Origin of the sequence: Methylophaga sulfidovorans, assembly GCF_900114205.1 — a bacterium.
GTDB classification, from domain to species: Bacteria; Pseudomonadota; Gammaproteobacteria; order Nitrosococcales; family Methylophagaceae; genus Methylophaga; species Methylophaga sulfidovorans.
In genome coordinates, this window is the sequence record NZ_FOSH01000008.1 from 56,978 (window position 1) to 114,648 (window position 57,671).

At 43.0% G+C, this 57,671-nt stretch carries 55 protein-coding genes and 2 tRNA genes (2 of these 57 running past the window's edge); 30 read left to right on the top strand and 27 right to left on the bottom strand.

The window, feature by feature from the left end; all coding sequences use genetic code 11:
• The 6 genes from murB to lpxC all read left to right on the top strand — a co-directional run.
• Nucleotides 1–170 carry the final stretch of a UDP-N-acetylmuramate dehydrogenase gene (gene murB, locus BM232_RS08245; RefSeq protein ID WP_091713388.1) on the top strand. It extends 721 nt beyond the left edge of the window, so only the last 170 of its 891 coding nucleotides appear in the window; its start codon lies beyond the left edge, outside the window; its stop codon occupies nucleotides 168–170.
• Nucleotides 167–1,105 (top strand): D-alanine--D-alanine ligase, encoded by a 939-nt coding sequence (locus BM232_RS08250; protein WP_091713390.1) that lies wholly within the window; start codon nucleotides 167–169, stop codon nucleotides 1,103–1,105. Before murB ends, BM232_RS08250 begins: the two co-directional genes overlap by 4 nt.
• On the top strand, nucleotides 1,105–1,890 hold the full coding sequence (locus BM232_RS08255; RefSeq protein WP_091713393.1) for a cell division protein FtsQ/DivIB: 786 nt from the start codon (nucleotides 1,105–1,107) through the stop codon (nucleotides 1,888–1,890). Before BM232_RS08250 ends, BM232_RS08255 begins: the two co-directional genes overlap by 1 nt.
• Entirely contained in the window at nucleotides 1,890–3,140 is a 1,251-nt protein-coding gene (gene ftsA / locus BM232_RS08260) for a cell division protein FtsA (protein ID WP_091713396.1), read from the top strand. Before BM232_RS08255 ends, ftsA begins: the two co-directional genes overlap by 1 nt.
• A 50-nt stretch (nucleotides 3,141–3,190) precedes the next feature.
• Complete coding sequence (ftsZ, locus tag BM232_RS08265) at nucleotides 3,191–4,345, top strand: cell division protein FtsZ (protein WP_091713399.1); 1,155 nt, start codon at nucleotides 3,191–3,193, stop codon at nucleotides 4,343–4,345.
• Between the two features lie 73 nt (nucleotides 4,346–4,418).
• Complete coding sequence (gene lpxC, locus BM232_RS08270; RefSeq protein WP_091713401.1) at nucleotides 4,419–5,336, top strand: UDP-3-O-acyl-N-acetylglucosamine deacetylase; 918 nt, start codon at nucleotides 4,419–4,421, stop codon at nucleotides 5,334–5,336.
• Here the strand turns inward: lpxC and BM232_RS08275 are convergent.
• Nucleotides 5,333–5,785, bottom strand: coding sequence for a DciA family protein (locus tag BM232_RS08275; protein ID WP_143092272.1), 453 nt, complete (start codon nucleotides 5,783–5,785; stop codon nucleotides 5,333–5,335). The genes lpxC and BM232_RS08275 overlap by 4 nt on opposite strands.
• 110 nt (nucleotides 5,786–5,895) lie before the next feature.
• Between BM232_RS08275 and BM232_RS08280 the strand changes: the two genes are divergently transcribed.
• From BM232_RS08280 to BM232_RS08300, 5 genes are all read left to right on the top strand, one after another.
• Nucleotides 5,896–6,723: a M23 family metallopeptidase gene (locus tag BM232_RS08280; RefSeq protein ID WP_245752854.1), complete on the top strand. Its 828-nt coding sequence runs from the start codon at nucleotides 5,896–5,898 to the stop codon at nucleotides 6,721–6,723.
• 149 nt (nucleotides 6,724–6,872) lie between these two features.
• Nucleotides 6,873–9,593 (top strand): preprotein translocase subunit SecA, encoded by a 2,721-nt coding sequence (gene secA, locus BM232_RS08285; RefSeq protein WP_091713406.1) that lies wholly within the window; start codon nucleotides 6,873–6,875, stop codon nucleotides 9,591–9,593.
• The gene (gene argJ, locus BM232_RS08290; RefSeq protein ID WP_091713408.1) at nucleotides 9,593–10,819 is read left to right on the top strand and encodes a bifunctional glutamate N-acetyltransferase/amino-acid acetyltransferase ArgJ; all 1,227 of its coding nucleotides are present in this window, start codon (nucleotides 9,593–9,595) and stop codon (nucleotides 10,817–10,819) included. The genes secA and argJ overlap by 1 nt, the downstream gene beginning before the upstream one ends.
• Nucleotides 10,820–10,832: 13 nt before the next feature.
• Nucleotides 10,833–11,885, top strand: coding sequence for a DUF3549 family protein (locus tag BM232_RS08295; RefSeq protein ID WP_091713411.1), 1,053 nt, complete (start codon nucleotides 10,833–10,835; stop codon nucleotides 11,883–11,885).
• Between the two features lie 109 nt (nucleotides 11,886–11,994).
• Complete coding sequence (locus BM232_RS08300; RefSeq protein WP_143092273.1) at nucleotides 11,995–13,011, top strand: glycosyltransferase family 9 protein; 1,017 nt, start codon at nucleotides 11,995–11,997, stop codon at nucleotides 13,009–13,011.
• Between the two features lie 7 nt (nucleotides 13,012–13,018).
• Here the strand turns inward: BM232_RS08300 and BM232_RS08305 are convergent, their stop codons facing one another.
• The 6 genes from BM232_RS08305 to BM232_RS08330 all read right to left on the bottom strand — a co-directional run bounded on the left by BM232_RS08305 (nucleotide 13,019) and on the right by BM232_RS08330 (nucleotide 18,726).
• On the bottom strand, nucleotides 13,019–13,648 hold the full coding sequence (locus BM232_RS08305) for an NAAT family transporter (RefSeq protein ID WP_091713417.1): 630 nt from the start codon (nucleotides 13,646–13,648) through the stop codon (nucleotides 13,019–13,021).
• 3 nt (nucleotides 13,649–13,651) lie between these two features.
• Complete coding sequence (locus tag BM232_RS08310; RefSeq protein ID WP_091713419.1) at nucleotides 13,652–14,206, bottom strand: pyridoxamine 5'-phosphate oxidase family protein; 555 nt, start codon at nucleotides 14,204–14,206, stop codon at nucleotides 13,652–13,654.
• A 7-nt stretch (nucleotides 14,207–14,213) separates the two neighbouring features.
• Nucleotides 14,214–14,753, bottom strand: coding sequence for a peptide deformylase (gene def, locus BM232_RS08315; protein ID WP_091713422.1), 540 nt, complete (start codon nucleotides 14,751–14,753; stop codon nucleotides 14,214–14,216).
• Nucleotides 14,750–15,388, bottom strand: coding sequence for a 2OG-Fe(II) oxygenase (locus BM232_RS08320; RefSeq protein WP_091713425.1), 639 nt, complete (start codon nucleotides 15,386–15,388; stop codon nucleotides 14,750–14,752). Before BM232_RS08320 ends, def begins: the two co-directional genes overlap by 4 nt.
• 151 nt (nucleotides 15,389–15,539) lie before the next feature.
• A complete protein-coding gene (locus tag BM232_RS08325) occupies nucleotides 15,540–16,769 on the bottom strand; it encodes a nucleoside recognition domain-containing protein (RefSeq protein WP_091713427.1) in 1,230 nt (409 codons plus the stop codon).
• 109 nt (nucleotides 16,770–16,878) lie between these two features.
• Nucleotides 16,879–18,726, bottom strand: a complete 1,848-nt coding sequence (locus BM232_RS08330) for a DEAD/DEAH box helicase (protein ID WP_091713430.1) — start codon at nucleotides 18,724–18,726, stop codon at nucleotides 16,879–16,881.
• A 194-nt stretch (nucleotides 18,727–18,920) separates the two neighbouring features.
• On the opposite strand from BM232_RS08330, the gene BM232_RS08335 reads away from it, so the two are divergent.
• Together BM232_RS08335 and BM232_RS08340 are read left to right on the top strand one after the other, a co-directional pair.
• The gene (locus BM232_RS08335; protein ID WP_091713432.1) at nucleotides 18,921–19,130 is read left to right on the top strand and encodes a dodecin; all 210 of its coding nucleotides are present in this window, start codon (nucleotides 18,921–18,923) and stop codon (nucleotides 19,128–19,130) included.
• Between the two features lie 25 nt (nucleotides 19,131–19,155).
• Nucleotides 19,156–20,580 carry a dihydrolipoyl dehydrogenase gene (locus BM232_RS08340; RefSeq protein ID WP_091713434.1) on the top strand — a complete coding sequence of 475 codons (1,425 nt, stop codon included), beginning with the start codon at nucleotides 19,156–19,158 and terminating at the stop codon, nucleotides 20,578–20,580.
• A gap of 41 nt (nucleotides 20,581–20,621) precedes the next feature.
• Here BM232_RS08340 and BM232_RS08345 read toward each other — a convergent pair whose 3' ends face one another.
• The 3 genes from BM232_RS08345 to msrB all read right to left on the bottom strand — a co-directional run bounded on the left by BM232_RS08345 (nucleotide 20,622) and on the right by msrB (nucleotide 22,932).
• Nucleotides 20,622–22,223 (bottom strand): ABC-F family ATPase, encoded by a 1,602-nt coding sequence (locus tag BM232_RS08345; protein WP_091713436.1) that lies wholly within the window; start codon nucleotides 22,221–22,223, stop codon nucleotides 20,622–20,624.
• Between the two features lie 66 nt (nucleotides 22,224–22,289).
• Nucleotides 22,290–22,550, bottom strand: coding sequence for a GIY-YIG nuclease family protein (locus BM232_RS08350; RefSeq protein ID WP_177207294.1), 261 nt, complete (start codon nucleotides 22,548–22,550; stop codon nucleotides 22,290–22,292).
• On the bottom strand, nucleotides 22,534–22,932 hold the full coding sequence (gene msrB / locus BM232_RS08355) for a peptide-methionine (R)-S-oxide reductase MsrB (RefSeq protein WP_091713438.1): 399 nt from the start codon (nucleotides 22,930–22,932) through the stop codon (nucleotides 22,534–22,536). Before msrB ends, BM232_RS08350 begins: the two co-directional genes overlap by 17 nt.
• 529 nt (nucleotides 22,933–23,461) lie before the next feature.
• Between msrB and BM232_RS08360 the strand changes: the two genes are divergently transcribed.
• On the top strand, nucleotides 23,462–23,941 hold the full coding sequence (locus tag BM232_RS08360; protein WP_091713441.1) for a hypothetical protein: 480 nt from the start codon (nucleotides 23,462–23,464) through the stop codon (nucleotides 23,939–23,941).
• Nucleotides 23,942–24,118: 177 nt separating this feature from the next.
• Here BM232_RS08360 and BM232_RS08365 read toward each other — a convergent pair whose 3' ends face one another.
• Together BM232_RS08365 and BM232_RS08370 are read right to left on the bottom strand one after the other, a co-directional pair.
• A complete protein-coding gene (locus BM232_RS08365) occupies nucleotides 24,119–25,570 on the bottom strand; it encodes a sensor histidine kinase (protein ID WP_245752856.1) in 1,452 nt (483 codons plus the stop codon).
• Between the two features lie 2 nt (nucleotides 25,571–25,572).
• Entirely contained in the window at nucleotides 25,573–26,259 is a 687-nt protein-coding gene (locus BM232_RS08370) for a response regulator transcription factor (RefSeq protein ID WP_091713446.1), read from the bottom strand.
• A 187-nt stretch (nucleotides 26,260–26,446) separates the two neighbouring features.
• Here BM232_RS08370 and BM232_RS08375 point away from each other — a divergent pair, with 187 nt between their 5' ends.
• Nucleotides 26,447–26,911, top strand: a complete 465-nt coding sequence (locus BM232_RS08375; protein WP_091713448.1) for a Spy/CpxP family protein refolding chaperone — start codon at nucleotides 26,447–26,449, stop codon at nucleotides 26,909–26,911.
• Nucleotides 26,912–26,981: 70 nt separating this feature from the next.
• On the opposite strand, the gene BM232_RS08380 is transcribed toward BM232_RS08375, so the two are convergent.
• Nucleotides 26,982–27,476: a hypothetical protein gene (locus BM232_RS08380; protein WP_091713450.1), complete on the bottom strand. Its 495-nt coding sequence runs from the start codon at nucleotides 27,474–27,476 to the stop codon at nucleotides 26,982–26,984.
• Nucleotides 27,477–27,660: 184 nt separating this feature from the next.
• Here BM232_RS08380 and ung point away from each other — a divergent pair, with 184 nt between their 5' ends.
• From ung to uup, 3 genes are read left to right on the top strand one after another with little or no spacing between them, the layout of a single operon-like run.
• On the top strand, nucleotides 27,661–28,347 hold the full coding sequence (gene ung / locus BM232_RS08385; protein ID WP_091713453.1) for a uracil-DNA glycosylase: 687 nt from the start codon (nucleotides 27,661–27,663) through the stop codon (nucleotides 28,345–28,347).
• A gap of 43 nt (nucleotides 28,348–28,390) precedes the next feature.
• Nucleotides 28,391–30,286, top strand: a complete 1,896-nt coding sequence (locus BM232_RS08390) for an ATP-binding cassette domain-containing protein (RefSeq protein WP_091713455.1) — start codon at nucleotides 28,391–28,393, stop codon at nucleotides 30,284–30,286.
• A gap of 2 nt (nucleotides 30,287–30,288) precedes the next feature.
• Nucleotides 30,289–32,184: an ATP-binding cassette ATPase Uup gene (uup, locus tag BM232_RS08395; protein WP_091713458.1), complete on the top strand. Its 1,896-nt coding sequence runs from the start codon at nucleotides 30,289–30,291 to the stop codon at nucleotides 32,182–32,184.
• 6 nt (nucleotides 32,185–32,190) lie between these two features.
• On the opposite strand, the gene amt is transcribed toward uup, so the two are convergent.
• The 10 genes from amt to BM232_RS08450 form a co-directional block, all read right to left on the bottom strand.
• Nucleotides 32,191–35,241 (bottom strand): ammonium transporter, encoded by a 3,051-nt coding sequence (gene amt, locus BM232_RS08400; RefSeq protein WP_091713460.1) that lies wholly within the window; start codon nucleotides 35,239–35,241, stop codon nucleotides 32,191–32,193.
• 191 nt (nucleotides 35,242–35,432) lie between these two features.
• Nucleotides 35,433–36,197 carry a 6TM ABC transporter family protein gene (locus BM232_RS08405; RefSeq protein ID WP_091713462.1) on the bottom strand — a complete coding sequence of 255 codons (765 nt, stop codon included), beginning with the start codon at nucleotides 36,195–36,197 and terminating at the stop codon, nucleotides 35,433–35,435.
• Nucleotides 36,198–36,275: 78 nt separating this feature from the next.
• Nucleotides 36,276–37,043, bottom strand: coding sequence for a DUF4197 domain-containing protein (locus tag BM232_RS08410; protein ID WP_091713465.1), 768 nt, complete (start codon nucleotides 37,041–37,043; stop codon nucleotides 36,276–36,278).
• A gap of 144 nt (nucleotides 37,044–37,187) precedes the next feature.
• Nucleotides 37,188–37,397, bottom strand: coding sequence for a cold-shock protein (locus BM232_RS08415; RefSeq protein WP_091713467.1), 210 nt, complete (start codon nucleotides 37,395–37,397; stop codon nucleotides 37,188–37,190).
• 304 nt (nucleotides 37,398–37,701) lie between these two features.
• The gene (locus BM232_RS08425) at nucleotides 37,702–37,971 is read right to left on the bottom strand and encodes an oxidative damage protection protein (protein WP_091713471.1); all 270 of its coding nucleotides are present in this window, start codon (nucleotides 37,969–37,971) and stop codon (nucleotides 37,702–37,704) included.
• Nucleotides 37,972–37,979: 8 nt separating this feature from the next.
• On the bottom strand, nucleotides 37,980–39,020 hold the full coding sequence (mutY, locus tag BM232_RS08430; protein ID WP_091713473.1) for an A/G-specific adenine glycosylase: 1,041 nt from the start codon (nucleotides 39,018–39,020) through the stop codon (nucleotides 37,980–37,982).
• 67 nt (nucleotides 39,021–39,087) lie between these two features.
• Nucleotides 39,088–41,550, bottom strand: coding sequence for an AsmA family protein (locus BM232_RS08435; RefSeq protein ID WP_091713475.1), 2,463 nt, complete (start codon nucleotides 41,548–41,550; stop codon nucleotides 39,088–39,090).
• A gap of 64 nt (nucleotides 41,551–41,614) precedes the next feature.
• On the bottom strand, nucleotides 41,615–43,552 hold the full coding sequence (locus BM232_RS08440; protein ID WP_245752857.1) for a hypothetical protein: 1,938 nt from the start codon (nucleotides 43,550–43,552) through the stop codon (nucleotides 41,615–41,617).
• 2 nt (nucleotides 43,553–43,554) lie between these two features.
• Nucleotides 43,555–44,835 carry an HlyC/CorC family transporter gene (locus BM232_RS08445; RefSeq protein ID WP_091713477.1) on the bottom strand — a complete coding sequence of 427 codons (1,281 nt, stop codon included), beginning with the start codon at nucleotides 44,833–44,835 and terminating at the stop codon, nucleotides 43,555–43,557.
• 6 nt (nucleotides 44,836–44,841) lie between these two features.
• A complete protein-coding gene (locus BM232_RS08450; RefSeq protein ID WP_091713479.1) occupies nucleotides 44,842–45,639 on the bottom strand; it encodes a cytochrome C assembly family protein in 798 nt (265 codons plus the stop codon).
• Between the two features lie 155 nt (nucleotides 45,640–45,794).
• On the opposite strand from BM232_RS08450, the gene ffh reads away from it, so the two are divergent.
• From ffh to BM232_RS08490, 8 genes are all read left to right on the top strand, one after another.
• The gene (gene ffh / locus BM232_RS08455; protein WP_091713482.1) at nucleotides 45,795–47,162 is read left to right on the top strand and encodes a signal recognition particle protein; all 1,368 of its coding nucleotides are present in this window, start codon (nucleotides 45,795–45,797) and stop codon (nucleotides 47,160–47,162) included.
• Nucleotides 47,163–47,245: 83 nt separating this feature from the next.
• Nucleotides 47,246–47,494, top strand: a complete 249-nt coding sequence (gene rpsP / locus BM232_RS08460; protein WP_040576276.1) for a 30S ribosomal protein S16 — start codon at nucleotides 47,246–47,248, stop codon at nucleotides 47,492–47,494.
• Nucleotides 47,495–47,515: 21 nt separating this feature from the next.
• Nucleotides 47,516–48,034: a ribosome maturation factor RimM gene (gene rimM / locus BM232_RS08465; RefSeq protein ID WP_091713485.1), complete on the top strand. Its 519-nt coding sequence runs from the start codon at nucleotides 47,516–47,518 to the stop codon at nucleotides 48,032–48,034.
• Between the two features lie 13 nt (nucleotides 48,035–48,047).
• Nucleotides 48,048–48,791, top strand: coding sequence for a tRNA (guanosine(37)-N1)-methyltransferase TrmD (gene trmD, locus BM232_RS08470; RefSeq protein WP_091713488.1), 744 nt, complete (start codon nucleotides 48,048–48,050; stop codon nucleotides 48,789–48,791).
• A 13-nt stretch (nucleotides 48,792–48,804) separates the two neighbouring features.
• Nucleotides 48,805–49,149 carry a 50S ribosomal protein L19 gene (rplS, locus tag BM232_RS08475; RefSeq protein ID WP_007145957.1) on the top strand — a complete coding sequence of 115 codons (345 nt, stop codon included), beginning with the start codon at nucleotides 48,805–48,807 and terminating at the stop codon, nucleotides 49,147–49,149.
• A gap of 108 nt (nucleotides 49,150–49,257) precedes the next feature.
• Nucleotides 49,258–50,157 (top strand): site-specific tyrosine recombinase XerD, encoded by a 900-nt coding sequence (xerD, locus tag BM232_RS08480; protein ID WP_091713491.1) that lies wholly within the window; start codon nucleotides 49,258–49,260, stop codon nucleotides 50,155–50,157.
• 73 nt (nucleotides 50,158–50,230) lie between these two features.
• Nucleotides 50,231–50,716 carry a YajQ family cyclic di-GMP-binding protein gene (locus BM232_RS08485; protein WP_091713494.1) on the top strand — a complete coding sequence of 162 codons (486 nt, stop codon included), beginning with the start codon at nucleotides 50,231–50,233 and terminating at the stop codon, nucleotides 50,714–50,716.
• 7 nt (nucleotides 50,717–50,723) lie between these two features.
• A complete protein-coding gene (locus BM232_RS08490) occupies nucleotides 50,724–51,437 on the top strand; it encodes a DsbC family protein (protein WP_091713497.1) in 714 nt (237 codons plus the stop codon).
• On the opposite strand, the gene BM232_RS08495 is transcribed toward BM232_RS08490, so the two are convergent.
• Both BM232_RS08495 and BM232_RS08500 read right to left on the bottom strand, forming a co-directional pair.
• On the bottom strand, nucleotides 51,423–52,175 hold the full coding sequence (locus BM232_RS08495) for a UDP-2,3-diacylglucosamine diphosphatase (RefSeq protein WP_091713500.1): 753 nt from the start codon (nucleotides 52,173–52,175) through the stop codon (nucleotides 51,423–51,425). The genes BM232_RS08490 and BM232_RS08495 overlap by 15 nt on opposite strands.
• A 44-nt stretch (nucleotides 52,176–52,219) precedes the next feature.
• The gene (locus BM232_RS08500) at nucleotides 52,220–52,801 is read right to left on the bottom strand and encodes a peptidylprolyl isomerase (protein ID WP_091713503.1); all 582 of its coding nucleotides are present in this window, start codon (nucleotides 52,799–52,801) and stop codon (nucleotides 52,220–52,222) included.
• Between the two features lie 261 nt (nucleotides 52,802–53,062).
• Between BM232_RS08500 and BM232_RS08505 the strand changes: the two genes are divergently transcribed.
• Together BM232_RS08505 and cysS are read left to right on the top strand one after the other, a co-directional pair.
• Nucleotides 53,063–54,736: a glutamine--tRNA ligase/YqeY domain fusion protein gene (locus tag BM232_RS08505; protein WP_091713506.1), complete on the top strand. Its 1,674-nt coding sequence runs from the start codon at nucleotides 53,063–53,065 to the stop codon at nucleotides 54,734–54,736.
• A 1-nt stretch (nucleotide 54,737) separates the two neighbouring features.
• Complete coding sequence (gene cysS, locus BM232_RS08510) at nucleotides 54,738–56,129, top strand: cysteine--tRNA ligase (protein WP_091713509.1); 1,392 nt, start codon at nucleotides 54,738–54,740, stop codon at nucleotides 56,127–56,129.
• A 39-nt stretch (nucleotides 56,130–56,168) separates the two neighbouring features.
• Here cysS and folD read toward each other — a convergent pair whose 3' ends face one another.
• Nucleotides 56,169–57,026 (bottom strand): bifunctional methylenetetrahydrofolate dehydrogenase/methenyltetrahydrofolate cyclohydrolase FolD, encoded by an 858-nt coding sequence (gene folD / locus BM232_RS08515; RefSeq protein WP_091713511.1) that lies wholly within the window; start codon nucleotides 57,024–57,026, stop codon nucleotides 56,169–56,171.
• Between the two features lie 139 nt (nucleotides 57,027–57,165).
• Here folD and BM232_RS08520 point away from each other — a divergent pair.
• Both BM232_RS08520 and BM232_RS08525 read left to right on the top strand, forming a co-directional pair.
• Nucleotides 57,166–57,242: transfer RNA gene (locus BM232_RS08520), tRNA-Pro, on the top strand.
• A 37-nt stretch (nucleotides 57,243–57,279) separates the two neighbouring features.
• Nucleotides 57,280–57,356, top strand: a tRNA-Arg gene (locus tag BM232_RS08525).
• A gap of 30 nt (nucleotides 57,357–57,386) precedes the next feature.
• On the opposite strand, the gene BM232_RS08530 is transcribed toward BM232_RS08525, so the two are convergent.
• Nucleotides 57,387–57,671: the 3' portion of a site-specific integrase gene (locus BM232_RS08530; protein WP_091713513.1), read on the bottom strand. 36 nt of this gene lie beyond the right edge of the window; the window shows 285 of its 321 coding nt (coding positions 37–321); its start codon lies off the right edge, out of view; it ends in the stop codon at nucleotides 57,387–57,389.

A 57,671-nucleotide genomic window follows, 5' to 3' on the forward strand; every position in this document is an offset into this window, starting at 1 on the left:
CTATTGGTGGCGCCAGTGTTTCAGATAAGCATGCGAACTTTATCGTTAATAACGGTGAAGCGACTGCAGCAGATATTGAAGCACTGATTTTTGAAGTGCAGCAGCGAGTGGAGCAAGAGCACGGCGTCAAGCTCATTCCAGAAGTACATATTATCGGAGAGCAGCTATGACAAAACGCATAAGTTCTGCTGCTGATTTTGGTCGTGTTGCTGTATTGATGGGGGGACGCTCTGCCGAACGTGAGATTTCGCTGATAAGTGGTAATGCTGTATTAGCTGGTCTGCAGCGTAAAGGGATCGATGCTTACGGTATTGATGTCAGCTTTGATATTTGTCAGAAGATCGCCAGTGGCGAGTTTGATCGCGCCTTTATCGTATTGCACGGGCGAGGCGGTGAAGATGGTGAGATTCAGGGGTTCTTGCAGGCAGTTAACCTGCCGTATACCGGTAGTGCAATTACTGCCTCTGTTTTATCAATGAATAAACGACTGAGCAAATTAGCGTGGATTCAGCAGGGCTTACCAACGGCGATTTTCGTTGCTGTCACAGAGCAGACAGACACGAAGGCGTTAGTGGCTGAATTGGGACTACCTCTTATTATCAAACCTGTTAATGAAGGCTCCAGCATTGGCATGTCTAAAGTCAATGACCACGAAGAGTTAAAGCAGGCGATTGATTTAGCGTTGAAATATGACGCTGATGTTATTGCTGAACAGTGGATACATGGCGAGGAATATACCGTTGCCATTTTAGATGGTGAAGCCTTACCGGCCATTCGTTTAAAAACGCCACATGAGTTTTATGATTTTGATGCCAAGTATCATGCCAACGATACCGAGTATTTATGTCCATGTGGTTTGGATGCTGACGTTGAACAAGGTATGCAAGACATCGCTGTAAAAGCCTTCAATGCACTGGATATGAAGGGGTGGGGGCGCATTGATTTTATGCGTGATACACAGGGTAATTTGTTTTTACTGGAAGCGAATAGCGTGCCCGGTATGACTGATCACAGTTTAGTGCCTATGGCCGCCAAGCAGGCTGGAATGTCTTTTGATGATTTGGTCTGGCGTATTTTAGAAACCAGTTTTAAGGATGAGAACTGATGGCTAAACAACGCAAAGGAGCCGTGATGCAACAAGCGCCTAAGGTGAAACAACCTAGGCCGCCCGTACCATGGAAAAGTGTGTTCAAACATTCTGCTGCGTTGTTATTAGTTGTTGTATTAATCGCTGGTGGTGTGTATCTGCGAGAAGCAGATACCTTACCTGTGAAACATGTGACGGTGGATGGCAGCCTGCTTCATACCGATAGAAATGAATTGGTTAAAGCGGTTATGCCTTATGTCAGAGGCAGTTTTTTAAACGTTGATGTAGCCAGTATTCAAAAAGCTGGTGAGACATTGCCTTGGGTAGAACAGATACAAGTAAGACGTATCTGGCCAGACACGCTACACCTGATTGTGGCTGAACAAGAAGCCGTTGCCCGTTGGAATGATGACGGTCTGGTTAACCGGCAAGGCAAGGTATTTAAACCGGGTAAGGAAACGATGCCGGAGGGTTTGATTCAGCTTAATGGACCAGATGGAATGAGTGAAATGATGTCTCGCCGATTGGTCGATATTCAGCAAAAAGTGAATGTGCTGGGTTTACGCGTTATCAAGATGAGCATGGATAAACGTCGTGCCTGGCAAGTGGATTTTAAAGATGGCCTGCACCTTAAATTAGGCCGAACCGATGATGGCGAACGCTTAGACCGTTTTGTCACGGTGTATCTCGGTGGCTTGGGTACATTTAAAGAACTGATTAAAGAGATTGATATGCGTTACACCAATGGGCTGGCAGTGGTATGGAAATCCGGCCAGCAACCTGATTTTAATGGAACAGTATGATGTCGAAACGAACTGAAAGAGAACTTATCGTTGGATTGGATATCGGAACATCCAAGGTAGTGGCTATTGTCGCTGCTCCCGTTCTGGATGCCGGTCCAAATGATAATGCGCTCGAGATTATTGGCATTGGCTCTCACCCGGCCAGAGGTATGAAAAAAGGGGTCGTCGTCAATATTGAATCGACAGTACAGTCGATTCAACGTGCGATTGAAGAAGCTGAGTTGATGGCTGGGTGCCAGATTTATTCTGTTTACGCAGGGATTGCCGGTAGCCATATTCGTAGCCTGAATTCGCATGGCACTGTGGCTATTCGCGATAAAGAAGTCACACAAGGTGATCTTGACCGGGTTATGGATGCGGCACGTGCGGTTCATTTCCCTGGTGACCAGCAGTTACTGCATGTGCTACCGCAGGAATACATTATTGATAACCAGGAAGGTATTCGTGAACCCATCGGTATGTCAGGCGTACGTTTGGAAGCCAAAGTTCATCTGATTACCGGAGCGGTGAGTGCGGCACAGAATATTACCAAATGTATTGAACGTTGCGGATTAACCGTTGATGGCATTGTGCTTGAGCAAATGGCATCCAGCTATTCCGTATTAGATCAGGATGAAAAAGAATTAGGCGTTTGCCTAGTGGATATTGGTGGGGGCACAACAGATATTGCCGTATTTGTTGACGGTGCTATACGCCATACGGCTGTGATTCCGATTGCAGGTGATCAGGTCACTAATGACATTGCTGTGGCGTTACGAACGCCGACGCAATATGCCGAAGAAATCAAGATCAAATACGCCTGCGCGTTAACACAACTGGCACGAGAAGATGAAACCATCGAAGTGCCGAGCGTAGGCGATAGACCGCCACGTCAGCTTGCTAGACAAACATTAGCTGAAGTGGTTGAGCCACGTTATGAAGAATTATTGATGCTAGTTCAGGCTGAACTGCGTCGTAGTGGGTTTGAAGAGTTACTGGCTGCCGGCATTGTGCTGACAGGTGGTAGTTCGAAAATGGAAGGCGCTATTGAGCTTGCTGAAGAGGTCTTCCACCTTCCTGTGCGTTTGGGAGTGCCACAACACGTCGGGGGACTTGTGGATGTGGTACGAAACCCAATTCATGCAACAGGTGTTGGGTTGCTGTTATTCGGCAATCAGGAGCATGCCCCAGGGCATGGTGAAATTAAAGTAAGTGACGGCTTAAAAGGCATGCTGGCAAGGATGAAAAGCTGGTTCCAAGGGAATTTTTAAGCTGAGTAATTGAGCAGTTTGTTTTACAAATTATTTTTGGGGGAGAAGTTATGACTTTTGAATTAATTGATACATACAGTGAGAATGCCATCATTAAAGTGATTGGTGTTGGTGGTGGTGGCGGTAATGCGCTTGAGCATATGGTCATCAACCAAATAGAAGGGGTGGATTTCATCAGTGCGAATACGGATGCACAAGCATTACGTAAAAGTTCAGCCACTACCCAGTTACAACTTGGTGGCGATATCACCAAAGGTCTGGGTGCGGGTGCTAATCCTGATGTAGGTCGTCAGGCAGCATTGGAAGACAGAGAGCGCATCATGGAAGTGATTGATGGTGCTGATATGGTGTTTATTACCGCTGGTATGGGCGGTGGTACTGGAACAGGTGCTGCACCTGTTGTTGCTCAAGTGGCGAAAGAAATGGGTATTTTGACCGTGGCCGTGGTCACGAAGCCTTTCCCATTCGAAGGTGCCAAGCGTATGAAAATTGCGCAAGCAGGTATCGAAGAGTTAGGACAACATGTTGACTCACTGATCACGATTCCTAACGAAAAATTATTGAAAGTATTAGGTAAGGATATGACCTTACTGAATGCGTTCAAATCAGCGAATGATGTCTTATTAGGTGCTGTACAAGGTATTGCTGAGTTAATTACACGTGAAGGTATGATTAACGTCGACTTTGCTGACGTAAGAACCGTCATGTCTGAAATGGGTATGGCAATGATGGGAACCGGTCATGCAAAAGGTGAGAATCGTGCACGTGAAGCAGCGAAACTCGCGGTTTCAAGCCCACTGTTGGAAGATGTTGATTTAGCAGGTGCTCGTGGTGTGTTAGTCAATATTACAGCTGGCCTGGATATGAGTATCGGTGAATTTGAAGAGGTGGGTAACACCATTAAAGAATTTGCTTCAGACGACGCTACAGTTGTTGTAGGAACTGTTATTGACCCTGATATGACAGATGAGTTGAGAGTCACAGTTGTAGCAACTGGTTTAGGCGCACCGAGAGCTGCTGTTGCAAAAGCACCTGAAGAAACGGCACCGCAAATTGAGATTGTCAAAAAGCCAGTTGAAATTGATTATGATGAACCAACGGTAATTCGTAACGGCAAAGATAGTCAGCAGAAACAAGTTGCCAATGGTGATGTCAATATGGATTATCTGGATATTCCAGCTTTCCTGCGTCGTCAGGCTGATTAATTTAGTGTAGCTGCTGATATTCTGCTTGTGATATTATGCTTTGATCTGTAACTGTTTAAGGGGGTAAAACACCGTGATAAAGCAACGAACATTGAAGAATGTGATTCGTGCGACCGGTGTCGGTTTGCATAGTGGTGAGATGGTTTATCTGACCCTGCGACCTGCCGCCCCTAATACAGGCATTATTTTTCGTAGAGTAGATTTAGATCCGGTTGTCGAAATTCAGGCGAAAGCTGAGAATGTCGGTGAAACGGCTTTATCTACTACGCTGATAGAACATGGTCAGCGGGTTTCTACAGTAGAGCATTTATTGTCGGCTTTTGCCGGATTGGGTATAGACAATGCCTATATTGATTTAAATGCTGCTGAAGTACCTATTATGGACGGTAGTGCCGGTCCATTCGTTTTTTTGGTGCAGTCAGCGGGCATTGAAGAGCAGAATGTTGCGAAACAGTTTATTCGTATCAAAAAACCAGTGATGATGGAAGATGGTGATAAATGGGCTAAGTTTGAGCCATTTGATGGCTTCAAAGTGTCTTTCACGATCGATTTTGAGCATCCTGCTTTTACTGGACGTCCCCAACAAGTTGATGTTGATTTCTCCTCCACATCGTTTGTCCGTGAAGTTAGTAGAGCTCGAACATTTGGTTTTATGAAGGATATCGAAAAGCTACGCGAAAATAATCTGGCATTAGGTGGCAGTATGGATAATGCCATTGTGGTTGATGATTACCGTGTCTTAAATGAAGATGGCTTACGTTATGAAGATGAGTTTGTTCGTCATAAAGTATTAGATGCCATTGGCGATTTATATTTACTTGGACATAGTCTGATTGGCGCATTTAAAGGTCATAAATCAGGCCATGAAGTAAATAACAAGCTGTTGCGGAAATTATTAGCTCAGGAAGATGCCTGGGAGTTAGTAAGCTTTGAAGACGATAAAGATGCCCCCATTCTTTTCAGTCGACCTGCAGCTTCTATCTCTAGTTAATTATTTTGCTTGGTTTGACGTTTAGCTAATTTATTCAAGGCGGCCTTTAACGGGCCGTCTTGCATTTCAGCAGCTGTACTTTCGAGAAGGTCTGCTGTTTTTGCTGAAACACGAAGTGTATTTGGAAGTGTTTTTTGCTTGAGAGGTTCAGATTGCGGTCTGACTTTTACCTCAAGTTTTTTGATTGGTTTAGGTAAATGTGCTGATAAAGTACTGCAGATAAAGGCCGCCTGAAAGCGCAACAGGCTCGCATAATTGGCCTTGTCGGTGAGGATGATAATGCTGTCTTCAGTGATGTTTGCCAATATACAATGATTACTAAATTTTAAAGGCAGGCTTTTTTGCAAAATGGTGTTAAGCTTGTTGAGTTTTTGGGCGCGAATTGATAACCATTTCATCTGGTTATCATGTTGATAGACTTCGTTAATGCGCTCAGGTTTTTTTGACATATTTAAGTGACTGAAAAAGGATAACAATGCAGGTTATCATTATATCCTCAAACAGCAAGACCCATAAGCATTGGCATTTGACGCGATCGACGTTATTGATACTCATGCTGATGTTGACTTGTTTAATCAGTGTGAGCAGTTATAGCCTCGCTAAATGGCTTTATACCGACCGTGTTATAGAAACCCCTCTTCCTGTTCCTCTTCTCTCCTCAACTTCAATACCAACAGATACTAATCAGAATCTGGTTAGCAAAAATCAAGAAGAAAATTTACAAGAATTTTATGCAAAGCAATTAGGTGGCTTGCAGGCGGAGACAATTCGTCTGAAGATGTTTAGTGAACGTTTAGCGCAAATTGCGGGGTTTGATACAGAAGATTTTTCTCTGGAAGAACATCCTGGCCAGGGCGGTATTGAGCATGATGGTTCACCGCTAAGCAGTGAAGCATTAGATCGTGGTATACAACAACTTTCCAGCCAATTACGTGGTCAGAGTGATACGCTCAGTGCACTGGAAGAATACCTGATCACAAAAGAAAACATTGCAGCTGGTATTCCTGAAGGTAAACCAGTTAAGAATGGTTGGGTATCCTCATTTTATGGGAACCGTATCGATCCTTTTAATGGTAAAAAAACCTTTCATGAAGGTATTGATATTGCTGCAAAAGAGGGTAGTCCGGTGATGGCTGTTGCTGACGGTATTGTAAGTTGGGTAGGTGAGCGTGGTGGTTATGGCGGTTTAGTCGAAATCGATCATGGCAATGGTTACGTCACGCGTTATGCACATAATAAAACTATTAAAGTCAGCAAGGGCGTACGTGTAAGTAAAGGTGAAGTTGTCGCATTAATGGGATCTACCGGACGTTCAACTGGACCACACGTCCATTATGAAGTCTTACGTGACGGTAAACATATCAATCCCTATAGTTTTATCAAGTAAATTCTTTTTAGCTCTTGTTTTATCCGTGGGAAGTCTCCACATGAAACAGTGTGATCTACAAACGCTGACTTTGTCCGCGTTATAATCACAAATTCATTACTTTTTTTATCGGTGTTCACGCCGTAGTCAACACAGTGTAAGGCGAAAAAATGGTTAGCAAGTTTTTCAGTAAGATTTTTGGTAGTCGTAACGAGCGCGTATTAAAGAAAATGCGTAAGTACATAGATGAGATTGCCAAGTTTGAAACCGAAATAGAGCAACTTGATGACCCGGCATTACAAGCTAAAACCCAAGAATTTAAACAACGCCTTGCCGATGGGCAGAGCACTGATGATTTACTGACCGAAGCTTTTGCCGTAGTACGTGAAGCCAGTAAACGTGTTCTCGGTATGCGTCATTTCGATGTGCAGTTGATCGGCGGTATGGTGCTGAATGATGGCAAAGTCGCAGAGATGAAAACCGGTGAAGGTAAAACCCTGGTGGCTACGCTTGCTGTTTATTTGAATGCACTTGAAGGTAAGGGGGTTCATGTCATCACGGTCAATGATTACCTGGCAAAACGTGATGCCACCCAGATGGGCAAACTGTATGGATTTCTCGGACTGACAACAGGCGTTATTGTTGGTGGTTTAGGCAATGATGAACGCCGTGAAGCCTATAACAGCGATATCACTTACGGTACGAATAATGAGTTTGGTTTTGACTACCTGCGTGACAATATGGCTTTCCGTCTGGAAGAGAAGGTTCAGCGAGAATTACATTTTGCTGTTATCGATGAAGTTGACTCGATTCTAATCGATGAAGCCAGGACACCGCTGATTATCTCTGGTCCCGCTGAAGATAGCTCCGAGTTATATCAAAAAATTAATACACTCATTCCTAGCTTGAGCAAGCAAGAGGGTGAAGGTGACGATGTCACTGTGCCTGGTGATTTCACTCTGGATGAGAAAAATAAGCAGGTTCACTTCACCGAATCTGGCCACGAAAAAATTGAATCAATGCTGACTGATATCGGTTTGTTATCTGCCGATGCCAGCTTATATGATGCGACGAATATTGGTCTGATGCATCACGTAACTGCGGCGCTGCGTGCGCATGTACTGTTTCAACGAGATGTCGATTATATTGTTCAAGATAACCAAATTGTTATCGTTGACGAATTTACCGGTAGAAGTATGCCGGGACGTCGTTGGTCTGAAGGCCTGCATCAAGCCGTTGAAGCTAAAGAAAATGTGAAGATTCAAAATGAGAATCAAACATTAGCGTCAATTACTTTCCAGAACTACTTCCGTTTGTATAACAAACTATCAGGTATGACAGGGACTGCCGATACTGAAGCTTATGAGCTTCAGTCTATTTATGGTTTGGAAGTGGTGGTTATTCCGACACATAAAGAAATGCTACGTAAAGATGAAGCGGATCGTATTTATCTCACGGCAAAAGAAAAGTACGACGCTATTCTGGAAGATGTAAAAGAGTGTGTAAAACGTGGTCAGCCTGTGTTGGTGGGTACGGCATCAATTGAAAGTTCAGAATACCTTCATAGTTTGCTTAAAAAAGCAAAAATTCCACATGAAGTGCTCAACGCGAAGTTCCACGAAAAAGAAGCACATATTATTGCTAATGCCGGTATGCCTTCGGCAGTTACTATTGCAACGAATATGGCGGGCCGTGGTACAGATATTGTACTGGGTGGTAGCTTGGAAGCTGAATTAGAAGCACTTTCCGAAGAGACAAGTGAAGAACAAAAACAAACCATTCGTCAGCAGTGGATGAACCGCCACGAAGCGGTGTTAGCTGCAGGTGGTTTACATATCATCGGTACAGAGCGTCATGAGTCGCGTCGTATTGATAACCAGTTACGTGGACGTTCTGGCCGTCAGGGTGATCCAGGTTCAACACGTTTTTACTTATCGCTTGAAGATAATTTAATGCGTATTTTTGCCTCTGAGCGTATGGCTGGTTTGATGCAGAAATTGGGCATGGAAGAGGGTGAAGCGATTGAGCATCCTTGGGTGTCTCGTGCCATTGAAAATGCTCAGCGTAAAGTAGAAGGTCATAACTTCGATATTCGTAAACAATTACTCGAGTTTGATGATGTTGCAAATGATCAGCGTAAAGTTGTCTATGAGCAACGTAATGAACTGATGGCGGCTGATGATGTGTCAGAAACCATCACATCAATGCGTAGTAGCGTGATTAATGATGTCATCAGTTTATATATTCCGCCTAACAGCATAGATGAGCAATGGGATATAGCTGGTCTTGAAGAAGCATTACGGGAAGAGTTTGCTTTAGAAGCGCCTGTTAAAGAATGGTTGGAACAAGATAATTCTCTGCATGAAGAATCATTACGTGAACGCATCGTAGAAGAAGCTGAAAAAGCCTACAAACATAAAGAACAGACGGTTGGTGAAGAGTTGATGCGCCATTTTGAAAAAGCCATCATGCTACAAACCTTAGATTCTCAGTGGAAAGATCATCTGGCTCAAATGGATTATTTACGTACAGGTATTAATTTACGTGGTTATGCGCAAAAAGATCCTAAGCAAGAATATAAACGTGAGTCATTCAGCCTGTTTAAAGCCATGTTAGACAATATTAAGCATGAGGTCATCAAGCTGATTTCACGCGTTCAAGTTCGTGCAGAAGAAGATGTAGAAGCTGTTGAAGAACAACGTCGGCAAACAGCTGAAATGGAATATCAACATGCGCAGGCTGAGCAATTAGCCAGCGAAGAGAATCAGCAAGAAGAAGATTTAGCCGCACATCAGCCTTACACACGTGAAGGTAATAAAGTGGGCCGTAATGATCCTTGTCCTTGTGGAAGTGGTAAGAAGTTTAAACAGTGTCACGGAGCGATTAGTTAATGGCAGTCAATTTGTCAGCACCTAATGAAGAAGATTTATTACCCGTTAAAGGTATCCGGCTTGCCACAGCCAGTGCCGGGATAAAAAAGCCCGGTAGACAAGATGTTGTTTTGCTTGAACTGGCGGAAGGTACACAAACGGCTGCTGTCTATACAAAAAATGCGTTTTGCGCAGCACCTGTTATCGTTGCTAAACAACACCAAAACAGTGAATCGCCACGTTATCTGCTGATCAATTCTGGTAATGCGAATGCAGGTACCGGTGATGCTGGCATGTTAGCAGCCAAGTCATGTTGTCAGGCTGTTGCCGATGTGGCGGATGTGAATCAAGCCAGTGTTTTACCTTTCTCAACAGGCGTTATAGGCCAGCCGCTACCAGTCGATAAAATCAGTGCTGTATTGCCAGAAGCGTATAACCATTTGTCTGAGGATAATTGGCTGGCTGCTGCACAAGGCATTATGACGACAGATACCATTGCAAAAGCAAAATCTGTTCAGTTACAGCTTGCTGATAAAACAATTACTATCACAGGCATATCAAAAGGATCAGGCATGATCCGGCCTGATATGGCCACTATGCTGGCGTATATCGCGACTGATGCCAACATCGACTCTGCGGTATTAAAGACAATGCTTAATAACGCAATGGGGCAATCATTCAATCGAATCACGGTGGATGGTGATACCTCGACCAATGATGCTTGTGTGTTGATGGCAACCGGACAGGCTGGCAATAGCAAAATTACCCAGATTACTTCTGACGAAGGCGAAGCCTTACAGAAGGCGCTTAATGATGTGTGTCGTTACCTGGCTCAAGCGATTGTGCGTGATGGCGAAGGCGCTACCAAGTTTATTACGATCAATGTTGAACAGGGGCAAAGCCAGGAAGAATGCCGACAAGTGGCTTATACCATTGCTCACTCGCCATTAGTAAAAACTGCATTATTTGCCTCTGACCCTAACTGGGGTCGAATATTAGCAGCTGTTGGTCGCAGTGGTTTAGTGGATTTTGATTTATCAGGCGTATCTATTTTTATAGGTGATGTCTGTATCGTTGAATCTGGTCAACCTGAAAGTCACTATACCGAAGAAAAAGGTCAGGCAGTTATGTCTGAAGCTGAGATTGTTATTACTGTAAAACTGGATCGTGGTGCTGCATACGATCAAGTCTGGACCTGTGATTTTTCTTACGACTACGTAAAAATTAACGCAGAGTATCGCACCTAAGTTAGAGCAATAAATGAGCGAAAATACTATTACCACCCTGAGCGAGTTTTTGGAGCAGAGTGGCGCCCATTATCGTGTCTTTGATATGGGCCGTAGAGTCACCAAACTTAGCGCTAAGAAATTTACACGTTTTGAAGCGGCTGAAGTGCCTTATCCCTTTCCATTTCAACGTACCGCTCTGTTTGGCATTATTTTTTGGCATCCACAATTTACCGATAGACACTATGTCTGGTTTCTCAAGTTCCCGCTTGATGAACAGGGTTTATTGATCCAGGCTGCTCGTGATGAGTTTCTGGTGATGGTTTTGGATAGAGTCGGTGAGTGTTTACTGGCGGCTGCAGATGGCAATTATATTGAAGGCGCCTTAAAAGACAGTCCTTATAGTTTTAATCCACGCGAAGATCGCATGGCAGCATTTAATGCTCAGGCAACAAAAAATCTGAGCCTGAAACCATCATCATTTTATGATGCTGCCTATAACTACTTTACCGGACAAAAAGCGTTTGATAATTGGCAGGTACTGGGCATGCAGGGTGTTGCTGATGTCGCTGTCAGAACCGATGATAAAGCGCTGACAAAAGCACTAATATCAATCCTGCCGCAATTGCCTGCACAGCCATTTCATATGCTGACTTCCTTTATGGAAAATGCTGAGCCTGCAAACAATATGGTGGAAGCTCTGCAATGGCGGCTTAAAAATGAGTTAGAGCAGAATCAGCCGGATATGACAGAAATTTGTGCCTGTTTACGAGCGGTTTCAAATAGCTCTGCTCAAGGCATAGTCGAAAGCATGGTTAAGCAAGTGCTTATGTCTGATGTCAGCCGCCATATCGAAGTACTGGCTGTTATTGCAGGACGTTGCTGGAAAGTGCTTGAGACGCCGGAGCTGTGCCAACTATTTGTTGAAAAACTCGCTATCAATGAAGCTGATTACGAAGGCTTTAGTCATATCCTGGCAGATTTAATGTTTATGCCCGGTATGCGTGACTTAGTGATGACAGCATTACGAAACCCTAACCGTTCAACCGAGTTGACACAGCAAGTTGGCAGGATGTTCGGCACCTAAGTTTTCAGACAGGTCTTATTGTTTGTCGCTGTTGTCCCACTAAAACTTATTCACCCACAGGTCTTATAGGATTGTTAATATTAACTTTCTTAATTAGAAGAAGACGGATATGAAAATCTTGTTATTAAGGATGATGGGCTTAGGTGATGTGGCGTCAATATTATTGCCTGCAGCAAAGATAATGCGGCAACGTTATCCTGATGCTGAGCTGGATGTGATGACATTTAATGTCGGCGCAGAACTGATGGGGTTGATGCCAGAAGTGGATAAAGTCCATATGGTGACTTCAGAGCAGTGGCCGTCTGAAATGCAGGAAGCCTTACCCCGATTTATTGATTTGGCAGAATATCTTGCTTACGAGCAATACGATCAGATCATTAATCTTGATACGTGGTTTATGCCTTGTGTGCTGGCCAGATGTCTTAAAGATATGGGCTTGCCGGTACTGGGCAATTATCTGGAAATATCGATGCAAGAGCTTTTTTCCTCATTGCTTAGCTTTGATATTCAGCAGTCATATGTAAAACAACCCTGGCAATACATAGAAAGTACCTTTCCTAATATGCCCCAATGGTTTGACCGCTGGTGGGATAAGCCTGAATTCGCTGAAATGGATTATCCACAGTTTTACTTAAATCACTGTTGTCAGTTCCCTGAAACTATCGATATTTCCTTAGATAACTTTGATAAAACGGTGAGTTTTCCATCCAGCGAGCATCAAAGAATTATTGCTTTATCCACATCTGGTCGCGTTGCCAGTAAACAATATCCCTATAAAGATGAACTCATGCGTTTATTGGAAGATGAAGGCTATTATGTCTGGGGCGAGTTTAATGGTGAAGTGAGTATGGATGTCACGCTGGGGCGTCTAGCTAAAACCGATTTATTAATTACTGTTGCGACTGCGACACAGTGGTTAGCGAAGCTGGTTGCTTGTCCTTCTTATATGATCACCGGGCCTTTGCCTCCCTCTATTCTGGGAGCAGAAATTTCAGCTGAAAAACATATCGATTGTCAGTACTGTGCACAAAGTGAGTGTCATTTGGATACACCATTTGCCTGTATGGATATTAAACCTGAGCTTATTGTGCAGCAGGTGAAAAGCTTCTTTAATGACCGCCAGTAAGCTCTCGTTAACCTGCCAGAGCAGGGAACAGACCTTTTAAACCATTAGCAATAAATTCTACTGCAATGGCGGTGAGGATAAGCCCCATGATACGTGTGGCAATGTTAATACCATTACTTGACATACGGCGTGCTATCCAGGGTATGAGCAGTAATAAAATCCATAACAGCAAGCCAAGTAAGACAATATCCAAGGCAACCAGGCTGTAATGGGCGATACCATGTCCTTTATAAGCGGTAATAATTACAGTACTGATAGCACCAGGACCGGCGAGTAGCGGCATGGCAAGAGGCACGACTGCAATTGACTCTCCAGACTGTTGTGCCAGTTCGTGATTTTGTTTTAAGCCTTTACTGGTATTGTGAAGCATGCCAATCCCCATCAGTAACAGCAGAATGCCGCCACCAACGCGAAATGAATTAATACTGATACCAAAAAACTCTAAAATCCATTGGCCTAAAAAAACGGTGACTAAAAGAATAGTTGTGGCGGCAATAATAACCGTACGTGCAATCTTTGCACGCTCAGCCATACTATAGTCCGCCGTGAGGCTGATATAAATTGGAATGATACCCAAAGGGTTAACAATGGCGATTAATGACACCAGGAATTTTGTATATTCAGTATAGTCGAGCATGATTTAGCTTAAATTCTTATCTTCAATATGTGTGGCGATGCCATCAATTGTTTTGCTATTTTTTTCACGCCAATAGTCTTCAATTCCTGCATCACCTTTTTTCTCTGCCCAGTTATTGAGCTGCTCACGCTCACCTTGATAGTCAAAATAAGGTACAGCCATACCACATGAGGTTTGGACTAAATCAATGTTTAGATCAAATATTTGTCGGGCACCCGGTAGTGGATCAAATAAAGGGAATAATTCATTCCATTCTTTATCATTTTGATAAATCACGCTGGCAGTACCATAAAGTCGTAAGATTATTGGTTTACCATTAAATGCACAAAACATAATGGTCATTCTGGGGTGTTGCTGGATATGTCCTGCTGTCTCATTGCCACTGCCAGTCACATTGAGCCATATGAGTCTATTTGGCGTTAATACGCGAAGTGAGTCCATACCTTTTGGCGATATATTCACTCGGCTGTCTTCTGTTGCGGTACCAACAAAAAAGAGTTGTTGTTGCTGAATAAACTCTATTAAACGGTCAGATAACGCATCAAACTTTTGTCCCATAGTTGTTTCAGCCTTTTCTTTTTTCGACGATTTGCTTTTGCCATTCCTGTTCCATCATCACATCGTAAGTCGACTCGACCCGATCAAGAAACACATGTCCGTGCAAGTGATCGAACTCATGCTGAAACACGCGGGCTAAGAAATCATCATAGTGAGTTTCAACCCATTCAGCCTGGCGGGTTTGATAGCGAACCTGAATCTGAGTATACCGAGGCACCAGACCACGAATACCGGGTAAGCTGAGACAGCCTTCCCAGTCTTTTTCCTGTGTGTCTGAGGTAGAAATGATTTCTGGATTAATAACAAAAAAAGCGGGTACATCCGGCGCATAGGGGTAACGAACATTTGGATGGGAGGACATGATAAAAAAACGCTGCGAAATACCGACTTGGGGTGCGGCTATCCCCATGCCACCTTTTTCTATCACAAAATCCATCAATTCATCTAATTGAGACTGGAAGGCTGGATTCAAAATATCTTCAACCTCTTCAGTAGGGTGACGTAATATCGGATGGCCTAACTGAAGAATGTCGAAAAGTGTTGTCATATTAAAGGTGCTTGTAGGGGATCAAGTAATCGGAACCAACCTGCAATACTGTAGCGATCTCGGTAGCTTTTGGCTACTTCGTGTGGAAACTGCTCGCTAAGGAAAATGACAAAGCAGCCAAAATTTGGATTAACTGTTTCAATCACCGCGTCTGAGCCTGGTGCATAGATTAATAACTGTCCGCCATCTTCTTCCCGCCACTCTGGGTTGAGATACAACACCGTAGTTAATACCCGGTTAGATTCACCTTTAAAGGCATCAACATGTTTTTTATAAAAAGCACCGGGCGCGTAATGGGCATAATGAGCTTCATAATCAAATAAGCCCATAAACAAACGTCGGTTTATAGCCAGACGAAACTCGGCCATTTGGTCGAGGTAAGTTTTATCAATCTTATTGTCCAGAGTTAGCCAACGGGTTTCATCACGACGAATAGCGTTATTCAACTGAAAGTCCTGTTCACGACCAATACCAGCACGTCTGAAGTCTTCATCATCCAGATTCATTACACGTTGTTGTAATGCATTATTCAAATTAGCAGGGAGAAGTTGTGGCAGGACGCAATAGCCTTTATCTGCTATGGCATCAGCAATATGATCATAGGTGGCTTCTGTGGGATGAACTAACGCCTTCAAGCATGTAATCTCCAAGCGGACAAATAAACAGACCGATTACTTTAGATGGAGAGCTTAAAAGTCAGATGACCGCTGGTTCCATTGAGGTAAGGGGTTGAACAGGCAGCAAAATTTAGCAAACTTTTGCTGTTAAGGTATGTTTTTTTTCTGATTAGCCGAAAAACCAATAGGCCACAGTGATAGCCGCTAAAATTCCGGCAAAATCTGCGGCAAGTCCACAGCCAATAGCGTGGCGAATATGCTTGATACCAACAGAACCAAAGTAGACGGCAAGCACGTAAAAGGTCGTCTCCGTACTGCCTTGAACAATGGAAGATAGTCGTCCAGCAAATGAGTCGGCACCATAGGTTTGCATGGTATCAATCATCATGGCTCTGGCACCGCTGCCACTGAAGGGTTTCATTAATGCGGTGGGTAATGCTTCTATAAAACGATCATCCAGGCCGAGACTAAGCACTAGATGACGTAATCCTTCAGCCAACATCTCCATTGCCCCACTGGCCCGAAAAACGCCAATGGCTACCAGCATAGCGACAAGATAGGGAATGATGGTGACGGCAGTTTCAAAACCTTCTTTTGCCCCTTCAATAAAAGCATCATAGGCATTTACTTTTTTTATCCATGCAGCAGTGATAAAGACAATCACCAGGGAAAATAGAATCACATTACTGATTAACGATGACTGGTTCACCATCTCTTGTTGCGGTAGGTTTGAAAAGTAGAATAACAAGCTAAAAACGACGGCTGTGAAACCGCCAAGATAGGCCAGCACAATACGATCCAGAAGGTTAATTTTTTGGACCCAGGCCACACTGAGTAATCCCACCAAGGTAGAGATATAGGTGGCTATCAGAATGGGAATAAAAACATCGGTTGGGTTAGCTGCTCCCATCTGTGCCCGATAGGTAAATATGGTCACAGGAAATAAGGTGACGGCGGAGGTATTAATCACCAGAAACAGTATTTGCGCATTACTGGCGGTATTTTTGAACGGATTTAGTTTCTGCAATTCTTTCATGGCTTTGATGCCAAGAGGTGTGGCCGCATTATCTAAGCCCAGCGCATTGGCAGAGATATTCATTACCATGGCACCAATAGCAGGATGGTTTTTGGGAACATCAGGCATCAGGCGTTGAAATAATGGTGTCAGTGCATAGGTCAGTAATTGTATAAAGCCGCTGCGTTCGCCAATTTTCATAATACCTAGCCATAGAGCCAGCACGCCAGTAAGCCCTAGAGCTATTTCAAAGGCAGTTTTAGCCAGCTCAAACATGGCTTGCATCAGTTGGGTAAATATCAATTGATCGCCCAGCACCAGTAATTTAATCAGTGCGACAATAAAGGCGATAAGGAAAAAAGCCATCCAGATGATATTTAGCATAGCGCTATTGTGGCATGAGTGAATTGTTTGCGGAAGTGAGTGAGTTAATGCCATAAAAAAAGCCCGCGCATGTCAGACATACGCGGGCTTTTAATGCGTGTTTTTTAGCTTAGTCGCGATTCGCTTTTCTTTGCTTTTTCGCAGCTATGGCTGGACGTTTTTTTGTTTTGCTAGAGGCTGGTAATCCAACATGACGAGGTTTTCTCTCTGCTCTAACTGCAGCAGTGTCACCATCTCCATCAGGAAGACTAATTTCAAGCTGTTTATTGTTGACCCAGACTTTTCTTAAATGCTGAAAAATATCTTTTGGCATACCATCAGGTAAATCAACCAGACTATGATCCTGATTAATCGTAATACGGCCAATCATGCGACTATCCATACCGGCTTCATTGGCGATAGCGCCAACGATATGTTTAGGTTCAACATTCTGTTCTGTGCCGACTTCGATTCGGTATGTTTTCATACCTTCTTCAGCCTGATGAGAAGCCTGACGACGAGGGCTACGTTCTGCTCTCGGTGGTCTTTCTGAACGCATACCACGTTCACCACGATTCGCTCTTTCAGGACGATCGCCACGTTCAGCGCGCTCAACTCGTTCTCTGGGTTGTTTACGTTCTGAATGAACAACCGGAGGATTCAGTGGGCGTGTTTTTTGTACCTGAAATGCTAAGGCTGCCGCCATTTCAATCGGATCCGCATTATGTTCTTCCTGGTACTGGCGAATCAGATTTTCAAAAAAGGCTAAATCCTGAGATTCAATAGTTTGCGTTAGCTCTTGTTTGAACGTCATCACACGGCGATCAGCAATATCTTCACTGCTTGGCAATTGCATACGGGTGATGGTTTGCTTGGTGGCTTTTTCAATCGCGCTCAACATGCGTTTTTCGCGTGGTGATACAAATAAAATCGCTTCACCTTTACGACCTGCACGACCTGTTCTGCCAATACGGTGAACGTAAGATTCGGTGTCATAAGGGATATCGTAATTGACGACATGACTCATGCGTTCGATATCCAGACCACGTGCGGCAACATCGGTAGCAACCAGAATATCAATTTTGCCGGCTTTCATTCTTTCAATGGTTTTTTCACGTAAGGCCTGATTCATATCACCGTTTAATGGTGAACTGGCATAACCACGTGCTTCCAGTTTTTCCGACAGATCCACTGTCGCATTTTTAGTGCGGACAAAGATGATCATGCCATCAAAATCTTCGACTTCCAGAATACGGGTTAACGCATCAAGCTTGTGTAAGCCAGTCACTTGCCAGTAGCGTTGTGTGATGGTGTCTACCGTCGATGTTTTTGACTTAATGTGCACATCAACTGGATCTTTCAGATAACGTTGAGCTACCCGGTGAATAGGTTTTGGCATTGTTGCCGAAAACAGAGCAACCTGACGGTTTTCTGGTGTTTCTTTCAGGATGGTTTCAACATCATCAATAAAGCCCATGCGTAGCATTTCATCAGCTTCATCCAATACCAGCGCTTTCAGATCTTCAAGTGGCAATTTACCACGACGAATCAAATCAAGAATACGGCCAGGTGTACCTACGATGACCTGTGGGCTACGTTGTAACTGACGAAGTTGAATGCCCATGCTTTGGCCACCATAAACGGGTAACACATGGAAGTTTTTCATGTGACGGCCATAGCCTTGCATGGCTTCGGCGACTTGAATAGCTAACTCACGTGTTGGAGTGAGCACCAGAATTTGAGGTGTCTTTTGACGATCATTTAAACGACTTAATAGAGGCAGAGAAAACGCGGCAGTTTTACCTGTACCGGTTTGGGCCTGACCAAGCAAGTCACGACCTTCTAATAACGGCGTGATACTCTGTGCTTGAATGGGTGACGGTGTTTCGTAACCGGCTTCTTTAATTGCTTTGACAATAGCGGGAGCGATACCCAACTCACTAAATGAGGGGATCGAGTCAAGTTGTTCTGTGGACATGCAAAAACCTGTGAATGTCAGTTTTGAACGCAAAACTGAGGAGCGGGATGATAAACGGCATATTATACAATCCTGCAACAGCAAAAGATAGAAAAATCATTTGTTTAATGTGATATAGCACATTTCTGGTAATGTCGGGTTTTAGGTTTTATGATGGCTTAAAACGATATTTCTGACACGCAAAGGAGCGAGTGATGAGTGAACATACATACAAATTGATTGAATTAACCGGTAGTTCCAGTGAAAGCTCAGATCAGGCCATTCAAAATGCCATCAAAAAAGCCAGTGAGAGTGTTAAACATATGCACTGGTTTGAGGTCATCGAGACTCGGGGCTATATTGAAAACGATGGTGTGAAATATTGGCAGGTCACGATTAAAGTCGGGTTTAGGATCGAAGACTAATAAACATAGCTCCAAAAGGACAAGCATGACAAAATCAACTCAGACCGATGTCATTATCATTGGGGCAGGTACAGCCGGCTTAGCGGCCCTCAAACAAGTACAGAAGGAAACCGATGATTTTTTGTTAATTAATGAAGGCGAGTATGGCACCACCTGTGCCCGGGTCGGCTGTATGCCTTCCAAGCTGCTTATTGAAGCAGCAAATGCGTATCATCACCGCCATACCTTTGCTGAGTTCGGTATTCAACACGCGGACCAACTGACGATTGATATCGCTGCGGTATTCGAGCGGGTCCGTCATCTGCGAGATTATTTTGTATCGAGCACCTTATCATCCATTCGTGATATTGAAGATAAAGTCATTACAGGGCGAGCTTGTCTTACGGGGCCCAATACGATCAGCGTCAATGATCAGTTAATAAGCGCAAAAAAAATTATTATCGCCACCGGTTCCAGACCTATCGTGCCAGCTGACTGGGAGCAGATAGGTGCCGAAAAAATACTGACGACAAATACCCTGTTTGAACAAAAAAACCTGAAATCCAGAATAGCGGTAATAGGTCTTGGGGCAATTGGTATTGAAATGGCTCAGGCCTTGTCACGATTGGGCATCAAAGTGACAGCGTTTGGTGCAGAATCATTATTAGCGGGGCTGACGGACAAAAAAGTCAGTGATGCCTTAAAGCAAGCTTTGACGGAAGAGTTTGATGTCTACACTGACGCCAAAGCAGAGCTTGTAGAAACAGAAAATGGCGTGAAAGTAGTCAGTGAGCATATTGAAATAGAGGTTGACCAGGTTCTGGTCGCCGTAGGTCGTCGGCCTAATCTTGATGGTATGGGATTGAATAGACTAGACGTTGCCCTTGATGACAAAGGCATGCCTGAAATTAACCCAAATACCACCCAGGTTGAAGGCACAGCGGTCTTTATTGCCGGAGATGCCAGTGCGGATAAAATGCTATTGCATGAAGTCGCCGATGAAGGACGCATAGCCGGTCACAATGTATTGAGTGAAGGCGTTAATGCCTATTGTCGCCGTACTCCCTTAAGTATGGTCTTCAGTGAGCCGGGTAGTGCGATGGTCGGTTTATCCTACGCAGAGCTTGATGAGCAGGATATTGTTATTGGTGAAGTGGATTATGCCGATCAAGGTCGTGCCAGGGCGGCACAACGAAATAAGGGATTGATGCGTATTTATCTGAATAAACAATCAGGCAAAATTCTTGGTGCTGAAATGGTTTGTCCTGCGGCTGAACATATGGTTCATACGTTAGCTTTGGCTATCAGTCAGGAGCTGACTGCGACACAGGTTTTGGCTATGCCCATTTACCATCCGGTATTGGAAGAGGGGATGCGTACCGCTTTACGGCAGGCGAATAAACAACTACAGATATCTCAAGGCTTTGATTTATCACGTTGCGATGAGTTTAAAGCTGAAGCTTTAGATTAAGTCAGCTGAGGTGATATCACCTCAGCTGATATTAGCAATGACTAGTTAGTGACGCCCAGACTTTTTAGATATTCGTCATAGCTGCCACGGAAATCAGTAATACCATCGGCTTCCATATCAAAGACTCGAGTCGCTAATGAAGACACAAATTCACGATCATGACTGACAAAAATCAGTGTGCCTTCAAACTGTTCTAATGCCATGTTTAACGATTCAATCGATTCCATATCCATATGGTTAGTCGGTTCGTCCATGACCAGAATATTAGGACGTTGCAGAATCAGTTTGCCGAATAACATACGACCTTTTTCACCACCGGATAAAACGTTGGCTTTTTTGTCGATGCTATGGCCTGAGAATAATAAGCGACCCAGAGTGCCTCTGATGACTTGTTCATCATCTTCTGGCCCTGCCCATTGAGACATCCATTCAAACAGAGTTAAATCATCTTTAAATAGATGATCATGATCCTGCGCGTAATAACCAATATTGGCATTTTCTGACCACTTCACTTCACCTGATTTAGGCGGTAGTTCACCGACTAAGGTTTTGACTAAACTGGTTTTACCAATACCATTGGGGCCAATGATCGCAATTTTTTCACCAACTTCAGTCATGAAACTAAAGTCTTTAAACAATGAGGTTTCATCAGTTTCATAGAACTGGGTGATTTTGCTCACTTCTAATGCGTTACGGAATAATTTCTTATCCTGCTCAAAGCGAATAAATGGGTTTACCCGGCTGGAAGGTTTGATATCTTCCAGCTGAATTTTTTCCATTTGTTTCTGGCGGGAAGTCGCTTGTTTCGCTTTTGATGCATTAGCAGAGAAGCGAGCGACGAAGCCTTGTAGCTCTTTAATCTGAGCTTTTTTCTTGGCGTTATCTGCCATCAGGCGTTCACGAGCCTGTGTTGATGCCAGCATATAATCATCATAATTACCGGGATAAATGCGTAACTCACCATAATCCATATCTGCCATATGGGTACAAATACTGTTGAGGAAATGGCGATCATGCGAAATGATAATCATGGTGCTGTTACGCTGATTAAGCGTGTCTTCCAACCAGCGGATAGTGTTGATATCCAAGTGGTTAGTCGGCTCGTCAAGTAACATAATGTCTGGATCAGCAAACAGTACCTGTGCCAGTAAAATACGTAATTTCCAACCCGGTGCGATTTCACTCATCGGACCGTAGTGTTGTTCAACTGGAATACCAACACCTAATAAAAGTTCACCAGCACGCGACTCAGCGGTGTAACCATCCATCTCAGCATATTGACCTTCCAGATCAGCCACTTTGAGGCCATCTTCTTCACTCATTTCTGGGAGATTGTAGATGCGGTCACGTTCAATATGGACTTCATACAGCTCAGGTTGCCCCATGATCACCACATCAATGACGCGCTCGTTTTCATAGGCGAACTGATCCTGTTTTAATACGGCGAAGGATTCATTCACATCACGCATAACGTTGCCTGAGGTTGGCTCAAGCTGTTTAGCAAGAATTTTCATAAAGGTGGACTTACCACAACCATTAGCGCCAATAAGACCATAACGGTTGCCGTCGCCAAATTTGACGGACACATTTTCAAATAGGGGTTTGGCACCAAATTGCATGGTGATATTTGCGGTACTAAGCAAGGGAATATCCTGTTATTTAAGTGCGACGAGAATGACGCTGAAAAAAAAGCGCCATTATACAGATTGTTAGCGTGTAGCGATAAGTGCTAATTTTGCCTGACGGCTGAGTTTTTTTATGGCAGCTTCACGTTTAGAGGCTGTGCTTCGATCAGGGTGAGTTTCCTGATAGACAATTTTTTTTGCCTGGCTGGTATGAAAGAATCTGGCGCCGCCTTTGCCTTGCTGGTGTTGCTGAAAGCGGCGGGACATATCTGTAGTGATACCGGTATAAAGATGACCGTTATCTGCTTCGATAATATAAACCGTCCAGTCAGTTGTTGTCGTCAAAATCGAGAGCAACCGAATTAATACAGTAACGAAGTCCTGTAGGAGCTGGACCATCATCAAAGATATGACCTAAATGTGCGTCACAGGACTGACAGCGAACTTCAGTGCGATCCATGCCATGACTGTGATCAGCCAAATGATTCACTACCCCGTGGGATATTTGCGCTGAAAAACTCGGCCAGCCACAACCTGCATCAAATTTATTGTCGGATGAAAATAAAGGCTGCTTACAACAGATACATCGGTATACACCTTCATCATCATGATCAACATAGCTACCTGAAAAAGCGGGCTCAGTACCGGATTGACGTGTTACATAGAATTGCTCTTCACTGAGTTCTTGTCGCCAGTCCGCATCGGATTTTACAAGTTTGTTGGGCATTTTATTTTATTAAGTCATACCTATAAAGCGGACTATTGTAGGCAAAACATGCTGAAAAATCAGCCTAAGTTAGGAATTTTTTTGAAGAAGAGGTGCGTGAAATCAGAGAAAAAAAGTTGCCAGCCAAAAGACTGGCAACAAACTCGGTTTTCAGATTTAAGAGAGAGGGAGCAGGTCAGTCTTTGTTACTACAAATTCCTATCAACTCCATCGGTTAATAATGATAATGATTATTATTAAGATTGGCAAGAAATATGTTTAACTTATTTTATAAATCTGTTTTTTCTTTTTAATTCAGTTTGTTATTTATTTTATGAAAAAAGAATATCTGAGCAATAGCTGACATTATTTATAAAAGTTGCGTGATAGCACAGGGTGTTGTGTGCAGAATTTTGTTCTTTACATGCTTTTACATAGGTTTACTTTTTCCTATCTATTATCAATAAGTTAAAAGAAATATAGTGTTCTCAATATTAGTGACATAGCGGGAATTTTATCGTCATCGTTAATAGATGATAAGGATGCTGTGATGAGTGTAAACAATATAAGCAGTGTGTCGTCTCAGTATATAAGACAGCCATCTAGAACGGCGTTTTCTGAGAAGGCCAATGCTATTTATGCCAAGTTAAATGAACACGAACAAAGCTTTCTTGATAAAGATACGGTTGAGAAAGCACTTCATGCTTTTACTGATGTTCAGTCAGAAGTGTTTTCCTTGGGTAAAACTGAGCCGGACTCAGAAACGAATAATAAGGCTACATTAGCGAATCAGTATGACCTTGCATCTGAACTGGCTATCCGCATGCAAGGCACAAGGAGTCAGATTCAACAACAGCCTGTCCTGCAACTAATGGTTGATGACACAGGTGTTCTAGTCAGTGAAAAAGTGAAAGGAAATACAGTTGTTGAGGAGCCTGTAAAAAGAACGCCAAACCAAACAAACAATAACTATGAACAAAAAAATATGGCTGATGAACAAGTCCAGCAACATATTTCAATCACCGCATAGTTATATTTTTTCATCCTAGTTCCCCTGATAAAGATTCAATTGTGTTTATCAGGGGTTTTTTATGTCTGGAATATGACTAACTGAGTAAATACATCACGGCCTAAGCGAATAGATTCTTGCTGTTTAACCGTTGAGAAAAAACGTTCTACCAAGCCCAATTAGCGATTAGCAGCGTAGTTATTGCTTATATGGCAAACTGACTTCAACACGGAGTCCGCCTTCTTCTCTATTGGATGCTTTTATTTCACCACCATGACTATCAATAGCCCGGTAAGCAATCGCTAAGCCTAAACCGATACTATCGTTTCGTTCAGTCAAATGACCGCGAAAGAAAGGTTTAAAAATTGACTCTAAATCAGTTTCGGCAACGCCTGGGCCACTATCTTCAATCGCAATCAGTAGCCGGTCTTTTGCACTGTTTGTTGATACTGTCAGGTTTACCTCTGAGTCTACTGGCGAGAACTTGATGGCATTGCGCACAATATTTTCGATCGCGCGATGAATTAATTCACTGCGTACGGTGATAAAGATATCTTCAATCGCAGTGTAGTGGACCTGAATGTTTTTGCTGCTGGCCTCAAAGCGTGCATCACTGATAATTTCATCAAGCAGATCATTCAGGCAGATTTCGGTCTGTGCATTATCTGTGACACCGGTTTCTAAACGCGATAATACGAGCAGCTCACCGACGAGATCGCTCATTCGTTGTGACTCACGCTCGATACGCGTCAGTATTTCATGTGCCTTTTCCGGTTGTTGCTCAGCAATGCCGATGGCCGCTTGCATACGTGCTAAGGGGGAGCGTAGTTCATGTGAAACATCATGTAGTAAACGTTGTTGCGCTGACATCAGGTGGCCAATTTTTCCGGCCATATCATCAAAATTTTTCCCTAGTTCAACTAATTCATCATGTCGCCGCCCCATTTTGTTACCGATACGAGTTTGCAGCTCACCTTCAGCAAGTCTTGCAAAAGATTGGCGTAACAAACCAATGGGTTTGGTGAAGTACCAAGCTAATAAGGCACTAAAAAAGATAGCAGCAATTAACCCCGAGCCAATGAGCAACATTAAAGGATAGGGCACAGTCTCATCGGCTGGTGGAGGCAGACGTCTGGTTTCAAATGATGGAGCGGGGAATGGCTCATTTAACATTGGTGCTGGCCCAAACTCATGTCGCTCATTAGGCGGACCAATAAATAATGTTTCGGAAATCCCTGTTTTTATGGGAGAGAAAAGAAGTAATGAATGGCCTTCATTATCGGTAACATAGCGAATCGCTAATGGAAACTCGCCCTGCAGGAATAAGGCCTTTGCATAAGCGACTTTTTTAGGGTCGATTGAGCGACGAAGGATGTCATTGCCATTGTCATCAATGGCATACACTTTTGGAAAGGGTGCTTGTTGCGCTTTCTGCAGAAAAGTAATGAGAGCCTCTTCACCACCATAACTAAAAATATCTGCGGCCACTGAGACAAAGGCATGTGCGTGGACATCAATTTCAGAATCCGTTTTATTCGCCTGATCCTGAATAGATTTATGGTGTAACCAGACAACAGTGCCAACACTGATGCCAGCAACTAAAAGCGCTAGCCAAAATACGATAAAGAATTTCCAGAATAACCTACTCATCCTCATTCCCGAATAAACTGGTAGCCCTTACCACGGATGGTTTGGATATACGATTGTCCGTCCTGCTGATTTCCCAGTTTTTGACGAATACTGCTCATATGGACATCAATGCTGCGATCAAATCTGACCAGGGGACGACCCAAAGCGCGTTGAGATAACTCATCTTTACTAACAACATGGCCGGCTTTGCGGACTAAGGTTTCGAGTAAGTTAAATTCAGTACTGGTGAGATCAAGTGGTTTATCAAACCATAAAGCCTGGCGTTTTTGAGCGCTTAACTGTAAAGGACCTATCTGGATATCCTGAGTTTGTATATCGACTATCGCTGCATCCATTCGACGCAGAATGGCACGAATCCGGGCAACGAGTTCTCGTGGTGTGCAGGGCTTTGGCACATAATCATCAGCGCCGGACTCAAGTCCGATAATCCGATCAATATCATCGCCTTTGGCTGTAAACATCAGTACTGGAATCAGGCTGTTTTGGCGAATCTGTAACAGGATTTCTGTACCGGTAATATCAGGTAACATCATATCCAGAATAATTAAGTCATAATCACCCGTTAATGCCATTTCCAAACCAGCTTTGCCTGTCAAACTGGCACTGACCTGAAATTGCTCCTGTTGTAAATATTCCTGAAACAATTCAACCAGTTCAGCATCATCATCAATGATGAGTACATTAGCCACATTAAGCTCCTTATCCTATTTATGTTGTCATGATAGTGCTTACTCGCTGTCCGCTCCAGAGTTAAACGACTATCTTTACTCGTTTTTACCTTTAGCTAACCCTCATTAACATACTGATACTGGATACTACGTCATAACTGATGAGCTTAGGTAGGCCTAAAGACTTAGTTGGAGCTGGAGCTAGCGGATGAAGAAGTTAATATTTTTGATACTGTTATTGCCTATAGTGGCTATCGCGAATCCTATGATGGATAAAGATGTTCCACCACCTCATAGTGATAACAAAATGCCGCCACCTGCAATGCATATGTTAGCCAGACCTGACGATGTGGGCTTTTTCTTACATAACCTCAACTTAACCAGTGATCAGAATGCCAAGATATTGATGCTAGTAGAAAAAGAACGTGATTTGATGGAAGAAGATCGTGATAAAGCTCGTAAAGTCAGACGTGATATAGAGGAACTGACACTGTCTGATGATTTTGATAAAGAAAAGCTGGAAAAGTTAGTTGATCAGTCGCTGACGATTCATAAGCGTTATGCACTCAAAAAAGCGGAGTTTTCTCATGAGCTTTATAGTGTTTTAGATGAACAGCAACGACAGGCTTTAAAACTTAAAATGTTGAGTTTTAATACGCCATTCCCCGGTTAAAAAGAACATGCACGGCTCTCCCCGACCAATCCTCTCTCTCCCATCCCAGTGATGGGGAGGGCTGATGCATTTATTTAAGTTTGGATAGTTGGGTTAAGGCATAACCTTGGTGATATCCTTTGGCACGTATATTAAAGTAGTACTGACAATACGCTGAAAAATTATGGGGCGTACCTTCGGTCGGCAGATGAGTAAACATATCAATCAGGCTGACAGCACTTTCTTCAATGCCAATTTCTAATAACATGTCTTCTAATTGAACCGCCCTGTTGGCAATCATGCGTGGGCTCTCACGGAAGTGATGTGACGCATGTTGTAAAATCTCAATCCGATGCTCACGATCGGTTACTTCACCTCTTAATGCGGCTGCACTACGTAAAATCAACCAGTCTTCAGGAGCCAGACTATCGTAAGGCTCCAGCCACTTAGGAATATCGTCTTTTTCTAAAGGGGATGGAACTGTGCTGTCTGAAGCGGTGAGATCATATTCTTCTTCATTGTCACCACAGGCGCTTAACAGACCAATAAAAACAAGACAGAGAATAAATGGGATACGTATTTTCACTCGTGCAACACCATATTAGTGACTAAATACTTGTAGGCTAGCATCAGAGTAAATATCACCCTATCGGAGATTCTCCTGATTTATTTTAGGAAATTTTTCCAGTGTTTGGTTTTATAAGCTGAATTTGGCTATTCAATAAGTGAATTCGGTATCATAGCGCTAGATTTTCTAGTAAGGAATAAACATGGTTCTGGAACAAGCGCCAAGTTGGCAGGCCGTCCTGGCTGCAGAGTTTGATGCACCTTATATGCAAAACCTGAAAGCCTTTTTGCGTCAAGAGAAAGATCAGCATAAGAAAATTTATCCTCATTCCGCTGATTGGTTTCATGCATTAGAAACTACACCGCTTGATAAGGTAAAGGTCGTTATTTTAGGGCAGGATCCCTATCATCAGCCAGGGCAGGCTCATGGCTTATGCTTCTCAGTCAAACCTGGCGTCAAAGTGCCGCCGTCACTGGTTAATATTTATAAAGAGCTGGAAGCTGATGTTGGGGTAACACCTGTTAAACACGGCTATCTGGAATCATGGGCTAAGCAGGGCGTATTATTACTGAATGCCGTATTAACCGTAGAAGATTCTAATGCTAACGCGCATCAGGGAAAAGGCTGGGAACAGTTTACCGATAAAGTCATAGAAACCATTAATGCACAACGTGAGAATGTGGTGTTTATGTTGTGGGGCAGTTATGCCCAGAAAAAAGGCAGCGTGATTGATCCGCAGAAACATCTGGTTTTAAAAGCACCGCATCCATCGCCTTTATCAGCGCATCGCGGCTTTTTAGGCTGTCGCCATTTTAGCCAGGCTAATGATTATCTGATACAACATGGTCAATCACCGATTAACTGGCAATTAGCCGAGGCTGTGTCATAAGAAATTCTGCTAGACAGGCCCCGGCCTTGATACAATTCGCGCCATGATAAAGTTCAATCAAGTCTCTCTTCGTCGCGGCACACAATTACTGTTTGAATCGGCCAATCTTATTGTTCACCCTGGACAACGTGTTGGTTTAACTGGGGCAAACGGTACGGGTAAGTCCAGTTTGTTTACCATGTTACGCCAACAACTTCATGCCGATACCGGTGAGGTATCGATTCCTGAGGTGTGGACCATCGCACATGTGGCTCAGGAAACACCAGCCGTCGACACCTCTGCACTGGATTATGTGCTGGAAGGTGATGCTGAATTAACCCAGTTAAATCAACAATTGGCTGAGGCAGAAGCGAATCATGATGGTCACCTAGTCAGCGTGTTACACGATAAGTTGGCCGCAATTGATGCCTACACAGCAAATAGCCGGGCAGGAAAATTGTTACATGGGCTGGGCTTTACCGCTGAGCAGGAAAGCTGGCCAGTGACAGCTTTCTCTGGCGGCTGGCGGATGCGACTTAATCTGGCACAGGCATTAATGTGTCGGTCTGATCTTTTGCTGCTGGATGAGCCAACAAACCATCTTGATTTAGAAGCCGTGTATTGGCTGGAAGAATGGTTACGAGCTTATCCAGGCACATTAATCGTGATTTCACATGACCGTGATTTTCTCGACAGGGTAGTCACGCATATAGCGCATATTGAACAACAGCGGGTGAAACTCTATACCGGTAGCTATTCTGATTTCGAATTAGCACGGGCTGAGCATCTAGCCAATCAACAAGCGGCCCACCAAAAACAACAGCGTGAAATTGCTCATATGCGCAGTTTTGTGACGCGGTTTAAGGCGAAAGCGACAAAAGCCCGACAAGCTCAGAGTCGTGTTAAAGCCCTCGAGCGAATGGAGTTAATTGCACCGGCGCATGTGGATTCGCCTTTTAATTTCGAGTTTTTCCCGCCAAGTCGTCTTGCCACACCTCTGTTGGATTTAGATAAAGCATCGGTCGGCTATGACGAAAATAAGCCACTGATAAGCAATATCAAAATGCGTCTGGTGCCGGGAGATCGAATTGGATTATTGGGGCCGAATGGGGCAGGTAAGTCGACGTTAATTAAGCTTATTGCTGGTGTATTAGAGCCTCTGACTGGTAAGCGTAAAGAAGGCAAAGATATCCGTATTGGTTATTTTGCCCAGCATCAGCTGGAACAACTAAGACCAGACGACAGTCCGTTAAAGCACATCCAACGTCTGAATAAAATGGCATCAGAACAAGAATGTCGAAACTTTCTTGGTGGTTTTGGTTTCCACGGCGACAAAGCATTAGAGCCGGTTGCACCCTTTTCCGGTGGTGAAAAGGCCAGGCTTGTACTTGCGATATTGGTCTATCAGAAACCGGCAGTATTGTTACTGGATGAGCCGACCAACCATCTTGATCTGGAAATGCGTTTGGCTTTGACCGTCGCGTTACAGGACTTTGAAGGTGCACTGGTTGTGGTCTCGCATGACAGACACTTGTTACGCACAGTAACCGATGATTTATGGCTGGTGTCGAATGGACAGGCGATAGTCTTTGATGGTGATTTGGATGATTATCGTCAGTGGTTATTAAATAAAGATAAACCGGAAAAAACAACAGAGTCGTCGTCAGCAGTTAATAATAAAAAACAAGACAGACAACTCGCCGCACAGCAGCGGCAAAAGCTGCAACCATTACGCAATACTGTGAAAAAAGCAGAACAACAGATGGATAAGCTGAACCAAGCCTTATCTTCGATGGAAACGCAGCTTGCCGATACAGAACTTTATACCGATGCTAATAAGGATAAGTTAAAAGACTTATTACAGCAGCAGGCGGATCTTAAAACACAGCTGGATGAGACTGAAATGCAATGGTTTGATGCCAGCGAACAATTAGAAGCAGCACAAGCTGCTGAGGAATAACTGTGGCATTACTGTCATTAAAACAAATCACTGTGAGTTTCGGCGGCCCGAATCTATTAAATAAAGTCGATTTCCAACTTGATCGTGGTGAACGCGTCTGTTTAGTTGGGCGAAACGGTGCTGGTAAATCGACACTGATGAAACTTATCGCAGGCGAAGTCACCGCTGACTCCGGCGAAATGGTCGGCATTCAGGACCTGGTGATTTCACGGCTGGAGCAAGAAGTCCCCAGCGGTACGCATGGCAAAGTATTTGATGTGGTCGCAGCGGGCTTAGGCCAGGTTGCACCTTTGCTGGTGGAATATCACGATATTATTCATCAATTACAAACAGATAGCTCACAGGCGCTGTTAGATAAACTGGAAAAAGCTCAACATAAGATTGAAGCGGCAGATGGCTGGTCATTAGAGCAGCGTGTCGAAACTGTTATTTCCAAACTATCTCTCGATGCTGATATGGAGTTTGATAGTTTATCTGGTGGTAAAAAACGTCGTGTATTACTGGCGCAAGCGCTGGTGAAGCAACCAGACATTTTATTGCTCGATGAGCCGACTAACCATCTGGATATTGAATCTATCACCTGGCTTGAGGGCTTTTTAAAAAGCTATGGTGGCACAGTCTTGTTTATCACCCATGATCGGACCTTCCTGCAGGCATTAGCCACACGCATCGTTCAATTGGACCGTGGCAATCTGGTCAGCTTTCCAGGTGACTATGAAAACTACCTGAAAAAACGTGAAGAACTGCTGGCGGCTGAGGCTGAACAAAATGCCCAGTTTGATAAAAAACTGGCACAGGAAGAAGTGTGGATTCGCCAAGGTATCAAGGCTCGTCGTACCAGAAATGAAGGCCGGGTCAGAGCTTTGGAAGCCTTGCGTAAAGAACGTAGTCAACGACGTGAACGCCAGGGAACAGCCAATATTCAATTACAAGAAGCTGACAGAAGCGGCAAGCTGGTATTGGAAGCCGAACATATTGGTCAGAGTTATGATGGCAAAACGTTGTTTGACGACTTTTCTATCGTCATCCAGCGTGGTGATCGTATTGGGATTATCGGTCCGAATGGCTGTGGTAAAAGTACGTTGTTATCCATCTTGTTGCAACGAGCCGAACCAGAACATGGTTTCGTGAAATCAGGCACAAATCTGGAAATTGCTTTTTTTGATCAATTACGCAGCCAGCTTAATGAAGAAGAATCTGTGGTTGAGAATGTCGGCCAGGGCAGCGATCACGTAGAGATTAATGGTAGCCGCAAACATATCATTGGCTATCTGCAGGATTTTCTGTTCACGCCTGACAGAGCACGCACACCAGTGAAAGCATTATCTGGTGGTGAGCGAAACCGACTGTTATTAGCAAAACTGTTTACTCAACCTGCTAACTTGCTGGTGATGGACGAACCGACCAATGATCTTGATGCTGAAACTTTGGAACTGCTGGAAGATTTATTACTGAACTATTCCGGTACCTTACTGTTAGTCAGCCATGACCGTTCATTTATTAATAATGTGGTGACCAGCAGCATTGTTTTTGATACCGATGGTGAGTTGCGTGAGTATGTCGGTGGTTATGATGACTGGTTGAGACAACGTGATGCAACGCAAAAGAGCAAGCCAAAAGCTGTAGCTAAATCGGCTACAGAAAAGCCTACGAGTAATCAGGCTAAAAAATCAACACTGACTTATCAGGAAAAACTGGACCTGGAAGCATTGCCCGCTATTATTGAGAAGCTGGAAATGGAGCAGGAAACCTTAACGGCGAAGATGTCTGAGCCAGACTTTTACCAACAAGACGCCGACAAAGTCAGCCAAGCTCAACAGGCTTTGTCTGAATTAGAAGCCAAAATGTCAAAAGCCTTTGAGCGTTGGGAGCTATTGGAAGAAAAAGCTAACAGCTAAACTCATTTATGAGACTGATAGATTTTGCTCTAACAAAGTCATGACATGTTTTGCTGCTATTGACCGGCTGAAATAATACCCCTGATACACATCGCAGTGGTGTTGTTTGAGGAACTGTAATTGTTCCTGATTTTCAACACCTTCTGCGATGACTTCCAGACCAAGGCTTTTCGCCAGGGTAATGATGGCCTTACAAATCGCAGCGTCTTCCACATTGACGCTACATTCTCTGATAAAGGCCTGATCAATTTTCAGCACATCCACAGGGAATTTTTTCAAGTAGCTCAAAGAGGAATAACCTGTCCCGAAGTCGTCTATTGATAGTCTGATATTGGTTTTTTTCAGCGCTTTTAATGCGGCGATGCTTTCTTCGGTATTACCCGTTAACACACCTTCAGTAATTTCAAACTCCAGCAATTCGCCACTGATGCCATATTGGGCCATCAGTTTTTCGACATAGGCCGTTAAGGTGTTTGAATGCAGATGATGGCCAGAAATATTAATGGCGATAGGTAATAATGTCGCGCCAGCATCACGCCATGCCGATAATTGTTGGATAACTTTTTCAATGACCCATTCACCGACATCAATAATCATATTGGATTCATCGATAACAGGAATAAAATCACCGGGCATGATTAAGCCATGCTCTGGATGCTCCCAACGTAATAATGCCTCAAAACCGACTACTTCACTGGTTTCACAAGAGACCTTTGGCTGATATTCAAGAAAAAACTGATTGTGTTTGATAGCATCCGGCAGCGCATGTTCAAGTTGAAAGTGCTGTAAGGATTTTTCGACCATCTCTTCCAGATAAACGCGGTAAGTGTTGCGTCCGGCTTGTTTGGCTTTGTACATGGCGATATCAGCATGTTGTAACAGTTGTTCCGCCTGAATCTGTCCGTTTTCTGATATTGCAATCCCGATGCTGGTCGGTACAACCAGGTTTTGCTGAGCAAGGGTAACAGGAGCACGCATCACACCGAGGATATCCATCGCCTTTTGTTCAGCAGTTGTGAGCGAGATATCACCGGATAAAACGATAACAAACTCATCACCACCCCAGCGTCCGACTAAATCCAGTTCACGTGTGACTTTACCCAGACGCAGAGCCACTTCACATAACAGTTCATCACCGGCTTTATGTCCCAGATTGTCATTAATTTTTTTGAACTGATCCAAGTCCAGAAACATCAACACAACAGAACCTGGTGTTTGTTGGTGATAATTGATGAGTTGCTTTAAATGGCTCATGAAATAGGTACGATTATAGAGCCCGGTGAGCGGATCGTTATAGGCCAGCTGTTTTAAACGGTTTTGCAGTTTTATTTGCTGAGTAATATCACGGATATGTAAGGTGTATTCGACACTAGGCTGTGTTGTGTCTGTTGTTTGTGTGATGACCACCTCAGCAGGGAATTCCTCACCATCACTTCGCGTCAACTCAGCAATATTATGGCGTTTAAGTACCAGTCCATCGCCACTAACAAAACCTTGTGACAGATTATTCATTGCTGCTGGACGAGACTGCTCAGTGATAAATAACACAAAAAAGTTTTGTCCGAGTACCGAGCGTTTGGACATCCCAAAACACTGTTCTGCAGCAGGGTTAAATTCTATAATTTCGCCGCGAGCATTGATGGTAACGATGCAGTCCATCGCCGCTTGTAAAATAGCGCCTTTGCGGAACTCACTTTCTTTATAAGCTGAGAATGCCTGATCGCGTTGTTCTATCTCTTTATTGACCTTATCAATGACGCGATTGTACTGTTGGGCAATTTGACCTACTTCGGTGAATGGCTCGACGGGAACAGTCGATGAGAAATCAGATTTTTGTTGCTGATGATGCATGGCTGAAAGTAAATCAAAGACTTCAGTACTGACACGATGTTCAGCCACATTAAGACCAATTAATTCGGCATTGGCGTCAACACGCAGTGGATAAAACCGGTTGATAATTTTAAATACCACATAGGCAATAACAAAACTGTAAAGACCGATAGTCCCAATGCCTAACAGTTGTACCTCTAATTGATCCAGTCGACTAAGCCCTGTTCCAATTTGTGCTGGATCACCTAATAGTGCAAGTGCAATGGTGCCCCAAATACCAGCAAATAAATGAACTGGAATAACGCTGATAGCATCATCAATTTTTTTCCATTCCAGCAGTTTGTCACCGTAGAACACGATAATCCCACCAATAATGCCGATCAAAAACGCCTGGTCACTACTCACCGCATGGCAGTTTGCTGTAATAGACACTAAACCACCTAACACACCATTAATGATCATCAAGACATCAACATAGCCATCAGAGAAGTATTTCAGTAGCGTTGTCGAAATACCACCCCACACTGCTGCAACCAGAGTGTTAAGCAGGATGCTGGGTACATTGTCAGACCAGGCGAGCGTACTGCCGCCATTAAACCCAAACCAGCCAAACCAGATAAGCATTGCGCCTAACACGGCCATAGGCAGGTTACTGCCTGGAATACGACGATCACTAACATCATAGCGGCCGATACGTGGCCCAATAATCAGTATGGCGGCTAAGGCAACCCAGCCACCGACAGAGTGGACAACGGTTGAACCGGCAAAGTCAACGAACCCTAGCTGTTCCAGCCAGCCTGTTGGATTACCATTATAAATACCTGCCCATGCCCAATGCCCAATGACGGGATAGATAAGTAGGGTAATGGTGATTGTAATAATGACATAACCGATATAACTGGTGCGCTCAGCAACTGCACCTGACACAAGCGTGGCTGCGGTGCCACAGAACATCATCTGGAAAATAAAAAAAGTGGTTAGACTAGCTGTTGGCTTTTCACCAAACATAAAATGACTGATTCCAAAAAAACCGGAAACACTGTCACCAAACATAATGCCAAAACCAATTAACCAGAAAATAGCGCTGGATATAGTGAAGTCAGTGATGTTTTTTGCTGCGACGTTAATGCTATTTTTGCTGCGGACCAGGCCACTTTCCAAACAGAGAAAGCCTGCTTGCATGGTAAATACAAGGCAAGCAGAACAAAGTAACCATAAAGTATCCACAACCAGAGTCGCCTATATAAAATGAGATCTATGTATTTTTGTACGATATTTCAGAAAATAAATCCATACGTTATATGACGAAATGGAATAGTTTCCCGTTTGTCTTGATGAGATTGTGATAGTGATAAAACAAAAAAGCCATTTCCCTAAGTAGGTAAATGGCTTTTTTATGCGAGATACAGAGTATTTAATTATTCATCTAATAAAGCATCACGGTCATCTCTGTGACGACGTGGCATAATCCACATTTCATACATAGATACACACCACATAAAGGCAAAAGACATTGCCATTGCGCCACCGGCAATAATCACCAACCATGCAAAGTTCGGATTAAGTTTTGTCAGCCACCAGGAGCTGATGTCGACAATCAGGAACGCATAAGGTGTGACAATGGCTATGACTTTTAATGGTTTTGGCACGCCCGAAGCCAAACTGAATATCAAACCAACAAACATAAAGATAAAAGCGATACCAAATAAATGAATATGTGAAACGCGGGCTAAAGATTGAAATGAAGCCCCGGTGTCGACAACGGCACGTTCTTTAATGTTTTTGAAATCAGTGTAATCAGGAATTGGCATACCTGAATCGGCATTGTGACAAGGAATACAGTTAGCTTCAAAGATTTGTTTAATCCCTGTACCTTCATAAGCCGCTTCTGTTGCCCCCCTATGGACCCAAGTCACAATAGCTGCGCGATCTTCATCACTTGCCATTGGTTTCATTGAACCACTTAATTTATTTTCTAATAAAGAGTTATTTCGGTTGCCATAGTAACTATAGACAATATCTTCGACAGAAAGACCATACTTACCATCAGCCAAGCCATGAGTTAACTGTATCTGAACAAGTGCCATCAGGTAACCAACAGCGACTACCATCAGGTATCCACTAAATAGTGCTTTTAATGAAGTGCCTTGACTGGCGAGATTCAGATTGTGCGGGTGAGCCATGAATTTTTCCTTTATTTTCTATGCAGGCGCTATGTTATTACATTCATTCGTTCAATAGTAGCAATTAACTCAGATTCATTATTTAAATACTGTTTTGAGCAATTCGGTTGTTCTTGCGGCTGGATTTTCCCGAATCTTTTTCTCTTCTGAGGCTAACATCGTAAACAAGCCATCGAGCGCTTCTTCGGTTACATAATCGGGTAGATTGATATTGATATTCTTTCCTACCACCGGAATGTCAGCAATTTTATCTGTTAATTGATTGTAATATTGAGTGGAACCTACCTGATCCAGGCTTTTATCAATAGTCGGTTTAAATAAAGCACGTAATTGATCACTGGTATGAGACCTGAAGTATTGTGTTGCAGCATCATCCGGGCCATTCAGTATGTTTTTCGCATCATCAATGCTCATGGCTTTGATGGCATTGACGAGAATATCTGTTGCTTGTGGTGCCGCCTTCTCAGCCGCTCTATTGAGACTTGTCTCAAATTCATCAGCAAGACCACCCATGCCATACTGACGCATTAATGAGCCGACCTTCTCTATTTGAGGAGGGAGTGGAATATGAATATCTGCATTTTTTAGATACCCACCTGGTTTACTCACACTGGCAACAGCGCGTTCGCTGCCTACTGTTAACGCTTCTTTCAGACCAGAGATGATGGTAGCAATATCCAGATTTGATGCTTGTTTACTTGATGTGGCATCAGAAACGGATGAATTTAATAAGGTCTTACTATTCTCCTGGATGTCTTTCAGTAAACCTCCCCAGTCTGCCATAACAGCTGGAGTGCTGATTGTTAAAACTAAGCCTATGGTGATAGCGGTTGGTTTTGTTTTCATGAGAGTCCTCTGCTGCAAATCAAACTTATTATGCTATGAGAGTGCGTTGCACAGTTTGAAGCGATGTGTTGGAAGAATGCTGAAAATGAAAAAGGCCGAACAGTAATTTCTGAACGACCTTTTAGAGATACTTTATATAGTTAATCAACCGGGGACTACATTTTCTGCTTGTGGACCTTTTTGACCCTGAGTTACCTCCATGGTAACTGTTTGACCTTCTTTCAATGTTCTAAAGCCTTCTGACTTAATCGCAGAATGATGGACAAAAACATCTGGACCATCAACCTGCTCAATAAAACCGAATCCTTTTGCATCATTGAACCACTTAACTTTACCTGTAACTTGCTCTGCCATATCAACCTCAATTTAATAACTACATCGGCACAACTCCTTGTTGACCGATCTACACTTCTAAGAAGCTTACCCGCATTGTAACCATATAAAACAGAAAAAGAACACTATATTTTTGACAAAAAGCAATATTTTTTTTGTTGTATAACATGGGTTAAGTTTTTGTTTCTGAGTATTTCTGCTTTTATTGTTTTGTTTTGTATATATTTATCTGCGAAGTTAAACATTTTCATATCAAATAAAAAAGGGATGGTTAAATTTAACCATCCCTTTTTGCTAAAATAATCTGCGCTTATTTTTTGCCATTTCATCCTTTTGGAACAAAATCCGCAGGTGGGGCAGAGCCTTCTCCAAAGAAGAATTTTTCCATTTCAGTTTTCAGGAATGCCTGTGATTTTGGATCAGCAAGTGACAGTCTATATTCGTTAATCAGCATAGTTTGCTGGCTTAACCACATCTGCCATGCCTCTTTTGAAACAGATTCATAAAGGGTTTTTCCCATTTCACCTGGGTAAGGAGGGAAGTCTAAACCTTCGGCTTCTTTGTTGAGTTTTACACAATGTATTGTGCGTGCCATATTTGCCTCTATTGTAATGTGTGTAAAAAAGAACGCACTGGCGCCGGAAGACCCAGTTGCATAATATCGTTTATTTTATACCAGTTGCCGGTACTCTTGTCGGTCACACCGTTAATACGTGACTTTATTAAAAGTGGTCGAATCATTAATCTGAAGTGACTGAATACATGGGTGATTTCAGATAACTCTTCAATGCTATCGACAGAAAAATGGAGTGTGCGCTCACAATAAGAAATCAGCTCCTGTTTTTCCTGCCGTTCTGGAAAGCTCCACAAACCTCCCCAGATCCCTGTTGAGGGTCGTTGTTCCAGAAATAGCTCATCACCATTCTGACAGACAAGCCAGTAACATGTTCTGGTAGGAATCGTTTTTTTTGGCTTTTTCTCTGGATAAGCGGTCGGAGTGCCATTGTTATAGGCTAAACAATCGCTTTGCAGCGGACAATGTGGACAGTCTGGTTTACTTCGCGTGCAAAGTGTTGCCCCTAAATCCATTTGTGCCTGAATATAATTAGCAATACGTTTGTCAGGAAGTAGTAATTCCGCTTTTTCCCATAAACTATCTTCTACTTTTTTATTTCCAGGCCAGCCATTTACTGCAAAAAATCGTGTCAGTACACGTTTCACATTCCCATCTAAGATAGGATGTTTCTGATGATAGGCAAGTGTCAGGATGGCACCAGCGGTAGAACGTCCAATACCTGGTAAATTTATTAGCTCTTCTAAGGTCTCGGGGAAATATCCAGCATAGTCGGTGCTGACTATTTGTGCGGTTTTGTGCAAATTACGGGCACGGGCGTAATAACCTAAACCAGACCAATATGCTAAGACATCGTCTTGTTTTGCTTCTGCTAATGAGTGCACATCAGGAAAACGATGAACAAAGCGGTTGTAATAATCAATGACGGTAGAAACCTGTGTTTGCTGCAGCATGATTTCAGACAACCAGACGTGATAGGGCGTTGGACTTTGTTGCCAGGGCAGATTCTTACGACCGTAGTGATCGAACCAGTCGAGTAATGCATCAGCGAAGTTAAAAGGTTTTGTCATGTTTTACAAATTAAAAGCCCGCCTGACAGTGTATCAAGGCGGGCATAGATTAAAGAGTCTTTAGCGCTTAGAAGAAATTTTTCAATTTATCTTTGACAGCATCTTCTAATTTTTTATCAGAGGATTTTTCTTCTTCAGATTCAGCGTCAGTCGCTTTCTCAGCATCTGTTGAGTCGGCTTTAGATTCGGTTTTTGAACCACCTAATTTGCCGCCAAGAAGCCCACCTAAATCATCACCCAGTTTTTCTTTGAGTTTTTCTTCTGCTTTTGATTTCAGCTCTTGTTTGGCTTTATCTTTCACAAGATTAGCGAGATCCACAGTTGGTTTAGGTTCTGAAAATGTACCTGTGATTTTGATGGGAATGGTGACACCTTTCAGGTCATCAAGCTCTTTTCCACCTTGACCTTTGCTGGTACCAACAATGGCAACTTTCAGACCATAATCAATCTTTTCTTTTGGAAGACTGGCTTGACCTGCACCGTTAATACGAAGAAGGGGAGATTTAACTTCCAGATCCTGATTATTGATAACACCGTTAGTCGCGGTAAATGTGCCCGATAAACTAGAAAAGTCAGTTTGTACTGGCGCATCAGATTGAGGCAATTTTTCACCTTTTAAAGCCGCTTTTGCTTTACGAATGATTTCTGCAATATTGATACCTTGCAAAGCCCCATCAGTAAAAGCAAAACCACCATTACCCGTTAAGGTTTGTTTGATTTGCGAGACAGTGGCGCCATTACCAGTCAGCTTGGCATTAGCATTAGCTGTACCACTGATCTTAGCGTCCCCAGTCATGTCTTTAAGTAAGGGACCGGCCTGAACATTTTTTATTTGCTCATTCAACGATAATTTAAGTGCATCCTGGCGGGCATCCAGGATGACATTACCGTTATATTGTCCTTTATATAAGTTTGCGCTCATGGGAGTGAGCTTAACTAAACCATCGGCGGCATCAATGGTGATATGGATGTTTTCACTGTTCAGTCCGGTGGCTTTCATTTTTCCAATATCAATGGTGCCTTTAGCATTGATTTGGCGTAAAGCGTCAAGAGGTAATGCTTCCTCAGGTTTGGCTTTATTGTCTTTTTCCGTTGCAACAGGTGCTTCAGTGGTTTCTTTGTTTTCTTTAGCTGGGGGCATATAGCGATCAGCATCAATCTGATCCAGTTTCAAATTGAAATTGAATGCTGGTTTACTGAAGTTGCTAACGGCAAATTGTCCGGTCAGATTGCTCTGATCCAGAGTTAAAGCCAGTTGTTTCAAGTTGACTTGATTGGTTGAACCACTCAATTCTGTACGAAGTTCAACTTTCTCCAGTGTTGATTCATCACTCATCTCAGGTAGCTCAATTTTCATATCGGATGCCAGCTTTCTTAAGCTGAAAGGTTGGACATGAATGCTGCCTGCAAAGCTTGGTTTTTCTTTCAGAATATCTTTTGCCTGAATATCGCCTTCAAGCAGTAAATCCTGCAGTTTTAGCATAAGTGCTGAAACGGTGAGGGTTTGTTGCTTTAGATCGGCTTTAATGCCGCTGGTGAGGTGAAGTTCAGCTTTTTTATCCGGCAGACTTGGATCTTCAATGGTAGCCGTAAGATCTAAATTATCAATATTAGATTGTTGTGAAGCCAGATTGGAAGTAAGTTGTCCTGTTAATTTTGCATCAATTGTTTGCTGATTATTTGACGCTTTGGCAGTAAGGGCTAAATCACTTACTTCTAGCCATTGTTTAGCCATATCAGCTTTGATATCACCTTTAAGTGATAAATCAGCTTGATTGAAAGCCAGCTCTTTACCCTCGGCAATGGCTGAGAATGACAGATCTTCTAAGGCGTATTGTTGTTTTTCCATATCCACAGATGCATTTGTTTTCAGCGTCACATGTGCTTTGGCTTCTGGTTTGGTGCTGATCACATCAAAGTCCATATCAACGGCAGTTGGGACACCCGGTTCAAGAGGATCTGTTGTTAGATTAAGATTACGTAACTGGTAACTTTCCCCTTTTGATGCATCGGACCAGAGGATATTGGCATTTGAGAGTTTGACACCAGCAACAGTGATGGTTTGCAAGGCTGGTTCAGATGCGTGCTCAGGCTGATTTGTCGACTCTGCCGCAGGTTTTGAATCTTGTTCTGCTGTTTTGTTGATTAAATCGTCCCAGTTGGTTTTACCATTTTTATCGGTCTCAAGATTCAGTACCAAGCCATCAAGGACAATGGTATCCATTTCTAGCTGCTTTTTGAGTAGCGGAATAAGCTTAATGCGAATTTCGGCGGCTTGAACCTTGGCAAAGGCGTCGGCTTTAAAACCTTCAGCATTGCTGAGCGTTAAAGGACCGAGATCTAAGGCAATCCAGGGAAATACCGATAGGCCAATATCACCTTGCAGAGTCAGGTTTCGGCCAGTCGCTTTTTCTACTTCACGGGAAATTTCATCTTTGTAGTCGTTAGGGTTGATAAAAAATGGCAGTGCAATTAAAGCTGCTACAACCAGAACGATAATGAAAACGATGATTTTTATAAAAGTACGCATATTGGTATCCGTTTTGAACTCTTATCCTGAGAAATTGCATTCATGATATGCGATCGAGCCGCATTTATGAACCGAGATTAAGGTTATAGTTGAAAATTTCATAATCCAGACTACTATCGATGAGTCCGTTGGCAATGATTGAATAGACTGTGGATTGTCCGCTTATCTGGAGCTTACGATTAGGTGAAAATATCCCTTTTTCTGTCAATATTATTTTTGTATTTGCTTGAGTAACGATATCCGTCTGTAACAGTAAAGCAGGGTGTTGTTCTTGTTCATCAACAGGCTGACACATAACAGGTTCTGGTTTACCAATGATACGTTCCAGCCCGATTTGTACATCATTATTAATATCTATTTGTAACCATTTGATGACAGCAAGTGTGACATTCTGATGGCTATCAAAGAGACCAACAAAGTCGCCAATATTTAAATGATAGCAGTCTGCATGTGCACGTTTTGCCATCATGCCACCATTACTGAGATTCACAAGTTGCCAGTCCAGTGCATTTACCAGATTACCTTGTAAGCTCTGGTGGACAGATTCTAGTCCTAATGTGATTTGTATGTGTTCGTCGGTCTCTTGTTTTATACGCTGAAAACGTCTTTCGTAGCTGGTATTAAGTTGGGGAAGAATATGTCTGACCAGCCTCAATTCGGCTGACATAATTGTATGGGTACGATGGCTTTTTGCTTCACGTAGTGTGGTTTCGATAGATTTTAAGACTGCTTGGGCATCAAATAAACGACTTGTTTCTGATGCCCTGATTTCTCTTGGTATCTTATGCATAGGTTGAGGGCAATGATCCTGCAGTGCATCGATACAAAAGTGTCCGAGAAGTAAGAAGCGACTGTTTACTTTGCTTTGATGTTCATTGAGTCTAACAATGACGATTTTGTCAGTAAACTGCGACAGCAGCCTGAATAAGCGTAATACATCAAACCGCATTTGGCTGTAGGGATCGGTAAGTGCTGTTAAAACAATCTGTCCATAAATCTCAAAAAAACTGCGACTTTGGTAATACGGTTTGACGGTGACTTCCTGATGTAGCGTCTGTGCCTGTTCCTGATAGATATACAGTTCATGCAGTAATTGCCAGACGCCTGCGGGGGCAACACGGTAATATTGGAAGCTGTGCAATAGTTGTAAACCAAGCATTTCTGCTGTTCGGTTAAGGGCTAACAACATAAGCGGATGTGAAAAAGGCGTTTTGCCACGCTGATAAAAGAAACGGATGATTTGTTGGTAGGCGAGGGCCAACAAACCAATAAGCTCATTGATTAAACCTATCGTTCGTACACTTTCCGTGTTCATGTACAGATCTCGTTTTACTGCGGCAATATCACGTGTGAACAATAACTCGTTTATCTGAGAGCGATACATTTCCAGTAATTGCAGTAATAAGTCTGGTTTGATTTTTTGCTGAGTCAGGGCTTTCAGGTTAGCGAGTAATGAAGGAACGCGCTGATATGTATCGTTTGGCAGCTGGTTTAACCAGATTAATAATAAAGCCGGATCTTTGATAGTTGAGGCTGGCTTTTCATCCTGAGAAACCGTATACAGGTTTAAAGCAGGCAGATGAGCCGCGGGCTTTTTTGTATAGCTGACAAATTGATTAAATGTACTTAACCAGCTTTTTTTTACTTGCGGATTAAGTGAAGTATTCGTTTTTTTAACAGATTGATGTTCTAATAATTTTTGCTCAGCTAAATTCAGTGTTTCAGCAAATTGCGTTTTATGTAGTGGTTTTTTGAAGATAATATCGATGGGTTCATCACAATCTGTCTGATGCGTTAGTAAACCTGTCAGAGTGGCCGAGCGTTTTTGCCAGGCTTTGCGACCTGCACTTGAATCAAAACTATAAATGATTAAATCAGCTTCATTACTATCTGTGATGCTCCACTGACTAGTGAGCAGTGGAGAGGCTATACGAAGTAATGATTTTAGGGAACGACATTCGTTCTCGCTCAGACCTAATAGTTTTAGATATCTGAGCGTCAACGTTATTCTTCCTGTTCCAACTCAGGCTGTAAATGTCTGATACGGACTGTTTTGATGGCATTGTCCGATGTCTGAATAACCTCAATAACATAATCACCCATACGTACGCTGACGCCGGGATCTGGAATACTTTCCAGATATTCAAGTACAAGACCGTTAATAGTTTTTGGTCCATCAATAGGCAAATTCCAGCTATTATTTCGGTTAATTTCACGAATATTAGCTGTACCATTAATTAAATAACTACCGTCATTTTGAGGGTGAATATCTTTATCTTCGTCGATAGTATCGGCTGTGAATTCACCTACGATTTCTCGAAAAATATCTTCCAGTGTAATCAGGCCAAGAAGATCACCATACTCGTCAACGACTAAACCTGTGCGACGTCGATTCCTTTGGAAATTGATAAGTTGGGTGTTTAGTGGTGTACCTTCGGGAACAAAATAAGCGCCTTTAATAATGCTACGGAGACTTTCCAGTGTCAGATTGTTTTGTGAGATAAGATGCAGCGCTTTACGCAAATGCAATATCCCCACAATATTATCCATACTATCTTCATAGACAGGCAGTCTGGTATGACCACAATGGGATAATTGGTGAACAATTTCCGGAAAAGGTGCATTGATATCCAAGCCTTCAATTTCAGTTCTCGGCACCATGACGTCATTGACAGTCACTTTTTCTAAATCAAGGATACTCATTAACATATCCTTGTGACGGGTGGGGATCATACTGCCGGCTTCCATCAGAGCGACTTTCAGTTCTTCTGTATTGATAGCCGATGTTGCTGCTTGTTCAGGTGATACGCCAAATAATCTGACCAGATTATTGGTTATGCTATTCGTGAACCATACGAGTGGATAAAGTATGAATAACAATGGTTTAAGGATAAAGCTGGCTGGAAAGGCCACTTTTTCCGGATGCAGCGCTGCCAGTGTTTTTGGGGTAACTTCGGCAAAAAGCAAAACTATCAAAGTTAGGGCGAAAGTTGCTGCAACAATTCCGTTTTCCCCCAGCAGTTTGATACCAATGACGGTGGCGATGGCTGAGGCCAGAATATTGACAAAGTTATTGCCTAACAGAATCAAACCAATCAGCCGATCAGGACGACTCAGTAACTGACTGGCAATGATCGCGCCACGGTTGCCTTCTTGTTCTAAATGTCTCAGACGATAACGGTTCAGTGACATCAATGCTGTTTCAGAGCTTGAGAAAAAGGCGGACAGAAACAATAAAAAAAACAGGATAAGAAATAGAACCAATAAAGAGGTTTCTTCTAACATAAGCGATTAGCTCATCAAATATTCAAGAACGAATTTACTGCCCATATAAGCAAGTAATAAAAAGGCCGAGCCCGCTAAAGTCCACTTTACTGCGGTTTGTCCTCGCCAGCCATAACGTATGCGTCCCCATAACAAACTAGCGAATACACACCAGGCAATAATCGATAATACGGTTTTATGCACCAGATGCTGGGCAAATAAATTATCAACAAACATCAGGCCAGTGATTAAGCCTAAAGTGAGCAATATAAATCCGCTGGTCAGGAGTTGGAATAAACCGCGCTCCATCGTTTGCAAAGGTGGCAGTTTACGCATTAAGCCATTGAGGTGTCGCTGATGAAGCTGTTTCTCTTGTATCGCAAGGATAATCGCTTGTATTGTAGCGAGCATAAAAAAGCTATAAGCAGCCAGTGATAATAAGACATGCCATTCTAATGCGGGGTCAGGCAAAGAGGGTGGCTCGGGAGATGGTAGCTCTACTTTGAGTAATAAACTCATAGCAACTAATGGGTAGACGATAATACCCGGATGAGCGTTAGGTAAACGTATACCGACTAATAATGCGATGAATGACATCAACCAGGTAGTGAGCGTAAACGTGGTGAATAACCCTAGTTCCCAGCCTCCAGCATTTTTCATCGTGAAAAATATATCTGTCGCATGAAACAACAGTGCCATAGTAATTAAAATCCCAACCGGAATGCTGGCATTGACGCTGTTTGGATCTTTTTGTACAAAACGTCGAATAAGAATAACGCTACTGCAGAGATAAAGTAGAAATGCTAAAGCATTCGCAATTGCCATAATGGTGTGTGATCCTTGAACCTGTTTTATTACCTTAATACATTAATAATATAACGATGTAGCAATGACTGAAACAATATATCAGTTATAATGGGCAATTAATTACTAATCCTAAATTTCTTAAATTAGGACATCATTAGCTAACAAGGTGATCTATGTTTGATAGCTTAAGCGATAGACTCGGCAGTACACTCAAAAAAATTCGTGGTCAGGGCCGTATTACGGAAGATAACGTCAAAGAGACACTTCGAGAAGTGCGAATGGCGTTACTCGAAGCCGACGTCGCTTTACCAGTAGTGCGTGAATTTATCGATAACGTCAAAGAACGCGCTATGGGGCAGGACGTTTTGCGCAGTCTAACCCCTGGTCAGGTATTGGTTAAAATCGTTAATGACGAACTTGTAGCGGTGATGGGGGATGACTCAAGTGCACTAAACTTGAGTACTCAACCGCCTGCAGTCATTTTGATGGCCGGTCTACAAGGTGCAGGTAAAACAACCAGCGTTGCGAAATTGGCTCGATGGCTAAAAGAACGGGAACGTAAATCCGTAATGGTAGCCAGTACTGATATTTACCGACCTGCGGCGATTGATCAGTTAGAAACCTTAGCAAAAGAAGTTGATGCACGTTTTTTCCCCAGTCAGTCTTCACAAAATCCGGTTGATATTGCGCGTAACGCAATAGAGCAGGCTAAACGTGATTATGTTGATGTTGTCATTATCGATACTGCGGGTCGTTTACATATAGACGATGACATGATGGATGAGATCAAGCAGATTCATGCGGCGATCAATCCTATAGAAACATTATTCACTGTTGATAGTATGACCGGTCAGGATGCGGCGAATACCGCAAAAGCCTTCAATGAGGCCTTACCTCTTACCGGTATCATTCTTACCAAAACTGATGGTGATGCCCGAGGTGGTGCTGCATTATCAATAAGGCATATCACCGGCAAACCAATCAAGTTTATGGGCGTAGGTGAAAAAACCGCTGCTCTTGAACCTTTTCATCCAGATCGCGTGGTCTCCCGAATTCTTGGCATGGGTGATGTGCTGTCATTGGTTGAAGAGGCTCAACGTAAGATGGATGTTGGCTCAGCCGAGAAACTGGCCAACAAACTGAAAAAAGGCAAAGGCTTTGACCTGGAAGATTTTCAGGAACAGTTACGTCAAATGGGCAAAATGGGTGGGATTGGTTCTTTGATGGAGAAAATGCCTGGCATGGGAAACATTCCGGCTGCGGCAAAACAGCAGGTGAATGATAAAGAGATAGCCAAGCTTGAAGCTATTATCAATTCCATGACAAAAAAAGAGCGACAAAAACCTGAAATTATTAAAGGTTCGCGCAAAAAAAGAATTGCGGCAGGCAGTGGAACCCAAATCCAGGATGTGAATCGTCTTTTGAAACAATTTAGCCAAATGCAGAAAATGATGAAGAAGATGGGCTCAAAAGGCGGAATGGCTAAATTGATGAGAGGTTTAGGTGGAAAATTTCCTATGGGCGGAGGCCTCCCTTTCTAATAAGTGTCAAAAGGACTTTTCAAACTCCGGAGACTTGCGTAGAATACGACGGTTTTCCGATCCAGTTTTCAACGGGCTAAATTATGGTAACAATTAGATTGACTCGCAGTGGCGCTAAAAAACGCCCTTTTTACGGTATCGTAGTAACTGATTCACGTAGCAAACGTGATGGTCGTTATATCGAACGCGTTGGTTTCTTCAACCCGATTGCTCGTGGTCAAGAAGAAAAACTTCGTGTTGATTTAGACCGCGTTGCACATTGGATTAGCCAAGGCGCACAGACATCTGAACGCGTTGCTAAATTGATTGCAGAAGCACAAAAAGCCGCTTAATAAGTAGGTCGTCAGGGTATTATGTCAACATCCGAGGAGTTTATCCCGGTAGGTAAAATATCCGGAGCCTTTGGTGTCAAAGGTTGGGTTAAAGTCTATTCTTTCACCGAACCTCGTACCAATATTTTGCAATACTCACCGCTATTTTTATCCAGACGCGGTGATTGGATTGAGATCAAAGTGTCTGGTGGTCGATTGCAAGGTAAAGGTGTGGTGATGGGAATTGAAAACGTCACTGACCGTGATCAGGTTCAGCCTTTGGTTGGCGCTGATTTAGCGATTAAAAAATCGCAGCTGGAACCCGTTGATGAAGACGAGTTTTACTGGAATGATCTTGAAGGTCTGACAGTTATTAATCTTCAGGATCAGGTTTTAGGTAAAGTCGACCATCTGCTTGAAACTGGTGCAAATGATGTACTGGTTGTCAAAGTTGATGGGAAAAAAGCGGAAATATTGATTCCATTTGTAGTGGATGAAATTGTTAAGCTGGTCGATTTGGATGAAGAAATCATTCAGGTTGATTGGAGTGAAGATTATTGATGGAAATCGGATAATGCACTTAGGTGTCATATCCCTGTTTCCTGAAATGTTTGATGCGGTTACCCAATATGGAGTAACAGGCAGAGCGGTGAAGCATGGTCTCCTTAAATTAGACTATTGGAATCCGCGCGATTTTGCTTATGACCGACATCGAACAGTAGATGACAGGCCCTATGGTGGTGGCCCTGGTATGGTAATGAAAGTTGCGCCTTTAAAAGAGGCGATCACGGCAGCAAGAGAAAAGCTGGGTGATGAGGCAACCGTTATCTATTTGTCACCACAAGGCAAAAAGTTGGATCAGAAAAGTCTGGAACAACTGGCAAGTAAACAGAAATTGATTTTACTGGCCGGCCGTTATGAAGGTGTTGATGAACGCCTGATAGAAAAAGAGATTGATGAGGAATGGTCGATAGGTGACTACGTCCTCAGTGGTGGAGAACTGGCAGCCATGGTCATGATTGATGGTATGTCCAGATTGATACCCGGTGTATTAGGTGATGAACAGTCTGCTGAGCAAGATTCTTTTGTGGATGGCTTATTAGACTACCCTCATTACACCAGACCAGAAGTTTTAGATGACCAGTCAGTACCCGAGGTATTGCTGGGAGGCGACCATGAAGCGATTCGTAAATGGCGTCTCAAACAGTCCTTGGGACGAACATGGTTGCGACGACCTGACTTATTAGACAAAGAGACTTTGACTAGTGAGCAGACTGCGCTATTAAAAGAGTTTATTGCCGAGAGCGGGCAGGATTAGTTGGGAGTTAACAATGAGTAACATTATCGAACAGCTTAACGCTGAACAAGTAAGACAGGATATCCCTGAGTTTTCAGCGGGTGATACTGTTGTTGTTAAAGTTAAAATCAAAGAAGGCGACCGTGAACGTGAACAGGCGTTCGAAGGTATCGTTATTGCTAAACGTAACCGTGGTCTGCACTCAGCATTCACTGTTCGTAAAATTTCTAGCGGTGTTGGTGTTGAACGTGTATTCCAAACACACAGCCCTGCCATTGCAAGTGTTGAAGTAAAACGTCGTGGTGATGTGCGTCGTTCTAAACTTTACTATCTACGTGATCTGACTGGTAAAGCAGCACGTATCAAAGAAAAACTATAATCCGAATCGTCATAAACGACGATTGGAAAGAAAGGGTAGTGTGTATACACTGCCCTTTTTTATTGCTTAGTTGTTACTATTAAATATCGGATATTTAACAGTAGTTATATGAGCGAGCCACAGCCCTCTTATTATCTTGAACCTTTCCTTGACAGCCTATGGCTAGAATCTGGATTGAGTCAGCATACAGTTGATGCTTATCGACGAGATTTATTAGCATTCTCTGCCTGGTTGAGTCAGTTTGATATTGATTTAGTCGCAGCCACTCAGCTGGATATTCAACGCTACCAAAGCCAACGTTTACGAGAAGGAAGAAAAGTCCGCAGTGAAGCTCGGCTTTTATCATCGTTACGACGGTTTTACCGTTATTTATTACGTGAAGACATACGAGATTCTGATCCGACGGCACAACTTGACTCACCCAGACTCGGTCGTTCCTTACCGGATAGTCTCACCGAAGCAGAAGTTGAATCGTTACTGGCACAACCTGATACCACTGATGCTTTAGGTTTACGAGACAGGACTATGCTGGAATTACTCTACGCAGCAGGATTAAGGGTCTCTGAATTGGTATCGTTGCAGTTCGAACAAGTTAATCTTCGGCAAGGTTTAATTCGCTGCATTGGTAAAGGAAATAAAGAGCGTCTGGTGCCTATCGGCGAAATTGCTCTAGATTGGTTACAGCAATATCTATACGAAAGTCGGCCTGGAATATTAAACGGGCAAATAACTGATGATTTATTTCCTACCCGTCGTGGCAAGGCGATGACAAGACAAGCCTTCTGGTACATTATTAAACGTTATGCTGGCCAAGCGGGTATTGAAAAACATTTGTCACCACATACCTTAAGACATGCATTTGCGACACATTTACTCAACCATGGTGCTGACTTAAGGGTGGTTCAGTTATTACTCGGTCATTCTGATTTATCGACGACACAAATCTATACCCACGTAGCTAAAGAGCGCTTAAAACAACTACATGGCCAACATCATCCACGTGGTTGAAAGTGATAAGTCTGAAGTTATACGACACAAATGCTAAACTTTCTCGAATTTCTATAATGATTTAGGTGGATAGATGCCTTCTTTTGATATCGTTTCTGAAGTCGATAAACATGAACTCGCCAATGCCGTGGATCAGACAAATCGTGAATTAAAGAATCGGTTTGATTTTCGTGGAACTGACGCCAGAGTGGAACAGTCTGACAAAGTACTTACCATGCATGCTGATAGTGACTTCCAGCTTGATCAACTTCTTGATATCTTACGACTCAAGCTAGTTAAACGGGGTGTCGATGTCAGCTGTTTAGAAATTAAAGATTCTGTTGGTAATGGAAAAATGCGTAAACAGGATGTATTAGTAAGAGAAGGTGTTGATAAAGATTTATCCCGAACTATTGTTAAGCTCATCAAAGAAAGCAAAGTGAAGGTGCAAGCAGCTGTTCAGGGAGAGAGTGTCAGGGTAACAGGCAAAAAACGTGATGAATTACAAACGATTATTGCTATGTTAAAAAGTCACGATAAAATCGATATGCCATTGCAGTTTAATAATTTTAGAGATTAAAAGTCCCATGTTGAAATACGCTATATTAGTAATGTCTCTGTTAGGTGTCAGTGTTGTTCATGCAGATAATGATGAGCTACGTAAAAAAATAGAAAAGTCATTACCAGATGTGAAAGTAACCAGCCTAAGAGCCGTTGACGATACAGGACTATATGAAGCGATTATCAATGGGCAAGTTTTATACTTCTCTAAAGATGGTCGTTATGTGATTCAGGGTGATATGGTGTCTTTGGACTCAAGAACCAATCTAACCGAGCAACGAAGAGTCAGCTTACGCAAAGACGCAATTGCTAATCTTAATGAAAAAGACATGATTATTTTTGGTCCTGAAAAAGCTAAGTACACCATTACTGTGTTTACTGACATCGATTGTGGTTATTGTCGCAAGATGCATTCGGAAATAGAGCAATACAATGATTTGGGCATTCGAGTGCGTTATATGTCTTTCCCTCGAGGCGGAATAGGCTCGAAGTCTTACGATGATGCTGTTAATGTCTGGTGTGCGGCTGATAGACAAAAAGCCATGACCGAGGCAAAACAAGGTGAAGAATTAGCTACTAAAACCTGTGTTAATCCAGTCAAAGCAGAATTTGAGCTTGGGCAACAGTTGGGTGTAAAGGGCACACCATCTATCTTCCTTGAGTCTGGTCAGATCCTGCCTGGCTATTTGCCACCTGAGAAGTTAATCCAGGTGCTGGATGAAAACTCAAAAAGATCGTAAGGATTGTTGCTGATTATCGAGTCGGTGATCATGTAATGTGAGTTGCTGATCATCGACTAAAAGATAGCTGACTTTATCTTCCCAATCACCTAAGACAATACGATAAGCATCGCTGTTGTTTAATGTGACTTGGTGAATGGCTGGACGATGGGTGTGACCGTGAATCAGTAGTTTGACATTATTCTCAAACATGACTTTTTCAACTTCAGCTTGATTCACATCCATGATCTGACTGGATTTATATTGTTTCTTTTGCTGACTTTGCTGTTTTATCTTGTCGGATATTTTCTGGCGAAAGCGGGCAGGTAATTTTAAAAAACACCACTGTAATAATCGGTTGTTTACCACTTTGCGATAACGTTGATAGCCGACATCATCAATACACAAACTATCCCCATGTAATAACAGTGCTGGTTTGCCAGCAAGTTCTAACAAGTAGCCATCTTGAATTAATGTGGCATTAACTGAGTCAGCAAATGCTTTTCCCAGCATGAAGTCACGGTTACCGACCATAAGGTAAAGGTTTATCCCGGCCTGCGTTAATGAACGTAGCGTATCGATAAAGTCAGTAAACTCATCTGGGACTAAGTCATCACCTAACCAGGTATTAAAAATATCACCCAGAATATAAATCTCAGAAACAGCATCAACCTGTTGTCGAAGAAACTGACAGGCAAGGGCCGTTAATTCAGGCCTTGCCGGATTTAGGTGAAGATCAGAGATAAACAGTTTGGTCATAGGAGAAAAACCTGCTTGTTTAATAACAAGCAGGTTGAGTGTGATTAATTTATGACAGTCGCTTTGATGATAATAATATCTTCTGCAGGGACATCTTGATGAGGACCGCGCATGGTGGTGTCAACTTCTCTTATCGCATCAACAACATCCATACCCTCAATGACTTCACCAAATACGGCATAGCCCCAGCCGCTGGGTACTTTACCTTGAAAATCAAGAAACCCATTGTCGACAGTATTAATAAAAAACTGAGCAGTGGCAGAGTGTGGATCATTGGTTCTCGCCATAGAAACAGCGCCTCGCTTGTTACTCAAACCATTGTCAGCTTCATTCTCAATGGCTGACTTTGTGGTTTTTTGTTGAAAGTCTTGAGTAAAACCGCCACCTTGAATCATAAAGTTTTTGATAACACGGTGAAAAATCGTACCGTCATAGAAACCCTCGTTAACATAGCTTAGAAAGTTGGCAACTGTGATCGGTGCTTTATCTTCATTAAGTTCGATAACGATATCACCAAGACTGGTTTCAAGTTTGACTTGTGGCATTTTGGATGTCCCATCTGCTTGTATTGAAAAAGAAAAAATGGCAAATACCCAGCATAGCATTTGCATAAAACGTCTGATCATAAGGAAGTGTCCAGATCAATTTTAAAGTCGACATGATAGAGCAATATGCATTCGTGTGGGAATAAACAGGCGAGTGTTGTAAACCTTTTGTGACAGATTATGCATAAAAACAAAGGACAAGATGATTCGCTGTTTGTTATTTATCAGCATAATAATCAGCCAGTATTTAACCTGTTAATAAAGAGCGATTAAAAACAGCGCTGTTACCCAGCCTAGCTGACAGCGTATAATGCGCGTTTTCATATAAATTTGTCATTCGATATGTCCGAGTCTGCTGTTAATCATAATTTTATTCGTCCTATTATTCAGGAAGATCTTGATACTGGGAGAGTGACTGGAAAAATCGTCACGCGTTTTCCACCTGAGCCCAATGGCTATCTGCATATTGGTCATGCTAAATCCATTTGTCTGAATTTCGGTCTGGCTGAAGAGTTCGGTGGCGACTGTCATCTACGCTTTGATGATACCAACCCAGCCAAGGAAGAACAGGAATACATTGAAGCTATCAAAGAAGACGTTCAATGGCTTGGCTTCCAATGGGCAGGCGATGTGCGTTATGCATCAAATTACTTTGAACAGTTTTATAACTGGGCCATTCATCTGATCAAACAAGGCAAAGCCTATGTCTGTGATCTGACTGCTGAGCAAGCTAGTGAATATCGTGGCTGGGCGACCAAGCCGGGTAAAGAATCGCCATTTCGCGATCGTAGTGTTGAAGAAAATCTGGCTTTATTTGAAAAGATGAAGCAGGGCGAGTTTGATGAAGGTTTTTGTGTATTACGGGCGAAGATTGATATGGCTTCCCCCAATATGAATATGCGTGATCCTATTTTGTATCGCATACGTAAGAAAGCACATCACCAAACAGGCGACAAATGGTGTATTTACCCCAGCTATGATTTTGCTCATGGACAGGGCGATGCTATTGAAGGGGTGACCCACAGTATCTGTACATTGGAATTTCAGGATCACCGTCCTTTATACGAGTGGTTTATTGAAAATCTGCCAGTACCTTCCAAGCCTAAGCAATATGAATTTGGACGTTTGAATCTGAATTATACGGTGACCAGTAAACGTAATCTGAAACAACTGGTTGATGAACAAATTGTGGCAGGCTGGAATGACCCCAGAATGCCGACAGTTTCTGGCATGAGAAGACGGGGTTATACCGCAGCGGCTTTACGTGCATTTTGTAATGGTCTTGCCGTCGCTAAAACAGATGGTGTGGTGGATATTGCACAGCTGGAATTTGAGATTCGTAATGATCTGAATGAAAACGCGGCGCGTGCTATGTGTGTGCTCAACCCGTTAAAAGTCACTATCACCAATGCAGCTGATGATGCCGAGTGGCTTGAAGTAGCGAATCATCCGCAGCAGGAGTCTATGGGACACCGGTCATTACCTTTCACTAAAATGATTTATATCGATGCGTCTGACTTTACTGAAGACACCAGTTTGAGCCGGAAAAAATTCAAGCGCCTGGTGATAGGTGACTACGTTCGCTTACGTGGTGCCTATGTGATCAAAGCTGATGAAGTCATTAAGAATGATAATGGTGACATTATTGAAGTGGTGGCCTCATTAGTGCCAGATACAGTGGGCCAGAATCCACCTGCTGAAATGAAACCACGCGGTGTGATTCACTGGGTTTCAGCGACAGAAGGTAAAGAAGTTGAGCTACGCTTGTATGAAAGATTGTTCCTGGCTGAAGCTCCAGGTAAAGCAACAGGCAACTATCTGGATGATGTGAACCCAGACTCTCTGAAAGTAATTAAGGCGATTGCAGAACCGGCCATTGTTAACTGTGAGCCAGAAACGGCTTTCCAGTTCGAACGGGAGGGCTATTTTGTCAGTGACCGTTACGATCACACTGTTGATTCACCAGTATTTAATCTCACGATCAGTTTGAAAGAAGATACGTCAAAGAATAACTAATATGCTAAAAATTTATAACACCCTCACCCGACAGAAAGATGTGTTCAAACCCATAGTAGAAGGCAAGGTCAATATGTATGTCTGTGGTATGACCGTCTATGATCTTTGTCATGTCGGCCATGCTCGCGTGATGGTGGTTTTTGATGTAGTCACACGCTATTTACGTGCCTTAGGTTATGACGTCACTTACGTTAGAAATATCACTGATATTGATGACAAAATCATTAAACGAGCTGCAGAAAATGGTGAGTCCATTCAATCATTAACAGAACGTTATATTGATGAAATGCATAAGGATGCTGAAGCCCTAGGTGTGCTCAGACCGGATATTGAGCCTAAGGCGACTGAGTCAATGGCCGAAATATTGGCGATGATTGAGACCTTAATAAGCAATGGTCTTGCATACAAAGCTGATAATGGTGATGTGTATTATGACGTAAGCCAATTCGAGAGTTATGGCAAATTATCTGGTCGCAATATTGAAGACTTACGCGCCGGTGAACGTATTGCGGTGAATGAAGCAAAAACAGATCCACTCGATTTTGTTTTATGGAAAGCGGCCAAAGCTGATGAACCTGCCTGGGAATCGCCTTGGGGAGCAGGACGACCTGGCTGGCATATTGAATGTTCAGCGATGTCAGCGCATTGCTTGGGTGAGCACTTTGATATTCATGGCGGCGGACAGGATTTACAATTTCCACACCATGAAAATGAAATCGCACAATCTGAAGGAGCCCACGGTTGCCAGTCGGTGAATTACTGGATGCATAATGGTTTTGTGCGTATTGATGATGAAAAAATGTCTAAGTCTTTGGGCAACTTTTTCACTGTGCGTGAAGTTCTGCAGCAATATCCTGCAGAAGTGATTCGTTATTTTATTTTATCCAGTCATTATCGCAGCCCATTAAATTATGCTGATGACCAACTGGAACAGGCGAAAGCTGCGTTAACGCGTTTTTACACGACCTTGCGTGATGTTGAAACCACTCAAAGTGTGAATTGGCAGGATGATGAAGAGTTTGGCAAGCGGTTTAAATCTGCTATGGATGACGATTTCAATACTGCCTTAGCACTGTCGGTGATGGCTGATGTTAGGCAAGCGCTAAACAAGGCTAGAGATCAGGGGCAATTAGAAAATGTCGCTTATCTAGCTGGTCTATTGTCATCATTTGGCGATGTGCTTGGTTTATTTCAGCAAGATGCGGATAAATTCCTGACTGGAGATAACTCAGCCGATCAACAAACTATCGATATCGATGGTTTAGTGGCTGAACGTAATCAGGCCAGAGCGGATAAAAACTGGGCTCGTGCTGATGAAATTCGTGATCAATTGACGGAAATGGGCATTGTTCTTGAGGATGCGGCGGGTAAAACGAGCTGGCGTCGGGTGTAAAATATCTGCGCCTGCTTTTTTTAGCAGGCGCTTATATTTCTAGTTTTTATGTAATGTTTCAGCAGCAAATAAGGTATTTTCCAGTAATGTTGCTACAGTCATAGGACCAACACCACCAGGCACTGGTGTTATCCAGCTAGCTTTTTCTTTGGCTTTTTCAAACTCAACATCGCCGGTCAGTTTGCCATTCTCAAGACGATTAATACCCACATCAATGACAATCGCGCCCTGTTTTATCCATTCACCAGGAATAAATCCAGGTTTACCGACGGCAACTACTAATAGGTCAGCGCGGCGTACTTGTTCTTCGAGATTATTCGTCCAGCGATGACAAACGGTGGTTGTGCAACCGGCAAGTAATAATTCTAACGCCATAGGACGGCCAACGATGTTTGATGCGCCTACCACAACCGCTTCGAGGCCTTTGAGGTCAACACCCGTCGTGCGCAGCAAGGTAATAACGCCTTTTGGTGTACAAGGTCTGAGTTGTGGATTACGTTGAGCAAGACGACCAATATTGTATGGGTGAAAACCATCGACGTCTTTATGTGGCGCAATTCGTTCAATCACGGTTTCCGCAGAAATATGCTGTGGCAGAGGTAGTTGAACGAGAATGCCATCAATATCGTCATCCTGATTTAGCTTATCAATCAGAGACAGTAACTCTTGCTCGGTCGTTGTTTCCGGAAGATCGTAGGCTTCAGATTTAAATCCGATTTCTTCACAGCTTTTACGTTTACTACCCACATACACCTGTGATGCCGGGTTAGCGCCTATCAATACGACCGCAAGACCTGGACGACGTTTACCTTCAGCTAACCGTTCTGTCGTTGCTAATTTCAGTTGTTGTTTGAGGTCAGCAGCAACTGCTTTGCCATCGATAATCTTTGCGCTCATTCATCTTCCCGCTTTTGCAAAAGCGGCTATGATCGCATGATGCGAGCCGAACAGCAAAAAAAATCAAAACAGTGATTGACTCTTAAATTCTAACCACGTATTATTTCGCCTTCTTCGGGGATGACTTCTCGAATTAAGTCGGGGCATAGCGCAGTCTGGTAGCGCATCTGGTTTGGGACCAGAGGGTCGGGAGTTCGAATCTCTCTGCCCCGACCACTTCTTAACCTATGTCCTCGCTTAGTAACAATCATATGCGCCCGTAGCTCATCTGGATAGAGCATCGGCCTTCTAAGCCGAGGGTAGCAGGTTCGAGTCCTGCCGGGCGTACCATTTATTCAACGCTTTCAGAGATAGTAGTCACTAACTACTTTCGCCATTCTCCCGTTTTACTTTCGCCATAATGCCATTATTCAGCATTTCGTGCGACTCTGTTTCTTCCCCTAAATAGTCCCTAATATAGCTGCGCGTTTGCGCCTCAGTTGAGTGACCTAAGAACTTACGTGTCGCCTCAATTCCTTCTTTTCTATATCGCTCAGTTGCGGCATAAGGCCGTATATCTTTTAATTGCCAGCGTCTCTCCAGTGCTGCATCATCCCGCGCTTTACCAAACCAATACTTGATAGTGCCGTTTAGCGTCAGCTTTTG

Bases quoted from the DNA above. Each gene is read 5' to 3' on its own strand.
- BM232_RS08250 (WP_091713390.1), top strand. From the start codon at position 167: ATGACAAAACGCATAAGTTCTGCTGCTGATTTTGGTCGTGTTGCTGTA.
- BM232_RS08255 (WP_091713393.1), top strand. From the start codon at position 1,105: ATGGCTAAACAACGCAAAGGAGCCGTGATGCAACAAGCGCCTAAGGTG.
- ftsA (WP_091713396.1), top strand. From the start codon at position 1,890: ATGTCGAAACGAACTGAAAGAGAACTTATCGTTGGATTGGATATCGGA.
- ftsZ (WP_091713399.1), top strand. From the start codon at position 3,191: ATGACTTTTGAATTAATTGATACATACAGTGAGAATGCCATCATTAAA.
- BM232_RS08275 (WP_143092272.1), bottom strand. From the start codon at position 5,785: ATGTCAAAAAAACCTGAGCGCATTAACGAAGTCTATCAACATGATAAC.
- BM232_RS08280 (WP_245752854.1), top strand. From the start codon at position 5,896: ATGTTGACTTGTTTAATCAGTGTGAGCAGTTATAGCCTCGCTAAATGG.
- secA (WP_091713406.1), top strand. From the start codon at position 6,873: ATGGTTAGCAAGTTTTTCAGTAAGATTTTTGGTAGTCGTAACGAGCGC.
- argJ (WP_091713408.1), top strand. From the start codon at position 9,593: ATGGCAGTCAATTTGTCAGCACCTAATGAAGAAGATTTATTACCCGTT.
- BM232_RS08295 (WP_091713411.1), top strand. From the start codon at position 10,833: ATGAGCGAAAATACTATTACCACCCTGAGCGAGTTTTTGGAGCAGAGT.
- BM232_RS08300 (WP_143092273.1), top strand. From the start codon at position 11,995: ATGAAAATCTTGTTATTAAGGATGATGGGCTTAGGTGATGTGGCGTCA.
- BM232_RS08305 (WP_091713417.1), bottom strand. From the start codon at position 13,648: ATGCTCGACTATACTGAATATACAAAATTCCTGGTGTCATTAATCGCC.
- BM232_RS08310 (WP_091713419.1), bottom strand. From the start codon at position 14,206: ATGGGACAAAAGTTTGATGCGTTATCTGACCGTTTAATAGAGTTTATT.
- def (WP_091713422.1), bottom strand. From the start codon at position 14,753: ATGACAACACTTTTCGACATTCTTCAGTTAGGCCATCCGATATTACGT.
- BM232_RS08325 (WP_091713427.1), bottom strand. From the start codon at position 16,769: ATGCTAAATATCATCTGGATGGCTTTTTTCCTTATCGCCTTTATTGTC.
- BM232_RS08330 (WP_091713430.1), bottom strand. From the start codon at position 18,726: ATGTCCACAGAACAACTTGACTCGATCCCCTCATTTAGTGAGTTGGGT.
- BM232_RS08335 (WP_091713432.1), top strand. From the start codon at position 18,921: ATGAGTGAACATACATACAAATTGATTGAATTAACCGGTAGTTCCAGT.
- BM232_RS08340 (WP_091713434.1), top strand. From the start codon at position 19,156: ATGACAAAATCAACTCAGACCGATGTCATTATCATTGGGGCAGGTACA.
- msrB (WP_091713438.1), bottom strand. From the start codon at position 22,932: ATGCCCAACAAACTTGTAAAATCCGATGCGGACTGGCGACAAGAACTC.
- BM232_RS08360 (WP_091713441.1), top strand. From the start codon at position 23,462: ATGAGTGTAAACAATATAAGCAGTGTGTCGTCTCAGTATATAAGACAG.
- BM232_RS08365 (WP_245752856.1), bottom strand. From the start codon at position 25,570: ATGAGTAGGTTATTCTGGAAATTCTTTATCGTATTTTGGCTAGCGCTT.
- BM232_RS08375 (WP_091713448.1), top strand. From the start codon at position 26,447: ATGAAGAAGTTAATATTTTTGATACTGTTATTGCCTATAGTGGCTATC.
- ung (WP_091713453.1), top strand. From the start codon at position 27,661: ATGGTTCTGGAACAAGCGCCAAGTTGGCAGGCCGTCCTGGCTGCAGAG.
- BM232_RS08390 (WP_091713455.1), top strand. From the start codon at position 28,391: ATGATAAAGTTCAATCAAGTCTCTCTTCGTCGCGGCACACAATTACTG.
- BM232_RS08405 (WP_091713462.1), bottom strand. From the start codon at position 36,197: ATGGCTCACCCGCACAATCTGAATCTCGCCAGTCAAGGCACTTCATTA.
- BM232_RS08410 (WP_091713465.1), bottom strand. From the start codon at position 37,043: ATGAAAACAAAACCAACCGCTATCACCATAGGCTTAGTTTTAACAATC.
- BM232_RS08415 (WP_091713467.1), bottom strand. From the start codon at position 37,397: ATGGCAGAGCAAGTTACAGGTAAAGTTAAGTGGTTCAATGATGCAAAA.
- BM232_RS08425 (WP_091713471.1), bottom strand. From the start codon at position 37,971: ATGGCACGCACAATACATTGTGTAAAACTCAACAAAGAAGCCGAAGGT.
- mutY (WP_091713473.1), bottom strand. From the start codon at position 39,020: ATGACAAAACCTTTTAACTTCGCTGATGCATTACTCGACTGGTTCGAT.
- BM232_RS08435 (WP_091713475.1), bottom strand. From the start codon at position 41,550: ATGCGTACTTTTATAAAAATCATCGTTTTCATTATCGTTCTGGTTGTA.
- BM232_RS08445 (WP_091713477.1), bottom strand. From the start codon at position 44,835: ATGTTAGAAGAAACCTCTTTATTGGTTCTATTTCTTATCCTGTTTTTT.
- BM232_RS08450 (WP_091713479.1), bottom strand. From the start codon at position 45,639: ATGGCAATTGCGAATGCTTTAGCATTTCTACTTTATCTCTGCAGTAGC.
- ffh (WP_091713482.1), top strand. From the start codon at position 45,795: ATGTTTGATAGCTTAAGCGATAGACTCGGCAGTACACTCAAAAAAATT.
- rpsP (WP_040576276.1), top strand. From the start codon at position 47,246: ATGGTAACAATTAGATTGACTCGCAGTGGCGCTAAAAAACGCCCTTTT.
- rimM (WP_091713485.1), top strand. From the start codon at position 47,516: ATGTCAACATCCGAGGAGTTTATCCCGGTAGGTAAAATATCCGGAGCC.
- trmD (WP_091713488.1), top strand. From the start codon at position 48,048: ATGCACTTAGGTGTCATATCCCTGTTTCCTGAAATGTTTGATGCGGTT.
- rplS (WP_007145957.1), top strand. From the start codon at position 48,805: ATGAGTAACATTATCGAACAGCTTAACGCTGAACAAGTAAGACAGGAT.
- xerD (WP_091713491.1), top strand. From the start codon at position 49,258: ATGAGCGAGCCACAGCCCTCTTATTATCTTGAACCTTTCCTTGACAGC.
- BM232_RS08485 (WP_091713494.1), top strand. From the start codon at position 50,231: ATGCCTTCTTTTGATATCGTTTCTGAAGTCGATAAACATGAACTCGCC.
- BM232_RS08490 (WP_091713497.1), top strand. From the start codon at position 50,724: ATGTTGAAATACGCTATATTAGTAATGTCTCTGTTAGGTGTCAGTGTT.
- BM232_RS08495 (WP_091713500.1), bottom strand. From the start codon at position 52,175: ATGACCAAACTGTTTATCTCTGATCTTCACCTAAATCCGGCAAGGCCT.
- BM232_RS08500 (WP_091713503.1), bottom strand. From the start codon at position 52,801: ATGATCAGACGTTTTATGCAAATGCTATGCTGGGTATTTGCCATTTTT.
- BM232_RS08505 (WP_091713506.1), top strand. From the start codon at position 53,063: ATGTCCGAGTCTGCTGTTAATCATAATTTTATTCGTCCTATTATTCAG.
- cysS (WP_091713509.1), top strand. From the start codon at position 54,738: ATGCTAAAAATTTATAACACCCTCACCCGACAGAAAGATGTGTTCAAA.
- folD (WP_091713511.1), bottom strand. From the start codon at position 57,026: ATGAGCGCAAAGATTATCGATGGCAAAGCAGTTGCTGCTGACCTCAAA.